The sequence below is a fragment of the Mesorhizobium sp. BHscii genome, from assembly GCF_053848065.1.
The window spans coordinates 1-54859 of the sequence record NZ_JBSPKW010000022.1; the positions used below are offsets into that span (position 1 = coordinate 1).

The following is a 54859-nucleotide window of genomic DNA, read 5'->3' on the forward strand; positions in this document are numbered from 1 at the left end:
CTCGCGCGCCGCATCGTTCATGGCCTTCATCCGATACCACCAGAACGCCGCCGCTCCCAACAGCCCAATTGCAGCAATCAGTATATGCATGCCCGTGATCCCCAAACCGCAGCGACGATAGGAGAAGTGCAGCCTCGCTTCAACACGCAAAAGTTGCGCCCGCAGAGGAAACTGATTCAGCCGGACGCAAAACAGAATAATCTCTAGGACCCCGGCACGTTGTAGATCGCCCTGACCTCGATCGTGCCGATTTCGGCCAGAGGGATGCCGCCGGCAATCTCCATCGCCTCGTCGATATCCCCGGCCTCGATCATGACGAAGCCGAGCAATTGCTCCTTGGTTTCGGCAAAAGGGCCGTCGGTGACCAGCCGCCTGCCCTTGCGCCGGCGCACGCTTTTCGCGGTCTTCACCGATTGCAGCGCCTGCGCGATGATCAGCCGGCCGCTTTGCTCCACCGATTTGTCATAAGCCAGCGAGTCGGCGTCGAGCTTGGCCAACCTCTCCGGGCTCATTGCATAAAGGTCCTTTTCCTCACCGTAGACCAGGCAGACATATTTCATCTCTCATCTTCCTTGTTGGGACGAACCGTTGGCAACCGAGGTCCCAGCCGGGCTTTTGACCGCCGCATGATCGATAAGGGAAACCGCAATCCCGATGATGGCGACCGCCGCAAGCAGTCGACCGAAACCGGAAGGTGACCGATGCAACCAGTCGGCTTCTTGTTCAGCCGCCTTTCGGCCGGTGTCTCTCCAGTGGGCAGAAAACAACTCATTCATGTGATCCTCCATCCGGCCACGAAACTCGTGGCCGCCCGCAGGACGGCCGAGGCAGATGGAAGTCGACATTTTTGCAGGCGGATTTTTTGCGTCGCCATTGGCGCGAAAGCACGGGTGGCCTTCGCGCCCGCGCGCGCTATAGTCGATCAGACGCCGATCACGGCTCAGCCACCGCATCAAGGAGGAATTCATGGACCGCACCGCAAACGCCGTCTGGAAAGGCAATCTGAAAGAGGGCAAGGGCACGCTCGACACGCAGAGCGGGACTCTGAAAGGCACGCCCTACTCGTTCAAGATGCGCTTCGAGGACGAGAGCGGCAAATCCGGCACCAATCCGGAGGAACTGATCGCAGCGGCGCATGCCGGTTGCTTTGCCATGCAGCTTTCGCATGTCCTGGCCGAGAACGGCACCCCCGCCACCGAACTCGACGCCAAGGCCGTGGTGACGCTGATTCCGGGCACCGGCATCACCGGCAGCGCGCTCACACTGGTCGGCAAAGTGCCAGGCATCGATGCCGAGAAATTCCAGGAGCTGGCTGAACAGGCCAAGGCCGGGTGTCCGGTCTCAAAGGCGCTCGGCGCGATAAAAGTGTCACTCGACGCCAAGCTCGGCTGAGCGGCCGAACCTCGCGAACCGGCAGCGCAATAATGGACCGGCGGGGCGCTACTGTCCCTCGCCGGTCAGCGCGTTGATGCGTGCGCGCAGCTGTCCGACCTCTTCCTCGAGAGCTTGCACGCGTGCTTCGATGTCAGAGGCCGGCGAAGGTGATTGCAGGGGCGTTGCAGCCACCACCGGCGTCTGCACCGGCCCGCTCAAGAGATGCACATAGCGGTCCTCACGCTGGCCGGGTCCACGATCGATCTGCTGAACGAGCGGCGGCTTGCGGCCGATCAACAGGTCGAGATTGCTGCGAAGCTCGTCGATGGAGGGCAAACGCGCCATACGCTCGCTCCGCGCCAGCAATTCATAGGCGGTCTGCGGACCGCGCAGCAACAGCAGCCCAAGCAGCGCAATCTGCGCTGAGGTCAGCGAAAAGCGCTGCGCGACGACATGCTCGTAGCGCTCGACGCGCGAAGCAAAGACCTGCCTGACCAAGCCCTTGTGCTCAAGCTGGCCAAGCGCTCGTCTTACCTCGATAAGCTCGACCGACATCACCGGCTCGCGCGCCGTCTTCTGGTTGGCGGCGGCAAGTGCCGCATTGAGCGTCAGCGGGTAGATATCGGGCGTCAGTTCCTTCTTTTCGATCAGGCAACCGAGCACGCGCGCTTCGACGGGAGAAAGGATGGGCAGTTCGGTGTCGGTCATAGGTCGGCTATCCTTTTTAGCTGGATCGCGACATGCGCCGCCGAAGCTACACCCTTCTCTCGACCATCATCTTCTTGATCTCGGCGATCGCCTTGGCCGGATTGAGCCCCTTGGGGCAGGTCTGGGCGCAGTTCATGATGGTGTGGCAGCGATAGAGCCGGAACGGGTCTTCGAGGTTGTCGAGCCGTTCGCCCGTGGCCTCGTCCCGGGAATCGATCAGCCAGCGATAGGCCTGAAGCAGCGTCGCCGGGCCAAGATAGCGGTCGCCGTTCCACCAATAGCTCGGGCAAGAGGTCGAGCAGCAGGCGCATAATATGCATTCATAAAGCCCGTCGAGCTTTTCGCGGTCCTCATGGCTCTGCAGCCATTCCTTGGCCGGCTCGGGCGACACCGTCTTCAGCCATGGCTCGATCGAGGCGTGCTGGGCGTAGAAATTGGTGAGATCGGGCACCAGATCCTTGACCACCGGCATATGCGGCAGCGGATAGACCTTGATCGCGCCGGAAATGTCGTCGCAGCCCTTGGTGCAGGCGAGCGTGTTCGAGCCGTCGATATTCATGGCGCAGGAGCCGCAGATGCCCTCGCGGCAGGAGCGGCGCAGCGTCAGCGTCGGGTCGATCTTGTTTTTGATGTAGAGCAGCGCATCAAGCACCATCGGCCCGCAATCGTCCATGTCGACGAAATAGGTATCCATGCGCGGGTTCTCGTCATCGTCCGGCGACCAGCGGTAGATGCGGTACTCGCGCAGATTGGTCGCGCCCTCCGGTTTCGGCCAGGTTTTCCCGGCCTTGATCTTCGAGTTTTTCGGAAGCGTGAGTTCGACCATTACCTCAGGTCCTTTCGGATGACGAGCTTCAGCCCGGACCAAGTCCCGTTCACGGCGGCCATCGTCAATACACTCTCGCCTTGGGAGCGATCTTGGCCAGGTTGATGCCGCCGTCTGCTTCGCTAAGCAGCGGCTCGGTGTGCACCGGCCGGTAGCTGAGCGACACCTCGCCGTCTTCGCTGAGCCGGGCCAGCGTATGCTTGCGCCAGGCCAGATCATCACGAGCCGAAAAATCTTCCCGCGCATGCGCGCCGCGGCTCTCCTTGCGCGCCTCGGCGCCGTAGACGGTGGTGATGGCGTTGGCCATCAGATTTTCCAGCTCAAGCGTCTCGACCAGGTCGGAGTTCCAGATCATCGAGCGGTCGAACACTTTTACGTCCTTGAGCTCGGCCCAGATCTGCGAAATGCGCTTGCAGCCGCTTTCCAGCGATTCCTGCGTGCGGAACACCGCCGCATCGTCCTGCATCGCCTTCTGCATCTTTTCACGCAAAACCGCCGTCGGCGTCGAGCCGTTGGCGTGACGCAGCCGGTCGAAGCGGTCCATGATCTTCTCGACCGCGGCTTCGTTGGGCGACGGGATCGCGGCGTTGCGGTCGATCACCTGGCCTGCCCGGATCGCCGCAGCGCGGCCGAACACCACCAGATCGATCAGCGAGTTGGAGCCCAGCCGGTTGGCGCCATGCACCGAGGCGCAGCCGGCCTCGCCAACCGCCATCAGCCCTGGCGACACCTGGTCCGGGTTCAAGGCGGTGGGGTTGAGCACCTCGCCCCAGTAATTGGTCGGCACGCCGCCCATATTGTAGTGGACCGTCGGCAGCACCGGGATCGGCTCCTTGGTCAGATCGACGCCGGCAAAGATTTTTGCCGATTCCGAAATCCCCGGAAGTCTCTCGTGCAAAACGGCCGGATCGAGGTGGTCGAGGTGGAGAAAAATATGGTCCTTGTTCTTGCCGACGCCGCGTCCCTCGCGAATCTCCAGCGTCATGCAGCGCGAGACGACGTCGCGCGAGGCAAGGTCCTTGGCCGACGGCGCGTAGCGCTCCATGAAGCGCTCGCCTTCGGAGTTGACGAGATAGCCGCCCTCGCCGCGCGCGCCCTCGGTGATCAGGCAGCCGGCGCCGTAGATGCCGGTCGGGTGGAACTGCACGAACTCCATATCCTGCAGCGGCAGCCCGGCCCGCGCTGCCATGCCGCCGCCGTCGCCGGTGCAGGTGTGCGCCGAGGTCGCCGAGAAATAGGCGCGGCCATAACCGCCTGTCGCCAGCACCACCATTTTTGCCGAGAAGCGGTGGATGGTGCCGTCGTCGAGGTTCCAGGCGACGACGCCGGTGCAGGTGCCGTCCGGCTCCATGATCAGGTCGAGCGCGAAATACTCGATGAAGAACTGGGCGTTGTTCTTCAGCGACTGGCCGTAGAGCGTATGCAGGATGGCGTGGCCGGTGCGGTCGGCCGCCGCACAGGTGCGCTGCACCGGCGGGCCGTCGCCGAAATTCATCATGTGGCCGCCGAACGGCCGCTGGTAGATCTTGCCTTCTTCGGTGCGCGAGAACGGCACGCCGTAATGCTCAAGCTCGTAGACGGCGGCAGGTGCTTCGCGCACCAGATATTCCATGGCGTCGACATCGCCGAGCCAGTCCGACCCCTTGACGGTGTCGTACATGTGCCACTGCCAGGAATCGGGGCCCATATTGGACAGCGAGGCGGCGATGCCGCCTTGAGCGGCGACCGTATGCGACCGCGTCGGGAAAACCTTGGTGATGCAGGCGGTGCGCAGTCCCTGTTCGGCCATGCCGAGCGTGGCGCGCAGGCCGGCGCCGCCGGCGCCGACGACCACCACGTCGAACTTGTGGTCGACGTAGCTATAGGCGGACGCCGTGTTGGCGTTTTTCGCGTCCTTGGCCAAAATTTTCAGCCTCCAAATGCCAGTTTGAGCAGGGCGAAGATCGAGGCGACGCCGACCACCACGGGAAAGAATGTGTTGAGTGCGAGCAGCGCCAGCCTCATGCCCTCGCCATGCACATAGTCCTCGATGATCGCCTGCATGCCGAGGCGCATATGGTAGAGCCCGGACAAGAGCACCAGGGCCAGGACCAGCGCCACGAACGGGTTGGCAAGTGCGGCGCGCACTTCCGCATAGCCGGCGCCGTTCAACGCGATCAGGAAGCCGACGAAGAACAGGATCAGCGGGATGTTGGCGATCGCCGTCAGGCGCTGGCGCCAGAAATGCTCCGTGCCCTCGCGGGCGGAGCCGAGGCCGCGGACCTTCGCCAGCGGCGTCCGCATGTCGGTGTTGCGGTGGCTCACGATCAGGCTCCCCGTGCCATGTAGCCGGCGATCCAGATCAGCAGCGTCAGCACGATCGAGCCGGCCAGCGTCGCCCAGGCCATCCTGGAGGCCGTGTCCTTTTCAAGGCCGGCCCCGGTATCCCAGATCAGATGGCGCACGCCGCCCAGCATGTGGTGCATCAGCGCCCAGGTATAGAAGAACAGCACCAGCCGTCCCAGCCACGAGCCGAAGGCCCAGTTGACGGCATCGAAGGTGGATTGCGAGCTCGCCGCCGCCATCAGCCACAGCGCGACCAGCAGCGTGCCGAAATAAAGCGCCCCACCGGTGATGCGATGGATGATCGACATCGTCATCGTGATCGGCGGTCGATAGACGGTCAGATGCGGCGAAAGCGGCCGTTCACGTCTTGCAAATTCGCGGGTGGCTGGTGATTTGCTCATGGCTCCCCCAGTTCGGCGTCTCTGGAGCCCCAGGGGAAATGCGGCGTTACCGCTTCCGGTTGCGACTTCGGACAGCCGGTTTCTAATGCGCTTTTTGCACCGCGTCAAAGCCGGAAAATCGTTTCGAAAACGTAATTTAGTCTGACAAAAGGGCGGTGTTTCGCTTCAATCGATTAGGGCGCGAGCCAAAGCCGGCGCAATGTTCGCTGCAGTGCGGCATATCTGCCCGACCAAGCAGTCCAGGGTGTGTTGAGATTCAGGTCAGGCCGCGCCGAAAATGGTGGATGCCGAGAACCGGAGCGGAGCGTACATTTCGATACGTGAGCCCGCGCATGATCACGAAATCGAATTCGTTTCGGAAAGGTCATGCGCAAAATCAAAGTTCTACAGCGTCCTTTGCGCGCCTAAGAGGCAGCGCTGTAGGGAAGCGCATGGATCCACCATTTGCAGGCCGGCATCACCTGAATATCGACACACCCGGTCAGCGGGTGCAGGTCAGCGGCGTCTTACCGCCCTTCATCACCAGCGCGTCGCGTCCGTCGATCACGATTGCGTCATGCGCCGCGCCGAAGCGGCTGCTTTGATTGGCGGGCGAGGCCGGCAGGTCCTCGCTGGCGCCGTCCGGGCCAAGCACGCGCACCGAAGTGCCGAGGTTTTCGATGGTGATCCTTGTGCCATCAACGCAACTGTAGGTGGCGGTGCGCGGCTGTGGTGAATCGGTCGCGGTGGCCGGCGCATTGGTCTGCGAGACGCAGGCAACGGTGATCAGCAATGGAACATGGACAAGCGTCACCCGAAACGTCCGGCTTAACGCCATATGCTGCTGCCTCCCTACGCGTCAATCCAGCCGCGATGCGTGGCCAAGATCACCCGCGCCGGCCGCGATGGTGCGGGCAAGCATGGCCGAAAGATGGCCGCAGGCTTCCAACGCGCCGGATATTAACCATGGTTGCCGAGATCTGGCTGCCAGCAGGCCTGGCCTCTTAACAAAGGTTAATAAAAGGTTAATTTATGATTCGAGGAAGACTCGCCTCTGACAAATGGGGGACGCCATGCATTCGAATTCAGGCAGATCGCGCCTTACGGCGCTCATCCTGGTGGCGGTGGTCATCGGCCTCGCAGCACCGGCAATCGCCGGGACGCGCGACCGCGTCTACGCCGATTCTTTTGGCAATCTCGTCATCGAAAGCGCCGCCGGCTACAAGCGCATCCTCGTTGGCGAGGGCAGCCTGGCCAAGGAACTGTCGGACTACACCGGCGCCGGCCAGCCCAAAATCTATGAAAACGACGCGGATGACGTCAGCAGCCGCGACTGCTACAGGCCGCCGGTTTTCGTGAAGGGCCGCAGTTATATGTATGGGCTTTCCGACGGCGAGATGCCGGAACTCAGCCCCTGCCGCTGATCTTCGGCCCGGCGTTGGCAACAGCCGTCTGCCGGGCGGCGATTGATCCTATCGAGATGCGCACGCAATCGCGTCCGCTGCCCTTCGCCTGATAGAGCGCTTCGTCGGCGCGCCGCAGCAGGTCGGAAAACCCTTCGGCCGGGTGAAGCTCGGCAACGCCGAAGCTGGCGGTGCAACGATGGTCCGCCGGCAGACAGTCGATCGGCAAGGCCCCGAAAGCGCTGCGCGTCCCTTCGGCGAAGAGCCGCGCGGCGGCGAGGTTGGTTCCCGGCAGGATGATGGCGAATTCCTCACCACCGATGCGACCGGCGACGTGATGATCGGCGGCCGCATCACGCAGGAAGCCGGCAAAGGCTTCGATGACCCGGTCGCCGGACGCGTGGCCGAAACTGTCGTTGATGCTCTTGAAATGATCGAGGTCGGCGATGACCAGGGCGACCGGAATACCCTTGCGCACGGCGTCACGCATCGCCAACTCGGCATGACGTTCGAAGCCGCCGCGGTTGAGCAACCTCGATAGCGTGTCCGTCTCCGACTTCGACGTCGCCTCGGCGAGCACGTCGCGGACCAGGATGACCAGAATGAGAAGCGCGATTGTCAGGCCGAACACCGTGCCGAGCGATTGCGACACCAGAGCGTAGTTGCTCTGCAGATAGGCCTGCGGATTGACACCCCAGCCGCCCATTGCATGGGCGATGAACGGCTTGCTCACGAATTGCAGGGCGCTGGCCGTCAGAACGGCCATCAACGCATGGTCGAGCCAGTCGCGTCTTTGCCTGGACGACCAGACGATGCCGACGCCGACGAACTGCATGGCCGCATAGGGAAGCTGGTAGGCCATCATGCGGGCAAACGACTGGCGCGGCAGGTCCTGCACGAAATACACGGCCACGGTGGCCGCAAACAGGAAGACGAGCATCGGCGCCCAGCGCGGCGCCACGCCGTATTTATGGGCAAGCCCGCCATTGAAGGCGATGGTGGCGCCCAGGAAAACGGCGAAACCCGCGACGACTGCCGGTCGCGCATTTTCGAAGATCGGAATGCTGAACTCGATGGCGAAATAGGCCATCCCGAGCAGATAACCGAAGACCAGCCAGCGCGCCGGCGCGCGCGCCACATCGTTGAACGAGATGGTCATGAAGGCAGCCGCCAACAGGCCGGCGACGAGCAAGTTGATTGCAAGGATGAACTCTGCGCCGCCGCCCATGTGGTTTTTCGCACTCCCTGCGCCAGCAAATCATGAACGGGCGAAAAAGACGTTAACGTCGGCCTAGAGCGGGATGATCAGCGGCTTTGAGCGGTTCCACAACGAGCACCGTTTCCGACCGTTCATGGGATAGCTGCACGCTGTCGCGGCCGTTCCTCTTGGCTTTGTAAAGCGCCTCGTCGGCGCGGCGCATCAGCGGCTCCAGCCCTTCCTCGCCGGTGCGGGCCGCCACGCCGAAGCTCGCCGTCACTCTTGTACCGTGCGGAAGCCCGTCGATGCTGCCCGCCGAATAGAGCGTGCGAATGGCTTCGGCAAACAGCCTTGCCACGCCAAGGTCGCTCAGCGGCAAAAGCACGGCGAACTCCTCGCCACCGATGCGGCCGGCGACGCCGCTGGTGCCGGCAGCCGATAGAAGCTTGGCGGCGAAGTCGGCGATCACGCGATCGCCCGCGGCATGCCCGTGCAGATCGTTGAGCGCCTTGAAATGATCGAGGTCGGCGAGCACCAGCGCGACCGGCAGTTTGGCGGTGGCGCAGTGCTGCAGGAGCAGCGTGGCGCGCTCCTCGAAACCGCGGCGGTTGAGCAGGCCCGACAGCGGGTCGGTGTACGCCTCGGCCTTCAGCGCTTTCATCACGTCGAGTGCAGCAGCGCAAAACAGGCAAAGCGCGATGAGCAAGGACAGCAGCGCATGCGACAGCAGCGCCGTTGTCCAGTAGGACGAGGCATAGAACCCGTCATAGCTTTGGTAAGGTCCATGCGCGATGACGATTACGAGGGTGCGCACGAAGAAGTTCAACCCGGAAAGCAGCGACAGCACGAACAGGATCATTTCCGTCGGGCCCTTGTCGCGCACCACGCGCAGTTCGGCGGCGACAACCAGACTGAGGCCGCCGAAAGCGAAATTCATCACCAGGATTCGCCAGGTGAGATCCGGCTGGAAGAACATGAACCAGCAAAAAGCGGCCAGGCCGCCGCTCGCCAGGACGCCGATCGCGACAAAGGGCACGCGCCGTCCATAACGCGTCACGATCGCGCCAGCGAGACCACAGGCGGCGATGGTGAAGCAGAGGTTGGAGAGTAGCTTGGTCGGCGCCATGCCGATGGGCAGCGTGAAATACTGCAACAGGAAACCGGCCGCCGAAAGCCAGTAGCTGGCGGCGAGCACGGCCAGATAGGGACGGTGACGCTGATAGAACCACAGCACGAGAAACACCGTGCCGAGCGCAAGCGCGATCGTCGGGTTGAGCAACCCTATCAGCAGACCGGTGTCCAAGGGACCGTGACCCCCACGCTTCCGTCAGGCAAGACCTTAAGAGCGGAAGCCCGAACAAGCGGTTAAGCAAAGTCGAATATGCGCAAGGTCGCCGATGAAGCTGCTGTACGGAACTTGAAACCGCGGCCGGCGTTTTCGGGCAGCAGCCAAGAGGAGACGCTTTCATGGCCGATACGATCATGCTGACCGACCACGACGCAATTCGTTCATGGGCCGCGGCGCGCGCTGGATTTCCGGCAATCGTCGACGTGTCGCCCGAAGCAGGGACCCAAGCCCTGCTGAGGCTGGTCTTCGGCCAGCACGCCTATCAGGACCAGGATCAGGCCGAACGCCCGACCAACGCGGGCGGCTACGAACTGGTTGAATGGGACGAGTGGTTCAAGCTGTTCGACGAACGCCAACTGGCGCTGGTGGTCGCCGCAGAGCAACCCGGCCGGCGTGAGCAATTCCATGAACTCGTCAGGCGCCCGGCGTGAAAAGAGCCCGAACCGTATCGCGGTTCGGGCTCTGGTAGGCACTCATATGCGGACAGTGGCAGCCTGAGTTATTTCCACTCGCGGATGTCGACGAAATGGCCGGCGATCGCCGCTGCCGCCGCCATGGCCGGCGACACCAGATGGGTGCGGCCCTTGAAGCCCTGACGGCCCTCGAAATTGCGGTTCGAAGTCGAGGCGCAGCGCTCATGCGGCTTCAGCCGATCGTCATTCATGGCAAGGCACATCGAGCAGCCCGGCTCACGCCAGTCGAAGCCGGCGGCGACAAAGATCTTGTCGAGACCCTCGGCCTCCGCCTGCTCCTTGACCAGACCGGAGCCCGGCACGATCATCGCATTGACCCGCGGATTGACCGTTTTGCCCTCGATCACCTTGGCGGCGGCGCGCAGATCCTCGATGCGGCCGTTGGTGCAGGAGCCGATGAAGACGCGGTCGAGCGCGATATCGGTGATCCTGGTGCCCGGCGTCAGGCCCATATAGTCGAGCGCGCGCTGCTTGGAGGTGCGCTTGTTCTCATCAGTGATATCGTCGGGGTTCGGCACGATGCCCTGGACCGAGACGACATCCTCGGGGGAGGAGCCCCAGGACACGATCGGCGGCAATTTCGCCGCGTCGAGCACGACCACCTTGTCGAAATGCGCGCCTTCGTCGGACTGCAGCGTCTTCCAGTAGGCGAGCGCGGCATCCCACGCCTCGCCCTTCGGCGCGCGCGGCTTGTCCTTGACATAGGCAAAGGTCGTCTCGTCAGGCGCGATCAGACCGGCCCGGGCGCCGCCCTCGATCGACATATTGCAGATGGTCATGCGGCCTTCCATGGACAGCGCGCGGATCGCCTCGCCGGCATATTCGATGACATAGCCGGTGCCGCCGGCAGTGCCGATCTCGCCGATGATCGCCAATATGATGTCCTTGGCGGTGACGCCCTCCGGCAACACGCCGTCGACGCGCACCAGCATGTTCTTGGCCTTGCGCTGGATCAGCGTCTGCGTGGCCAGCACATGCTCGACTTCCGAGGTGCCGATGCCGTGCGCCAATGCGCCGAAAGCGCCATGCGTCGAGGTGTGGCTGTCGCCGCAGACGATGGTCATGCCGGGCAGCGTGAAGCCCTGCTCAGGACCGATGATATGGACGATGCCCTGGCGGATATCCTTCTCGGAATAATATTCGACGCCAAAATCCTTGGCGTTCTTGGCCAGCGCCTCGACCTGGATGCGGCTTTCCTCATTCTTGATGCCGAACTTGCGCTCCGGCGAAGTCGACACATTGTGATCGACCACGGCCAGCGTCTTTTCCGGATGCCGGACCTTTCTGCCGGTCATGCGCAGGCCTTCGAAGGCTTGCGGGCTGGTCACTTCATGGACGAGATGACGGTCGATGTAGAGCAGGCAGGTGCCGTCGTCCTGGCGATCGACGACATGGTCGTCGAATATCTTGTCGTAGAGGGTGCGAGGTGCGCTCATGTGCGTAAATCCGTCGATATGAAAATGGGAAAGGACAAGCGCCGGCTAGCCGGCGAACACGGCCTAGCGAAGTCGGCTGGTCAGAGCGCCGGAAACGCGCGCCGAGAATCGCGACGGCAGGCGTTTTCTGTCCTGCAGCACGAAGCCCTTGTAGGCCGGATCGCCAAAAAGCTGTTCCATGGCGTGGCTCATACCAATGTTTTGGGTTTTCGGCAATCGCGGCTGCCCTCGCAGAACCTGGGTTCCTCGCCCTGCTGCGCGGGGGCGAGGAACCCAAGTCCTGCAAACCGGTGCTCAAACCACCTCGAACACGAAGGTCTTCACCAGCGCCTCGGGCTCGGCAATCGCATAGCAGCGGAACCACGGGCTTTCCTCGATCGGCCGCCATTTTTCGTTGTGCTCCAGTTCGGCAAAGACATCACGAAAACCGCCGCTCTCGAACACCTGGTCGCGAACGGTGAAGATGGCGTGGCCACCCTTTTTCGTGATGCGCACCAGTTCATACAGGCCGGACGCCGGCGCGTGGCTGATGGTGAACACGCCGGTCGAGAAGAAGGCGCGGAAATAGCCGTCCGGCCAAGGCAGCGGACCGCCAAGCATCGCCTGCTTCAGCTCGCTGTAGGCCTGGCGGCTGCCGGCGATTTTCAGCATGTCCTCCGACAGGTCGAGCCCGGCGACGTCCCGATAGCCGAGCGCCTTGAGCGACGGTCCCGACAGACCGGTGCCGCAGCCGGCGTCGAGCAGCGGCCCCTCGCCTGATGACACATGGCGCGCCACCCAGGCGGCGATCAGGAACGGCAGGAGATAGCCGAGCGAGGCGGTTTCGCTGTCATAGGTCGCAGCCCATGCGGCATAGGCCTCCGCCAGCGCTTTCGGCGTATCTGCCGTATAGACGGAATCCAGTGCCGCGTTGGCTTTGTCGATGTTCATGGATCAATTCCTCTGCAACCCGACAGGTCAATCGTAGCGCCGACTTCGCCCGCCGGCTATTGCTCATGCTGGCGGCGCAGCCGCTTCTCCAACCCCCGCAAGGCCAGCGACAGGCCGACCGTCAGGATAAGATAGATATAGGCGACGATCGAATAGGTTTCGAAGAAGCGGAACGAGCCGGCGGCGTAGATCTTGCCCATCTGGGTGATGTCGGCGACGCCGAGCACCGAGACCAGCGAGGAATCCTTGACCATGGCGACGAAATCATTGCCGAGCGGCGGCAGGATGGTGCGGATCGCCTGCGGAAAGACGATCAGCCGGAAACGCTGCGTGCGGGTCAGCCCCAGCGCCTTCGCGGCCTCGATCTGGCCCTTCTCGACTGCCTGGATGCCGGCGCGGAAGACCTCCGAGATGAACGCGGAGTAGCCGATGGTCAGCGCCATGATGGCGCGCCACAGCAACGACACGTCGCGCACCAGCAGTTCTCCGAAGAGACCCGCATTTTGCAATGGCGCGGTCACTGCGTTCCACGCCGCTACGAAGGCCGGCGCCCCGGCGAAGGCGATCCAGAACAACAGCACCAGCATCGGCACGCCGCGGATGATCTCGACATAGAAGCGAGCGATCTGGCGCAGCCAGCGCGATTTCGACAGCCCCATCAGCGCAATGCCGAGCCCGATTGCCGAGGCCAGCGCGAAGGCGACCATCGTGACGAAGACGGTGATGCCGATGCCCTTGGCGACGGTCGCGAAAACCTGGGCATAGAGGTCGCTTGCGGCGATGAAGATAGCGGCTGCCACGGCGAGCGCCGCAGCCACGGCAAGCCACCACGGGAAGTCGGTTTTGGACTTGGACGATGCGGGCGTTGCCATTTAACCGATACCGGCAAAGCATGCTTTGCCGAAGCTAAGCGCCAAGCCATCCCCCTCTGGCCTGCCCTCTTCGCTAACACTTGGCATCTCCCCCTCAACGGGGGAGATCGGCAGCTTTGACCTCGCCGCCCATTCTGCAAGATTGGAAATTGGCGAAAGCCGGTGCGACATCCAATCTCCCCCCTTGAGGGGGAGATGTCCGACAGGACAGAGGGGGGTGTACGAGCGCAGAGCCAGCGCGAGTTCCGGCGCACTACCGTCACGCAACGCGCGCGACAAAAGTTTTACTGTCCCATCTTGTAATCAAGAAACCATTTCTTGTTTAGCGCGTCGAGCGTGCCGTCAGCCTTCAGTGCGGCGATCGCTGCATTGACCGGCTTCACCAGATCCGAGCCCTTGGGGAAGATGAAGCCGAAATCCTCGGTGCCGAGCGGTCCGCCGATAAGCTTCAGCCCGCCGTTGGACGCCTCGACATAGCCCTTGCCGGCAGTGCCATCGGTCAGCACGACATCGACGTCGCCGGTCTTCAGCGCCTGCACCGTCGCGCCGAATGTTTCGAACAGTTTGATGCGCGGGTTCTGCTCATTGCCGTCGAGCACGCTGTAGACGGCGGTGTAGAACGGCGTCGTGCCGGCCTGTGCGCCGATCAGCCCATCCTTGAAGGCGCCGAACGTCTTGGCGTCGGTGAAGCGCTTCTCATCGCCACGCACCAGCATAAACTGTTCCGAGCGCATGTAGGGGTCGGAGAAATCGACCTTCTGCTTGCGGTCGTCCTTGATGGTGATGCCGGTCATCCCGATGTTGTACTGATTGTCGGAAACCGCCTGGATCATCGCATCCCAAGAGGTATTCTGGTATTCGACCTGGAAATTCAGCCGCTTGGCAATCTCGTTCATTGCGTCATATTCCCAGCCGATCTGCTTGCCGGTCTTGGCATCGATGAACTGCAGTGGCGGATAGGCGTTTTCCGTCACAACCACCACCTTCTTGCCGCCGAGATCGGGCAGCGCCTGCGCCAGGGCGGCGACGGGCGCAAGAATCAAAGCCAACAGGCCGGCTAACAGCAGTTTCGATTTGGTCATGGTACACCCCGAGAATTTGAACGGCCTCGACATTGTCGAGGCTTGCAGGAAATCCGGCGCCGACTTTAGCTTTCCGCAGGCACCTTGCAAGCCGGTCCGATGCGCCGTTCGACCCGAAAATGGATTCCGATGCTTTCAACGCCGGGATTACGAAACGATCCGTTTCGATTGCGCACTGATGCGGCCCGGCAAGATCGAATCCATCCCGCGAAACAAAAAGGCGGCCGAAGCCGCCTTTCCGAAACATCGGTTTAAAGACGCCTTATTCGGCGACGGCCGTTTCCGCAGCCTTGGCGGCCTCGTCGGCGGCCTTCTTCTCGGCGGCGTCCTGCGCCGCCTTCTCGGCGGCCAGCGCCTGGGCGGCGGCCACCTTCTCGGCCTCGATGCGGGCCTTCTCGGCGTTCAGCGCATCGCGCTCCTCATCGTTCAGCTTGCGGGCGCGGACGCCGGTGTTTTCCGAAATGCGGGCCGACTTGCCGCGGCGATCGCGCAGGTAATAGAGCTTGGCGCGGCGCACCTTGCCGCGGCGCACGATCTCGACGCCTTCGACCATCGGCGAAAAGACCGGGAACACGCGCTCCACGCCTTCGCCGTAGGAAATCTTGCGAACGGTGAAATTCTCCTGGAAACCCGCGCCGGCGCGGGCGATGACAACGCCCTCATAAGCCTGGACGCGGGTGCGGGTGCCTTCGGTCACGCGGACCTGGACACGCACGGTATCGCCGGGCTGGAATTCGGGAAGCTTGCGCTTGGCTTCGATCTTGGCGGCCTGTTCGGCCTCGAGCTGACGGAGGACATCCATCTCTACAAATCCACTTCTTGTTCTTCCGACAGTCAGAGCGTCCGACACTCGCCTTGCAGTTCCATCGACCGCTCGGCTATGCCCTTTGTCGCGAGAACATCGGGCAGGGGCGACTACACCGTCATTGTTGACGGGTCCGGCAGATTGTTCTTCCGGTTCGGCGCGCACATACAGCTATTTCGACGCTTTGTCACGCCTTGGCCGTGTCTTTTTTGGTCGTCGGCCGACATTGCAATCTTTCAGCGCAGGGGTTGCGTCGAAGGCTCAAGCTTTTTAAGCCGGGTAAAACGTGACTTTCCTCCGGCGGCAACACCCTCCATGCCAGTTCTCGATGCGGCCCTGCTCTTTTTCGCGGGCTTTCTCTCAGGTGCCGTCAACGCCATAGCCGGCGGCGGGACGTTTATAACCTTCGGCGCCATGTCGCTGGTCGGCTTGCCGCCGATCGTCGCCAACGCCACCTCGTCGCTGACACAGTTTCCCGGCTACATCACCTCGACGCTCGCTTACTGGTCCGACATCAAGCATTTCTGGCGCACTGCGTTGCTGCTCGGCGTCATATCGGCCTTCGGCGCGCTGGCCGGTGCGCTCATCCTTCTGGCGCTCGACAATCCGTCGTTTCGCGTCCTGGTGCCCTGGCTGCTGCTGGCGGCAACCGCCCTGTTCGCCGCCGGGCCGTGGCTGAAGCCGGCGCCCAAGCCGGGGCATGAGGCCGCGGTGGGTTCGCTGGTCGGTTCCCTGGCGCAATTCGCCACCGCCGTCTATGGCGGCTTCTTCGGCGCTGGCATGGGCGTCATGATGCTGGCGACGCTCGGCCTCACCCAGCCCGGCGACTATCACCGACTGAACGCGCTGAAGAACATGCTGGCAGTGGTCATCGCGGCGATAGCCATCCTGGTCTTCGTCTCCGGCGGCGTGATCGCCTGGCCGCAGGCGATCATCATGATACCCGGCGGCGCGCTGGGCGGCTATGCCGGCGTCTGGATCGCCAGACGCGTGCCGCAAATTGCCGTGCGCGGCTTCGTCGTCGGGGTCGGCGTGTTCCTGGCCTTTTACTATTTCACCAAGGGGTGAGCGGCCAGCAGATCCGGCCGCCTTTCCCTGGTCAGCCTTTCCGACTCGCCGCGCCGCCATGCGGCGATCTTCTTGTGATTGCCCGAGGTGAGAACCTCGGGGATCTGCCGGCCCTCGAATTCCTGCGGCCGCGTGTAGTGCGGGTGTTCGAGCAGGCCGTTTTCAAAGCTCTCTTCATCGCCCGACACCGCATTGCCCATCACGCCGGGCAACAGCCGCACGACAGCGTCGAGCAGCACAAGGGCTGCCGGCTCGCCGCCGGAGAGGATGAAGTCGCCGACCGAGACCTCTTCCAGCCCACGCGCGTCAATCACCCGCTGGTCAACGCCCTCGAAGCGTCCGCAGACGATGACGACACCCGGCCCGGCGGCCAGTTCACGCACGCGGGCCTGCGTCAGCGGCTTGCCACGCGGGCTCATCAGCAGGCGCGGGCGCGGATCACCCTCTGGCGAGGCGTGGTCGATGACGCTGGCCAGCACATCGGCGCGCATCACCATGCCGGCGCCGCCGCCGGCCGGCGTATCGTCGACGGTGCGATGGCGGTCGCTGGCGAAATCGCGGATCTGGATTGCTTCCAGCGACCATGTGCCTGATACCAGGGCCCGGCCGGCCAGCGACAGGCCGAGCGCGCCGGGAAACATCTCGGGATAGAGCGTCAGCACCGAGGCGGAAAAACTCACCGGTTTCCCCCGGCGTCCTTGGGCCCGCGCGGCCTGCCCTTCGGGTCGAAACCGTAGCGGCCGGGTTCATCGCCGTCTTCGTCATCGATCAAGCCCGCCGCCGCCGGATCGATGCGGACAAAGCCCTCTTTGATCGACACGTCAGGAACGGCGGCCTGGGTGAACGGGATCAGCACGCCTTTGCGCCCCGCCAACGTCACGTCGAGAATGTCGCCGCCGCCGAAATTATGCACGGCGACGACCTTGCCGATGTCAGCACCGGTATCGTCCCGGACCGCCAGCCCGACGAGATCGGCATGATAGAATTCGTCCTCTTCGCCGTCGTCAGGCAGCATCGAGCGGTCGACGAACAATTCCGTGCCGGCAAGCGCCTCGGCGGCGTTGCGGTCGCTGATGCCCTTGAAACGCACCACCACGACGTTGTTGGCCGGCCTGATGTCGACGATCTGGAAGGCGCGGCCGTCCTTGGCATAGAGCGGCCCGTAGTCGGCCAGCGCCAGCGGATCGCCGGTGAAGGTCTTCACGCGCAATTCGCCCTTGATGCCGTGGGCGGCGCCGATCACGGCCATCTGGACGGGGTTTTGCGGTTTGGTCATCGGAAAAATCCTTTGCCTTGCTCTAGCTCCACCCTCTTGTCATTTCAATGACGCGGCTCTTCACGGCTTCCTAACCCGGCTGCCGGAAGATGGCCCAGAATGGAAGAACGGCATATCGGAAGAGCGCAATGCAGGAATTCCTCATCCCGGCCAAACCAGACCTTCAGGCGGCCCGCGAAAGCTGGCTGAAGATGCTGGCGCGCGAGCGCCGGATGTCGCCGGAAACCGTGGAGGCCTATGAGCGCGATACGCGCCAGTTCCTGCATTTCCTGACCGGCCATTGCGGCGGTTCGCCCGGTATTTCGGATATCGCCGATCTGCGCCCGGCCGATCTGCGCGGCTTTCTCGCCGCCCGCCGCGCCGGAGGCGCCGGCGCCCGCACGCTCGGACGCGGGCTGGCCGGCATCCGCTCGCTGCTGCGCTTTCTGGAGCGGCGCGGCCTCGTCAATGCGGCGGGTGCTGCGGCACTGCGCGCGCCACGGCAGCCGAAGTCGCTGCCCAAGCCGCTGACGGCAAGCGATGCGAAACACGTCGTTTCGGTGGAGGGCCAGCTGGCGGAGGAACCGTGGATCGCTGCCCGCAACGGCGCCGTGCTGACGCTGCTCTACGGCTCGGGCCTGCGCATTTCCGAGGCGCTCGGCCTGTCCGGCGCCGATCTGTCGTCGCCTGATGAAACGGTGCTGCGCGTCACCGGCAAGGGCGGCAAGACGCGGCTGGTGCCGGTGCTGCCGGTGGCGCTGCGGGCGATCGCCGAGTACCGCCGGCTTTGCCCCTATCATCTCGACCCGAAGGGCCTGCTGTTTCGCGGCGCCCGCGGCGGCCCGCTCAACCCGGCCATCGTCCAGCGCGACATGGCCAAGTTGCGCTCGGCGCTCAATCTGCCCGACACCGCCACGCCGCACGCCTTGCGCCATTCCTTCGCCACGCATCTGCTTGGACGCGGCGGCGACCTGCGCACCATCCAGGAACTTTTGGGCCACGCCAGCTTGTCGACGACACAGATCTACACCGGCCTCGACACCGCGAGGCTGCTCGAAATCTATGAAGCGGCCCATCCGCGGGCGTAACCGACGCATGATTTCGCAAAGTTGCAGCCAAGATATGAGCCGTGGAGCCATGTCCAAGACAATTTTGCTGCGCCGGTTAACCGTTTCGCCGTTCTTTGTCTCTAAAAAGCGGACCATGAAACGCGTCATTGCCATCGCCGACCGCACGGCCCTTGCCTCGTTGAGGCTGCTCGTGGCGCTCAACGTCCTGTTTTTTCTCTCTTTCCTCATCATCGCGCTGCTCGCCGCCGGCAAGGCGCGCGCCGAAACCCCGGCCTGCGCCGGCGCCGACATGCTGTCGGCCTTGCAGAAGGACGACCCGGCCACCTACCGCAAGATCGAGACCGAAGCGGCCGCGACACCGAACGGCAAGGGCCTGTTGTGGAAACTGGAAAAGGCGGGCGAAAGACCGTCCTTCCTGTTCGGCACCATGCATATGTCCGACCCGCGCGTGACCACTCTGCCGCCCGCCGCGCAAAAGGCCTTTGACGCCGCGGACACTATCGTCATCGAGACCACGGAGGTGCTCGATCAGCAGAAGATGATGGCGGCGTTCCTGAAAGAGCCGGAACTGATGATGTTCACCGACAGCACCACGCTGTCCTCGCTGCTGTCGCCCGACGATGCGGCGGCGGTGAACAAGGCGCTCGACTCGCGCGGCATCCCGCCGGCGAGTGTCGCCAAGATGAAACCGTGGATGCTGTCGACCATGATCGCGCTCCCGGCCTGTGAACTGGCCCGCCAGGCCGGCGGCACGCCGGTGCTCGACATCAAGCTTGCGCAGGACGCCAAAGCCTCAGGCAAAGCCGTCGATGGGTTGGAGACCATCGCCGACCAGCTTCGCGCCATGGCCTCCCTGCCGCTCGCTTTTCACATGAAGGGCCTCGTCGACACACTGAAGCTCGGCAACAGGGTGAACGACGTCAACGAAACCATGATCGTGCTTTACCAGCGCGGCGACATCGGCATGCTCTGGCCGATATTTCGTGCCGTCCTTCCCGGCGACAAAGACGATTCGGCGGGCTATGCCGCCTTCGAGGAAACCATGATCACCAGCCGCAACAAGGTGATGATCGACCATGCCGGGCCGATCCTCGCCAAGGGCAACGCCTTCATGGCGGTCGGCGCCCTGCACCTTCCGGGCGCGGAAGGTCTGGTCGAGGATTTCCGCAAGGCCGGCTACACCGTCACTGCCGTCGATTGAGTTGCACGGTTGAGTTGCGAATCCAGCAAGACGTGATTCGGAGCGATGCCTTTCCCGAATCACGGAAAGCTTGTCTCAGTACAGGAAGGTCGAAAGGTTTATTTTGGCTCGATTGCTGCGAATTTTGCGAGTAAAGTGCGTGCGGACAAACGATTCCCGGCGAAGATTGCCCTGTTTTCGGCGGTTTCGATCCCTAGCGTGAAACCTGTTCGGCGATTGCGCGTTGATGTGTGTTGATTGATACCTTTCATCCCACGGAGGACACTTTTATGGCGAATCCAAACGACCCGTACACCACTCCGACACCCCCTCCCAGGTCGGGTGGCGGCAGCACCGGCTGGCTGATTGCCCTGGTTGTCGTTATTCTGGCTATTGTCGCTTACTATGTTTTTGGAAGAAGCGACGAAGCGCCAGCGCCTACTGAACCGCCGGCCGCCACGACGCCGGCCCCGGCGCCTGCTGAACCGACGCCTGCTCCGGCAGAGCCTGCGCCAGCTCCGGCACCCGCAGAGCCAGCTCCAGCGCCTGCACCGGCACCTGCTCCGGCGCCTGCAGAGCCAGCGCCTGCTCCGGCGCCCGCACCAGCCCCGCAGTGATCGGCTGCTGACTCCAGATACGAACGGCCCGCTGAAAAGCGGGCCGTTTTGCTTTGAGCCGTCAGATGGCTGCCGGAGGTGGGGAAGGCCTACATGTGGATCGGCTTGAAGAAGGTCGCCAGTGCCGCTTCCTTCACCGCTTCCGACATCGTCGGATGGGCGTGGCAGGTGCGGGCAAGATCTTCCGACGAGCCGCCGAACTCCATCAGCACCGCCGCCTCGTGGATCATCTCGCCGGCGCCGAAACCGACGATGTGGACGCCGAGCACGCGGTCGCTCTGCTTGTCAGCCAGGATCTTCACGAAGCCGTCGGTATGCAGCATGGCGCGCGCCCGCCCATTGGCGCTGAACGGAAATTTTCCAGCCTTATAGTCGATGCCGGCCTTCTTCAGCTCTTCCTCGGTCTTTCCCACTGAGGCGATTTCCGGACTGGTGTAGACGACGTTCGGGATCACCTCATAGTTCACATGGCCGGCCTGCCCGGCAATGATCTCGGCCACCGCCACCCCCTCGTCCTCGGCCTTGTGCGCGAGCATCGGCCCGGCGATGACGTCGCCGATGGCGTAGATGCCGGGTACATTGGTCTTGAGATGGCCGTCCGTCTTGACCCGGCCACGCTCGTCGACCTCGACACCGGCTTCCTTCAGCCCGAGACTGTCCGAATAAGGCCGGCGTCCCGTCGCGATTAGCACCGCATCGGCCTCGATGATCTCGGCCGCACCGCCCTTGATCGGCTCGAACGTCACGGTGGCACCCTTCTTGGCCTTGGCGACACCGGTGACCTTGGCGCCGAGCTTGAACTCGACGCCTTGCTTGGACAGCATGCGCTGGAACTGTTTGGCAACCTCGCCGTCCATGCCGCCCAGAATGGTGTCGAGGAACTCGACGACGGTCACCTTGGCGCCGAGCCGCGCCCATACCGAGCCGAGCTCCAGCCCGATGACGCCGCCGCCGACCACCACCAGATGGCCCGGCACCTTGGCCAGCGACAACGCGCCGGTCGAGGACATGATGACCTTCTCGTCGATGTCGACCTTGACGCCCGGAATGCCGGCGACGTCGGAGCCGGTGGCGATGACGATGTTCTTGGTCTCGATCTCCTCGACCTTGCCGTCCTCGCCGGTCACCGACACCTTGCCGGCGGACAAGACCTTGCCGGTGCCGCGAAAGCTGTCGATCTTGTTCTTCTTGAACAGGAAGGCGACGCCGTTGACGTTGGACGACACGGTCGCATCCTTGTGCGCCATCATCTTCCCTAGATTGAGCTTTGGCGCACCGATCTCGACGCCGAGCGCGTCGAAGGAATGACCGGCCTCGGCAAAGATTTCGGAAGCATGCAGCAGCGCTTTGGACGGGATGCAGCCGATATTGAGGCAGGTGCCGCCGAAGGTCGGGTTCTTTTCGACCACCGCCGTCTTCAGGCCGAGCTGTGCCGCCTTGATGGCGCAGACGTAACCGCCCGGTCCCGATCCGATGATAACGACGTCATAAGCCATGATACTGTCCTTCTGGTCTGGCACTCAGCGGCCGCCGCTCACATTCAGGATCGCGCCCGTCGTATAGGACGCGTCGTCCGACAAAAGATAAAGAACCGCATGCGCGACTTCATCTGAAGTGCCCGCCCGTTTCATCGGCAGCATGTCCTTCATCCGCTCGACGCGGTCGGGCTGGCCGCCCGAGGCATGGATCTCGGTGCCGATGATGCCAGGACGCACCGCATTGACGCGCACGCCCTCGGTTGCCACCTCGCGGGCCAACCCAAGGGTGAAGGTGTCGATCGCGCCCTTGGACGCCGCGTAGTCGACATATTCGCCCGGCGAGCCATGCGCTGAGGCGGCGGACGAAATGTTGACGATCGCGCCGCCCCTGCCGCCATGGCTGCTCGACATGCGCTTCACGGCCTCGCGGGCGCACAGCATCGGGCCGATGACGTTGATGCGCATCATGCGCTCCAGCCGCGCAACGCTCATCTCGTCGACGCGTGCCTTGACGTCGACCACGCCGGCATTGTTGACAAGGGCGTCGAGCCGGCCGTAGGCGCGGTCCACTGCCTCGAACATGGCCACGACATCGGCCTCAACGCCGACATCGCCCTTGACCGCCAAAGCCTCGCCTCCTGCCGCCGCTATTTCAGCGACCAGTGCGTCGGCGGCGCTTTGGTTCGTCGCGTAGTTGACCGCCACGCGGTAGCCGGCCTTGGCTGCCAGCCGGCAGATGGCGGCGCCGATTCCGCGGCCGCCGCCGGTGACCAGCAGGACTTTTTTCGTCGCGCTCATTCCTGGCAGCCTTTCAGCGAAAAAACGTCCCACGGCACTTTCGAAAAGCCATTGGCGCCATAGGCGGACGACATCTGCAGCGACGGCCCGAGGTCGGGAAAGATCAGGGCCTTCGGCGCATCCACGCCCTCGGCCGGCAGCAGAGCGATGTTGCCCTTCTCGTCAGCACTGTAGACGACCCCCTCCCACACTGTGCAGGCGGCGAGCTCGTCGCCGGTGACGTCGCCTGTCGGGCATTTGTACATCAGCGAACCATGCGGCCGCGCCACGCCTTCCGTCCACATGACGATACCGTCGAGTACGACGCTGTTGTCGAGCACCATCTTGAAGGTGTTGGTGACGACAGCCGATCCCCCGGTCGGCCTGAAATCGATCTCGGCCGCGCTTTCGGCATCGCCATAGACGGCGAGCTCGAGCGGACAGGCGGCAAAGGCTGCCGATCCCGTCTGCGCAACACCGGCCGTGCACAGCGTGAAAATCAATCCGGAGCGCAAACGAGAGGAGCTCATTCGGTGGCGCAGATCCATTCTCCGGCTCACCTCGACCTACCTTAGAGGTCGAGCACCAGCCGCTCCGGATCCTCCAGGCTTTCCTTGACCCGGACCAGGAAGGTCACCGCTTCCTTGCCGTCGACGATGCGGTGATCGTAGGAGAGCGCCAGATACATCATCGGCCGGATCACGATCTGGCCGCCGACCACCACCGGCCGCTCCTGGATCTTGTGCATGCCCAGAATGCCCGACTGCGGCGCGTTGAGGATCGGCGTCGACATCAGCGAGCCGTAGACGCCGCCGTTAGAAATCGTAAACGTGCCTCCTTGCATATCCGCCACGGAAAGCTTGCCGTCACGCGCGGCGACGCCCAGCCTGCCGATATCCTTCTCGATCTCGGCGATCGACATCTGGTCGGCGTCGCGCACGACCGGCACGACGAGGCCCTTTTCGGTGCCGACGGCGACGCCGATATGGGCGTAGTTCTTGAAGATGATGTCGGTGCCGTCGATCTCAGCATTGACGGAAGGGATTTCCTTCAGCGCATGGGTGACGGCCTTGGTGAAGAAGCCCATGAAGCCCAGCTTCACGCCGTGCTTCTTCTCGAACACATCCTTGTATTTGGTCCTGAGCGCCATCACCGCGCTCATGTCCACCTCGTTGAAAGTGGTCAGCATGGCTGCGGTCGACTGCGCTTCCTTGAGGCGGCGCGCGATGGTCTGCCGCAGCTTGGTCATGCGCACGCGCTCTTCGCGCGACGCGTCGTCGGCCGAGGACGGCGCACGGGCAGCAACCGGTGCAGGGGCCTTCGGCGTCTCGGCCGGTTGCGACGGCGCGCCCCTGGCGATCGCGTCGAGCACGTCGCCCTTCAGCACCTGGCCGCGCTTGCCGGAGCCCGAGACCTGGTCGACCGCGAGATTGCTCTCGGCCAGCAGCTTGGCCGCCGCCGGCGCCGGCGGCATCGCGCGCGCCTCGATCGGCCCGGCATCGCCGGCGATCTTGGCGGTCTCGGCCGCGGCTTGCTCGACTGTGGATGCGGCGGTCGGAGCCGAGGCCTGCGACACCGCGTCCTGCTTCGTTTCAGGAGTTGACGCCTTCGCGGGCGCTGCCGCTTTTGCCCCGTCGCCCGCCGAAATCATGCCGAGCAAAGCGCCGACCTCGACCGTCTCGCCTTCCTTGACGGCGATTTCGCTGAGCGTTCCTGCGGCCGCGGCCGGCACTTCCACCGTTACCTTGTCGGTTTCGAGCTCGACCAGCGGCTCGTCGGTGGCGATCGCGTCGCCCACCTTCTTGAACCATTTGCCGATGGTCGCCTCGGTGACGGATTCGCCAAGAGTGGGGACGCGGATTTCGGTAGCCATTTGCCTGTCCGTTTTTCTGTCGGTTCTGTTCTATTCGCCGAGCTCTGTTCTATTCACCGAGCGCGTCTTCGAGCAAGGCGGCAAGCTGGGCGAGATGCTTCGACATCAATCCGGTGGCCGGCGACGCGGCGGCCGGCCGGCCGGTATAGCGCACCCGCTGATGCTTGGCGTCGATATGCGCCAGCACCCATTCCAGATACGGATCGATGAACGACCAAGCGCCCATATTCTTGGGCTCCTCCTGGCACCACACCATCTCGGCGTTGCGGAAGCGTGACAGCTCGGTGATCAGCGCCTTGGCCGGGAAGGGATAGAGCTGTTCGACGCGCAGCAGATAGATGTCGTTGATGCCGCGCTTCTCGCGCTCCTCGTAGAGGTCGTAATAGACCTTGCCCGTGCAGAGCACGACGCGGCGGATCTTCGAATCCTTGGTGAGCTTGATCGCCTGGCCGGGGAGCTGCTGGGCATCGTCCCACAACAGCCGGTGGAACGCGCTTTCGCCCGACATCTCCGGCAGCGTCGACACCGCCCGCTTGTGACGCAGCAGCGACTTCGGCGTCATCAGGATCAGCGGCTTGCGGAAATCCCGCTTCAACTGCCGGCGCAGGATGTGGAAGTAGTTGGCCGGCGTCGTGCAGTAGGCCACCTGCATGTTGTCTTCGGCGCAAAGCTGCAGGAAGCGCTCGAGCCTGGCCGACGAATGTTCCGGCCCCTGGCCTTCATAGCCATGCGGCAACAGGCAGACGAGGCCCGACATTCTGAGCCACTTGCGCTCGCCCGACGAGATGAACTGGTCGAACACCACCTGGGCGCCGTTGGCGAAATCGCCGAACTGGGCTTCCCAGAGCGTCAGCGCCTTCGGCTCGGCCAGGCTGTAGCCGTATTCGAAGCCGAGCACGGCCTCTTCTGACAGCATCGAGTTGATGACCTCGAAGCCGGCTTGCGCCGCCGACAGATTGTTGAGCGGAATGTAGCGCGTCTCGTCGCGCTGATCGTAGAGCACGGAGTGGCGTTGCGAGAACGTTCCGCGCTCCGAATCCTGTCCGGACAGCCGGACCGGATTGCCGTCGAGCAGGATGGCGCCGAAGGCCAGCGCCTCGGCTGTAGACCAGTCGATGCCTTCGCCCGACTCGATCGCCTGGCGGCGATTCTCGAGAAACCGCAGGATCGTCTTGTGGGCCTCGAAATCCTTCGGTACCTCGGTCAGCTTCTTGCCGATTTCCTTCAGCGTCTTGACCGGCACGGCGGTCTTGCCGCGCCGCTGTTCGTCCTGGTTGTCGGCCGTGCGCAGGCCCGACCAAGCGCCATCCAGCCAGTCGGCCTTGTTTGGCTTGTAATGCTGGCCGACTTCGAATTCCTGCTCGAGATGTGCCCGCCAGTCCGCCTTCATCTTGTCGAATTCGGCCTGGGTGAGGTGGCCCTCGGCGATCAGCCGGTCGGCATAGATCTGCACCGTCGTCTTGTGGCTGCGGATGTTGCTGTACATGATCGGCTGGGTGAAAGCCGGTTCGTCGCCCTCATTGTGGCCGAAGCGGCGGTAGCAGAACATGTCGACCACGACAGGCTTGTGGAACTTCATGCGGAATTCGATCGCCACCTTGGTGGCATGGACCACGGCTTCCGGATCGTCACCGTTGACGTGGAAGATCGGCGCCTCGATCATCTTGGCCACATCCGATGGGTAGGGCGACGAGCGCGAGAAGCGCGGATTGGTGGTGAAGCCGATCTGGTTATTGATGATGAAATGCAGCGTGCCGGCGACGCGGTGGCCGCGCAGGCCCGACAAGCCGAGGATTTCGGCAATCACGCCCTGGCCGGCAAAGGCGGCGTCGCCGTGCAGGAGCAGCGGCAGCACCTTGGCGCGCTCTTCCAGCGGCACGATCTCCTCGCGGCTGCGGCCGAACAGGGAGTCCTGCTTGGCCCGCGCCTTGCCCATCACCACCGGATCGACGATTTCCAGATGCGACGGATTGGCGGTCAGCGACAGGTGCACCTTGTTGCCGTCGAACTCGCGGTCCGACGAAGCACCGAGATGGTACTTCACGTCGCCCGAGCCCTCGACCTCGTCGGGTGCGGCCGAGCCGCCCTTGAACTCGTGGAAGATGGCGCGGTGCGGCTTGGCCATCACCTGGGAGAGCACATTCAGCCGGCCGCGATGCGCCATGCCGAGCACGATCTCCTTCATGCCGAGCTGGCCGCCGCGCTTGACGATCTGCTCCAGCGCCGGGATCAGCGCCTCTGCGCCGTCGAGACCGAAGCGCTTGGTGCCCTTGTATTTGACGTCGATAAACTGCTCGAAGCCTTCGGCCTCGACCAGCTTCTGCAGGATCGCCTTCTTGCCGGTGGCGGTGAAGGAGATCTCCTTGTCGGTGCCCTCGATGCGCGCCTGGATCCAGGCCTTCTCCTCGGGATCGGAAATATGCATGAACTCGACGCCGAGCGTCGAGCAATAGGTGCGGGTCAGGATATCGAGCATCTGCCGGATGGTGCCGAATTCGAGGCCGAGCACATTGTCGAGGAAGATCGGGCGATCGTAATCGGCGGCGGTGAAGCCGTAATTTTCCGGCGACAGCTCGTTATAGTCCTCGAGCGGCTTGGCGATGCCGAGCGGATCGAGATTGGCGTGCAAATGGCCACGCATGCGGTAGGCACGGATCATCATGATGGCGCGCACGGAATCGCGCGTCGCCTGATGCACGTCGGCGTCGGAAAGGGAGACGCCGTTCATCACCGCCTTGTGCTGGACCTTCTTCTCGATGTGCTTCTCGACGATGCCCCAATTGCCGTCGAGCGCCGACACCAATTCGCCATTGGCCTGCAGCGGCCATGAGGGCTTGGCCCAAGAGGCGCCCTTGGCATTCTTGCGGACATCGCCGGCGTCGTCCTTCAGCGCCGCGAAGAAATCCCGCCATTCGGGATCGACTGAAGAGGGATCGTCCTCATAGGCGGCGTAGAGCGCGTCGATATAGTCGGCATTGCCGCCATAGAGGAAAGAGGTAAGCGAGAATTGGTCGTTGGCCTGATCTTGTCTTGCCATGTCACTGTCGAAGCCTTGGCTTCGTCTCCTTTTCCGAAGGGGAGTAAGGCAGTAGGGCAGTAGGGAAAGTGGCAATTGTCGCCACTCGTCCCGTTCTTCCTATTCCCCTACCCCCTTACTGCCCTTACTGCCCTTACTGCCTTAACCTTTGATCGCCTCGACCAGCGTCGTGCCAAGCCGGGCCGGCGAGGGCGAAACCCTTATCCCTGCCGATTCCATCGCCGCGATCTTGTCCTCGGCGCCGCCCTTGCCGCCGGAAATGACCGCGCCGGCATGACCCATGGTGCGGCCGGCCGGCGCCGTGCGCCCGGCGATGAAACCGGCCATCGGCTTCTTGCGGCCATGCCTGGCTTCGTCCTTGAGGAACTGCGCGGCGTCTTCCTCGGCCGAGCCGCCGATCTCGCCGATCATGATGATCGATTGGGTCTCCTCGTCGGCGAGGAACATCTCCAGCACGTCGATGAACTCCGTGCCTTTGACGGGATCGCCACCGATGCCGACGGCGGTGGTCTGGCCGAGGCCGACATTGGTGGTCTGGAACACTGCCTCATAGGTAAGCGTTCCCGAGCGGGAAACAACGCCGACCGAGCCCTTGCGGAAGATGTTGCCGGGCATGATGCCGATCTTGCATTCGTTGGGGGTCAGCACACCGGGGCAGTTGGGACCGATGAGCCGCGATGTCGAGCGGTCGAGCCTTGCCTTGACCTTGATCATGTCGATCACCGGGATGCCCTCGGTGATGCAGACGATCAGCGGGATCTCGGCTTCGATCGCTTCCAGGATCGCCTCTGCGGCGCCCGCCGGCGGCACATAGACAACGGAAGCATTGGCGCCGGTCGTTGCCTTGCCTTCGGCAACCGTGGAAAAGATCGGCAGGCTCTCGCCCTTGGCGCCGGTCCACGTCTCGCCACCCTTCTTGGGGTGGATGCCGCCGACCATTTTTGTCCCGTGATAGGCCAGCGCCTGTTCGGTATGGAACGTGCCGGTCTTGCCGGTCAGGCCCTGCACGAGCACCTTGGTGTTCTTGTCGACGAGAATGGACATTTTGCGACCTGATCAGTGAGTGCGGAAGGGGTTGATGGCGACCACGGTACCGTAAGTCTGTCCGTGGTTGAGGTCTTCGGTGTAAAGTGTCTTGACGCCAAGGCGCTCGGCGGCGGCGATGATTGCGCCATCCCAATATGAAATCTGGTAGCGCTGCGAGTTCTCAATGCCCCGCATGACGACCGCGCTGTCCAAATCCTGGCAGGGCTTCATGGAGATCGCGGCGACCCATTCGGCGGCCTTCGCTGGGGCCAGCGTGACATCCGCTCGTTTGGTCACATTCACATAGAACTCCTGCAGCACCTGTGCGGAGGTCGAATAGTCTTCCTTGGCGATCAACTCCACAGCGCGCTTGTACTTGGCGCGCTCGGATTTGTGCCCGATGGCGGCATAGACGAGCACGTTCGTGTCGAGGAAGCACTCAGCGGTCATAGAGAGCTTCCCGGTTCCACTTCTTGCCGCCCATGTCGCCTGCCGCCTCGCGGGCAAGGTTCAGCAAGGCTTGCCGTGCCTCGTCCTTGGCGCGCCGCTTCGTCGCCACTGTCGCGAAAAACTCGCGCACCATGGCGTTGACGGTCGTTCGCTGTTCGGCAGCCGTCAGCTTGACCTGCTCCAGAATCTCATCCTCAACCGCAAGAGTGATGTTCTTCATTCTCTTTTCTCCTGAAAATGTCACACAGTATATGTGTAACTGTGTGACATTCACAAGGTCGCTACAGCCGTTTCAGTTCCGCGACGGTGAGGTCGCTCTTGGCATTGCCGGTGTTGAGCGTCGTCGCCGGCTCGAACATCAGCACCACCGGCTCCTCGCTCAGCGAGCGCGGCCGATGCTCGACGGACCGCGGCACGACGATGAACTCGCCGCTGCCAAGCTCCACCGTGCCGTCGCGGAAATCGATAGCGATGCGGCCGCGCAGCACCAGAAACGCTTCGTCCTCATTGTCATGCGCATGCCAGTCGAAGACATCGCCAAACTTGGCGATCTTGACCTGGGCGTCGTTGACGTCGCCGGCGATATGCGGATCGAAGACCTTTTTGATCTTCTGATCCGCAGCCTCGACCAGATTTATCTTGTGCGGAGGCACCAGATCAGCCCTTCACCGCCGCCACGATCTTCTTGGCCGCGTCGTCGAGGTCGTCGGCGGAGACGACGTTAAGCCCGCTGTCGTTGATGATCTTCTTGCCGAGCTCGGCATTGGTGCCTTCGAGCCGCACCACCAGCGGCACCTGCAGCCCGACTTCCTTGACTGCTGCGATGACGCCCTCGGCGATGATGTCGCACTTCATGATGCCGCCGAAGATGTTGATCAGGATGCCTTTGACCGCCGGATCCTTGGTGATGATCTTGAACGCCGCCGTCACCTTCTCCTTCGACGCACCGCCGCCGACATCCAGGAAGTTGGCGGGCTCGGCGCCATAGAGCTTGATGATGTCCATCGTCGCCATGGCAAGGCCGGCGCCATTGACCATGCAGCCGATATTGCCGTCGAGCGCGACATAGGCGAGGTCGTATTTCGACGCCTCAATCTCCTTCTCGTCTTCTTCGGTGATGTCGCGAAGCTCCATCACGTCGGGATGGCGGAACAGCGCGTTGTTGTCGAACGACACTTTTGCGTCGAGCACGCGGAGCCGGCCATTCTTCATGACGATCAGCGGATTGACCTCGAGCAGGCTCATGTCCTTCTCGACGAAGGCCTTGTAGAGGATCGGGAACAGCGTCTCGCCGTCATTGGCGGCCTCGCCGTCGAGCTTCAGCGCGCCGTTGAGTTCTTCCAAATCGTCCGCCGTCACACCCTTTTCCGGGTCGATGGCGACGGTGATGATCTTTTCCGGCGTGTCATGGGCGACCGCCTCGATGTCCATGCCGCCCTCGGTCGAGACGACGAACGCGATGCGGCCGACGGAGCGGTCGACCAGCAGCGACAGGTAGAGCTCGCGCTCGATGTCGGCGCCGTCCTCGATATAGAGGCGGTTGACCTGCTTGCCCGCCGGGCCGGTCTGCTTGGTGACCAGCGTGTGGCCGAGCATCTCGTTGGCGTTGGCAACGACGTCGGCCACCGACTTCGCCAGCCGCACGCCGCCCTTGGCGTCGGGACCGAGCTCCCTAAACTTGCCCTTGCCGCGGCCGCCGGCATGGATCTGGCTCTTCACCACATAAAGGGGACCGGGCAGCACCTTGGCGGCGGCTTCCGCTTCGCTTGCCTCGAACACCGGCACGCCTTCGGCCACCGGTGCTCCAAAGCCCTTAAGCAGCGCCTTGCCCTGATATTCATGGATGTTCATGCGCGTTGTCTCCAGGTCACTTGGCGGCGGGTCACTTGGCGGCGAGATGCGGAGCGATCTTGACGCAGGCCTCGCACAGGCCCTGCACCGCCGCCACCGAACTGTCGAACATCTTCTGCTCGGGCTTGCTGAGCTCGATCTCGATGATGCGCTCTACGCCGCCGGCACCGATCACCACCGGCACGCCGACATAGGTGTTCTTGACGCCATACTGGCCGGAGAGATGCGCAGCACAGGGCAGCACGCGCTTCTTGTCCTTGAGATAGGCTTCGGCCATGGCGATCGCCGAGGCGGCCGGTGCGTAGAAGGCCGAGCCGGTCTTGAGCAGGCCGACGATCTCGGCGCCGCCGTCGCGGGTGCGCTGCACGATCTGGTCGAGCTTTTCCTTCGAGGTCCAGCCCATCTTGACGAGGTCGGGCAGCGGGATGCCGGCGACCGTCGAATAGCGGATCATCGGCACCATGGAATCGCCATGGCCGCCGAGCACGAAGGCGGTGACATCCTCGACCGAGACCTTGAATTCCTCGGCCAGGAAATAGCGGAAGCGCGAACTGTCCAGCACCCCGGCCATGCCGACGACATGGCTCTTCGGCAGTCCGGAAAACTTCTGCAGCGCCCAGACCATGGCGTCGAGCGGGTTGGTGATGCAGATGACAAAGGCTTTCGGCGCGTATTTCTTGAGACCCGCGCCAACCTGCTCCATGACCTTCAGGTTGATGCCGAGAAGGTCGTCGCGGCTCATGCCGGGCTTGCGCGGCACGCCGGCGGTGACGATGCAGACGTCGGCTCCCTCGATGCCGGCGTAATCGTTGACGCCGGTCAGCCTGGAATCGAACCCATCGACCGGCGACGACTGCGCGATATCCAGCCCCTTGCCTTGCGGGATGCCCTCGGCGATATCGAACAGCACAACGTCGCCGAGATCCTTGAGGCCGATCATGTGGGCGAGCGTGCCGCCGATCATGCCCGAGCCGATAAGCGCTATCTTGTTGCGTGCCATGTCAGGAGGTTTTCCCTTTAGACTGTGACGGCGCCCAAATCCTTCACGAATTTGATGACGGCGTCGAGGAAGGAGGCCGGAATGCTGCGGGGAAGCCGCAAAGATTTCGCCGCACCCAATAGCCCCGGCGCACAAAATATTCAAACGATTATTTTGGAGTGAGTTTTTTCAATCGGTTAGATCGATTGGGGTTTACGTAAACGTCAAAGTCTGTAAGCCGACTTCGGAGACTTTACATAATGGAAGTGGAAATCGTAAGGCTCAACCAAGGCGATGACGCCCTTGTGATGCGGGTCGCCGAGGATGTGTTCGATGAACCGGTCAGGCCGGATCGGCTGGCAGCATATCTCCGCGAACCCGGCCATTTCATGATCGTCGCCGTGGCCGATGACGTGGTCATCGGTCAATGCGCCGCCGTTATCCATCGGCATCCCGACAAGGTGAGTGAACTCTATGTCGACGAGGTGGGCGTATCGCCAGCCTTCCAACGCCAGGGCATCGCGACGAAGATGCTCGACGCGATGTTTGAGCTCGGCCGCGAGCTTGGCTGCGAGGAGGCCTGGGTCGGCACTGAGCCGGACAATATTGCGGCCCGCGCGGTGTATGAGGCGCGGAAGGAGCCACATGGGGCGGCGGAGGAGTTCGTGATGTATGTATTTGAGTTGTAGGGCACCACAGCGGGACCGAACCTTTTGGCGATGGCGGGACAGCACCCCCTCTGTCCGGCAGGACAGAGAGGGGTGTGACGGGACGCTACGAAACGAGGTTTAGGCCTGCGCCTGCCTCGCCTCCACAGGCACCACCTTCCCCCTTTGCCTCCCCGCCCAGTCTTCCAGCCATTCATGGCTCTGCATCTCGATCAGCCGTGACGCGGTGCGCTCGAACTCGAAGACCTCGTTGCCGCGCCTGGCCGTGTACAGCTGCGGTGGCGGTGCAGCGGCGCTCACCACCAGCCGCACATGATGATCGTAGAGCGTGTCGATCAGCAGGATGAAGCGCTTGGCCTCGTTGCGCATGCCTTCGCCGAGCACCGGCACATGATCGATGAAGATGGTCGAGAAGCGGGCGGCAATCGCCAGGAAATCGCGGGCACCGAGCGGTTTTTCGCAAAGATCGGCAAAGGAAAACCGCGCTGCTTCACCGGCAGCGCGCGGTACCACGATCTGCCGGCCCTTTACCGTCAATGCCGCCTCGGCTGTCCGCCGGCCACGCGTCATCACTTCCCAGGCCTCGTCGAGGACAGCATCGGCGGCGGCATCGGCAGGGGTGACATACACCGGCAGGCGGCTGAGCTTGTCCAGCCGATAGTCCTTGTCGGCATCCAGCGCCAGCACCTGCGCATGCCGCTCCAGGATGCCGATGAAGGGCAGGAAAAGCTGGCGGTTCAAGCCGTCGTGGTAGAGATCCTGCGGCGCGACATTGGACGTGGCGACCAGCACGACGCCGTTGGCAAACAGCGCCGAGAACAGCCGGGACAGGATCATCGCATCGGCGATGTCGGTGACGGAAAACTCATCGAAGCACAGCACCCAGGCTTCCTCGGCCAGCGCGCGGGCCACCGGCGCGATCGGGTCGTCTTCCCTGACGGCGCCCTCTTTACGCGCCTGCCGGTGCTTCTGGATGCGATCCTGCACATCGGCCATGAAGTCGTTGAAATGGACACGACGCTTGCGCCTGACCGGCACCAGCTCGAAGAACATGTCCATCAGCATGGTCTTGCCGCGGCCGACGCCGCCATGGATGTAGAGGCCCTTGACGGCCTCGCGCGTTTCACGCTTGCGGGCGAACAGCCAGCCCAGCGCGCTCGATTTGTGCGCCAGCCGCTTTGCCGAGATCTCATCGATCAACCGGTCGAGTGCCGCGACGATCCGCTCCTGCGCCGGATCGCGGTCGATCAGGCCGGTATCGACCAGATGGTCGTAGCGCTGCCGGACGGTCGCATGGGTCTGAAGGCCGTCACGCAGATGCATCGGTCACGTCGTTCTAGAGCAATTCCACCAAAAGTGCTTAGCGGTTTTCGGTCCGGAATTGCGTATAAACAAAAGACAGCAATTCCAGGAAAGTGTAGCGGTTTTCCGTTCGGAATTGGGTAAAACAAATAAGCGGCGGGTCAGCCTCTTGTAAGCGAGATCGGCAGGCCGTTGGAAGTCTGGCCGTCGAATTTCTCACCGCCTGAGGAATAGAGCCGTGCCAGCGTGCCGCCATTCTCGTCGTACAGCGTCAACTGCTTGCCGGCGACGTTCCACGATTTGATGCCGTTGATCGGCGCCGGGCAATGCAGCGGTCCGGCCCGGTAGCCGGCGCCGAACTTGGTCTGCGGCGTCGCCACCTGGCAGCTCTGGCCGGACACACTGGCCTTCCACACGCCGGCGACGCTGCCTGCGGTAAGATCCGCGGCTCCGGCCGGAGCCGTCCCGTCCGGCGGCAACGAAGCGACCTGGGGGTCTTGCGGCGCCGTCGGAAATTTCGACGGGTCGGCCGTGCCGGGCGCCGCTGGCGGCGGCAACTGGTTTGCGGTCACTTTGCCGGAGGGCGCGGCTTGCAGCGGCGACGGCTGCTCCTGGTCCATCGACGAGAACCGTGACGTTGAACAGCCGCTCGCAACGAGCGCGGCAAGCGATACGGCCAGCAGACCGGTCTTCGAAAAATTCATTTCAAACCTCCGTCGGATCCGGCTGGGGCTGCCTTCCGCACAATATCCCCTTCACCAAGATGGAGAAGGTGGCGAAATTTCAACCCGATGTGGTTAAAATACCATTTGCGGCAGCGTCTGTTGCAATTTTGCCACAAAATGCATGCCGCCCAGCCTGCACTTCGGGCCTGACCCGAGGCTGCGCAGCGGTTTGCCTGGACGGACAGGCGTGACCTGGCGTCCGGCCGCCAAATGCTTGCGCCAGCCCGCTTCGGTCCTATCTCTGATGAAACGGAACCCTGCCGGAGGCGAAACCTTGGCTGCGAGAAAAAGAGCCGCCAATCGCTACTATAGCGGCCCGCCCAGCGATCATTTCGACGGCACCTTGTTCTTCAATCCCAACGGCAAGCCGCCTGCCCGCTTTTCCGATCTTTTGAAGTGGCAGCTGGGCGGCGAGCGCTCGAAATGGCCGGCGGCGAATCCGAGTCCGTTTCATCAAGCGACACCGGCCAAACGGATCGACGGCTCCGGGCTGAGGCTGACCATGGTCGGCCATTCCACGCTGCTCATCCAGACAGCCGGCCTGAACATCCTCACCGACCCGGTCTGGTCGCGGCGCGTCTCGCCGCTGTCCTTTGCCGGGCCGAAACGGGTCAATCTGCCGGGCATCGCCTTTTCCAACCTGCCGCCGATCGACCTCGTTTTGGTCAGCCACAACCACTACGACCATCTCGACCTCGCCACGCTGAAGCGGCTGAAGACAAAGCACGACCCGCTGGTGCTGACGCCGCTCGGCAATGACGCCATCATCGACGATGGCGTTCCCGGCATGCGGCTTTCCGTGCATGACTGGGGCGAGAGAGTCGAGATCGCCAAGGACGTCGCCGTCTATGTCGAGCCGGTGCACCACTGGTCGGCGCGCGGCACCCGCGACCGGCGCATGGCGCTGTGGGCGGGATTTGTGGTCGAGACGCCGGGCGGAAAGGTCTATTTCGCCGGCGACACCGGCTTCCACGATGGCATCAACTACCGGCTGATGGCCGAAAGGCACGGCGGCTTCCGCCTGGCCATCCTGCCGATCGGCGCCTACGAGCCGCGTTGGTTCATGGCGCCACACCACCAGAACCCGGAGGAGGCGGTGCAAGGCATGCTTTTGTGCAACGCCGCCCATGCTGCCGGCTGCCATTGGGGCACGTTCCGGCTGACCAACGAGCCGATCGACGAGCCGGCCAGAAAGCTTAGCGAAGCCCTCGACGATCAAGGTATCCCGCTAGAACGCTTTCGCGCCTTGCGTCCCGGCGAAGTCTGGGACGTGCCGGCGGTCTAGGCAGGCGGCCGGCTTCGCGGCCATCGAACCCCCTGCGGAACCCGGGCGTGGCAAACGCGTTGGTGAGCACCTACAACCGTCGGCTGCAAGGGGTCTCCCCATGATCAAATGGATTGTCATTCTTCTGATTATCGCGGCCGCGGCCAGCCTGCTCGGCATGCCGGCATTGGCCGGAGCCGCCGCCACCGGCGCCCGTATTCTCATCGGCATCGTGCTAATCATCTTCCTGCTGATCGTGCTTGGCGTCTTCGCGGTGGCCTAATGCATGTCGGGCAAAAATGCGCAGCAGAAAGCACGTGCGCTGGTTCAAAAATGTCAGAGCGTACTTTGTGCGTCCAAATGGACCCACGTCGCTCTGACGCGTGCGCACACTGGTAATTTCGGCCGGTATCCGCCATATAGGCGCCAAACCGGCATGAGACCTTTCGATCCATGGCAAGCACTGCCCCCTTCGCCAAGATGAACGGCATCGGCAACGAGATCATCGTTGCCGACATGCGCGGTCGCGCCGATCGGGTGACGCCGGCTGCCGCGCTTGCGCTCAATGCCGATGCCGCGACGAAATTCGATCAGATCATGGCGATCCACGACGCCACAACGCCGGGCACCGCCTTTTTCATCGACATCTTGAATTCCGACGGAACCGGCGCGCAGGCCTGCGGCAACGGCATGCGCTGCGTGGTGCAGGCACTTGCCGCCGAGACCGGCCAGAAGACGTTCGCCTTCGAGACCGTCGCCGGCATCCTCAACGCCGAAGAACATGCCGACGGGCTGATCTCGGTCGACATGGGCAAGCCGCGTTTTGGCTGGCAGGATATTCCGCTCGCCGAGGAATTTCGCGATACCCGGATGATCGAGCTGCAGATCGGCCCGATCGACGCGCCTGTGCTGCACTCGCCCTCGGTCGTGTCCATGGGCAATCCGCACGCTATCTTCTGGGTCGACCGCGACGTCTGGTCCTACGAACTCGACCGCTTCGGCCCGCTGCTCGAAAACCACCCGATCTTCCCCGAACGCGCCAACATCACCATCGCACGGGTGACCTCACCCGAGACGATGGTCATCCGCACCTGGGAGCGCGGCGCCGGCCTGACCAAGGCCTGCGGTACGGCGGCTTGTGCCGCCGTCGTCGCTGCCGCGCGCACCAGGCGGACCGGACGCAGCGTCTCTCTGGTGACACCCGGCGGCGGCTCCTTGCATGTCGAATGGCGCGGCGACGACCACGTCATCCTCACCGGCGCCGCCGAATGGGAGTTTTCCGGCAGCTTCGACCCGTCGACCGGCGTGTGGGCCCGCGACACCGAAAGCGCCGCCTGATGGCTCCTCTTGCCGAGAAGGGTCCTGCTCTTTCCAGGGGCCCCACACTTCCCAAAGGTGTAGACGTCGTCACCTTCGGCTGCCGGCTGAACACCTACGAATCCGAGGTGATGCGGCGGGAGGCGGAGAGCGCCGGCCTTGGCGCGCTGGAAGGCGGCGCAATCATCTTCAACACTTGCGCCGTCACCGGCGAGGCGGTGCGCCAGGCAAAACAGTCGATCCGCAAGGCCCGGCGCGAGAACCCGGCCGCCCGCATCATCGTCACTGGCTGCGCGGCGCAGACCGAGCCGCAGAATTTCGTCGCCATGGACGAGGTCGATCTCGTCCTCGGCAATGAAGAGAAGCTGAAGGCGCATTCCTATCGCGCGCTGCCGGATTTCGGCGTCAACGATACCGAGAAGGCTCGCGTCAACGATATTTTTTCGGTACGCGAGACGGCCGGCCACATGGTCGACGCCATCGAGGGCCGGGCGCGGGCCTTCGTCCAGGTGCAGAACGGCTGCGACCACCGCTGCACCTTCTGCATCATCCCCTATGGCCGCGGCAATTCGCGCTCTGTGCCGATGGGCGCCGTGGTCGAGCAGGTCAAGCGGCTGAGCGGCAATGGTTATGCCGAGATCGTGCTGACCGGCGTCGACATGACCAGTTTCGGCGCCGACCTGCCTGGCAGCCCGAAACTCGGCAAATTGGTCAAGACGATCCTGAAGCAGGTGCCTGGCGTGAAACGCCTGCGCCTCTCGTCGATTGATTCGATCGAGGCCGACGACGACTTGCTCGACGCCATCGCCACCGAGCCCCGGCTGATGCCGCATCTGCATCTGTCGCTGCAGGCGGGTGACGACATGATCCTGAAGCGGATGAAGCGCCGGCACAACCGGGATCAATCGATACGTTTTTGCGAGGATTTGCGCAAATTGCGTCCCGGCATCGTCTTCGGTGCCGACATCATTGCCGGCTTCCCGACCGAGACGGACGCTATGTTCGAAAAATCGCTGGAGATCGTCGAGGAATGCGGGCTGACGCATCTCCACGTCTTCCCGTTCTCGCCGCGCGAAGGCACCCCCGCCGCGCGCATGCCGCAGCTTCGCCGCGAACTGGTCAAGCAGCGTGCGGCACGGCTGCGCGCCGCCGGTGACGCCGCTTATCGCCGCCACCTCGCTGCACTCGCCGGAACACGCCAGTCGATCCTGGTCGAGCGTGACAGGCTCGGCCGCACCGAAGGCTTTACGCTTGCCACGATCTCCGGGGGCGCGCCGGGCGAAATCGTTGAGGCTGATATCGCCGGCCATGATGGCGCGCGCCTGATCGCGGCGCCGCTTGCCGCCCGCGCCGCCTGAGACGCAGGAACATGGCTGGTTTTCTCAAGAAGATATTTTCGTTCGGCAAGAAGGAAGTGGTCGAGGAGCGGATCGACGAGTCAGCACCCCTGCCGCCGATCAAATGGGACGCGCTGGAGGCGCTGAAGCCAGCCGCCGAACAGACTGTTCCGGAATTTTTGATACGCGAAGAGCCTCGGCCCGAAGCAGAAGCTGTGCCTCCGCCGCCAGTCGAGCCGGAAGCACCGCCCGCGCCGCAGCCGGCGCCTGTCGAAGAGGCCGAGCCCGAACCTGCGCCGACCATTCGGCCCGAGCCGGACATCCAGCCGGAACCTGCGCCGGTCGAGGAGCCGGAGGCGCCCGCCGAACAGGCGGCGCCAAAGGAGATTCCGGTCGCTCCCGTCATTCGCCAGCCAGCTCGGGAGCCAGAGCCGGAGGAAATTCCTGAGCCAGAGCCGACGCAGGAGATCGTCCAGTCTGAGCGTCCGTCATCCGAACGTGGCGCTGCCACTCATCCGCCTGCCGGCACCTTCTCCCGGTATAGGGACGGGGAGAAGGATGCTGATCGTCACGACGAGCCTCCTTTTGAAAGCGGCAAAGAAGAAGCTCCTACGCTGACGCCCCCCTCTCCCCGTCCTTTACGGGGAGAGAGTAAGGGTGAGGGGCAGCGCGGACCTGCGCAAGATGCCGCACCGCCGGCCGAGCCCACCTCAACTGCGCCCGAGCCTGAAGCGCCGCAAGCCGAAATCCCGCCCCCCATTCGCCAGCCGGCGCCGGTCGAGGCGAAGCCGGTCCGTGCCGAGATCGCGCCCGAGCCTGAAGCCGTGCCAGCGCCCCACCCTCCCCTCGATGGGGAGGGTCGCCGCGAAGCGGCGGGGTGGAGTGACAGCGCCGGCGCCAGTCACCCCCACCCCCGAGCTTCGCTCGGGACCTCCCCCATCGAGGGGGAGGTAAAGCGCGAGGCCGTTCCGCAGCCGCCGCCGGAGCCAAAGCCCGCCCCCGGCAAGGTCACCGTAACCAAGAAGGTCGAGCAGAAAGCCGGGCCGCAGAAGGCGCCGGAACCGGCACCGAAACGCTCTTGGTTCCAGCGCATGAAGGAGGGGCTTGCCCGCTCTTCCCGGGAACTGTCCGGCAACATCGCCGGCGTCTTCACCAAGCGCAAGCTCGATGAGGACACGCTCCAGGATCTGGAGGACGTGCTGATCCGCGCCGATCTCGGCATGGAAACGGCCCTGCGCATCACCGATTCACTGGCCGCCAGCCGCTACGGCAAGGACGTCTCCGAGGCGGAAGTCCGCGCCATCATGGCGACCGAAGTGGAGAAGGTGCTGACCCATGTCGCCTTGCCGCTGGAGCTCGACCTCAGCCACAAGCCGCATGTCATCCTTGTCGTCGGCGTCAACGGCACCGGCAAGACCACGACCATCGGCAAGCTGGCGGCAAAGCTCACCGATGGCGGCCTGTCGGTGATGCTCGCAGCCGGCGACACGTTCCGCGCTGCGGCGATCGAGCAGTTGAAGATCTGGGGCGAGCGCACCAAGTCGCCGGTCATCGCCTCGAAGCTTGGCGCCGATGCGGCAGGTCTTGCCTACGACGCCTTCGAACAGGCCAAGCAAGCCGGCTCCGACGTGCTGATCATCGACACCGCCGGGCGGCTGCAGAACAAGACCGAGCTGATGGCGGAACTTGAAAAGATCGTCCGGGTGCTGGGCAAGCTCGATCCGGAGGCGCCGCACACCGTGCTGCAGACGGTCGACGCCACCACCGGCCAGAACGCGCTCAACCAGGTCGAGATCTTCCGCAATGTCGCCGGTGTCAACGGCCTGGTGATGACCAAGCTGGACGGCACGGCACGCGGCGGTATTCTGGTGGCGATCGCGGCAAAGCACAAATTGCCGGTCTATTTCATCGGCGTCGGCGAACAGGTCGACGACCTCGAACCATTCTCCGCAAGCGAGTTCGCCAGGGCGATCGCTGGAGTGGCGTAACAAGCATGATCCCAAAAAGTCGCAGACTTTTTGGACAGGATCATGCGCAAGAAGGAAAGCCTATGAACCCGCGCATCCTCGAACGCGACCCGTCCGACCCGCAGAAACAGAAGAAGGAAGGCGTCAATCCGCTGCTCAAGATGGTGCTGGAGCTCGGCCCGTTGATGGTGTTCTTCTTCGCCAACGCGCGCGGCGCATGGCTGACGCAGAAATTTCCGGCGCTGGCCGAATTCGGTGGGCCGATCTTCGTCGCCACCGGCCTGTTCATGGCCGCGACCGCGATCGCGCTGATCGCTTCCTGGCTGCTCACCCGCACCTTGCCGATCATGCCGATGGTATCGGGCGTCGTTGTCTTCGTCTTCGGCGCGCTGACGCTCTATCTGCAGGACGACATCTTCATCAAGATGAAGCCGACCATCGTCAACATGCTGTTCGGCGGCGTGCTGCTCGGCGGGCTGTTCTTCGGCAAGTCGCTGCTCGGCTACGTCTTCGATTCGGCTTTCAGCCTCGATGCCGAGGGCTGGAAGAAACTCACCTTCCGCTGGGGCCTGTTTTTCCTGTTTCTGGCCCTTGTCAACGAAGTGGTCTGGCGGAATTTTTCCACCGACGCCTGGGTTACCTTCAAGGTCTGGGGGATCATGCCGATCACGCTTCTTTTCACCTTCAGCCAGATGCCGCTGATCATGCGCCATTCGCTTGAAGGTAAGACCGGAAACGAAGAGAAGGCCGGCAAGTAACGGTTAAGGAGAGGGCATGGAATTCGTCACCACGCGCGAGGTGCTGAGAACGATCTACAAGACGCCTCGGCCGACCGACGGCTCGATCCGCAAGGAATTGAAGGCGCTGGATGGCCACAGCCGTTCCTTCATCGGCAAAAGCCCGTTCGTGCTGATCGGCTCCTCCGACGGCGCCGGCAATGCCGATGTGACGCCGAAGGGCGACAGACCGGGCTTCGCTGCCGTGCTTGACGAGAAGACCATTGCCATCCCCGACCGGCCCGGCAACAACCGGCTCGACACGCTGGAGAACATTCTTCTCAACCCCTCGGTCGGGCTGCTCTTTCTCATTCCAGGCATGAATGAGACTCTGCGCGTCAACGGCGATGCCCGCATCACTGTCGATGCGGCTTTGCGCGAGCGGCTCGCCGTCGACGGCAAGGAACCGCAAAGCGTCGTCCTGGTGACGGTCAAGGCCGCCTACATGCATTGCGCCAAGGCTTTCATGCGCTCCGATTTGTGGAAGCCGGAAACCTGGTACGACCGCGCGACGTTGCCGACGCTCGGCCAGATCCTGCGCGACCAGCTGGCGCTCGCCGATTCGGCCGAGGCGACCGATCGCTGGCTGGACGAAGAATACAAACACACCATGTGGTAAATCTGCTCGGGCGCGATCCGCCCGAGAAGACATAGCAATGTGCTCGCTTGCATATTGCTTGGCGGCCGCTCAGTAGGTCTTTGCGCCGTTGACCATCAGCCGGACCATGTAGAGCGAGGTCGTGCCGGCGATGTAGAGGCAGTTCAGCTTGTTGCCGCCGAACACGCAATTGGCGACGACTTCCGGCACCTTGATCCTGCCGATCAGCGTTCCGTCCGGATCGTAGCAATGGATGCCGTCGGCGGCGCTCGTCCAGATCCGCCCTTGATCGTCGAGCCTGAAGCCATCGAACAGGCCGGCCGTGCAGTCGGCGAAGACATTTCCGCCGGATACCTTCCTGCCGCCCTCGTCGACATTGAACACCCGCATATGCGCCGGATTCTGGGCGCCATGCGTGCGACCGGTGTCGACGACATAGAGCTTGCTCTCGTCGAGCGAGAAGGCAAGCCCGTTGGGCCTGACCATATCGGTGATCACCGCTTCGATCTCACCGGTGCCGGGGTCGGCCCGGTAGACATGACAGGCGCCGATCTCGCTCTCGGCCTTGTCGCCCTCATAATCCGTATCGATGCCGTAGGTCGGGTCGGTGAACCAGATCGAACCATCGGACTTGACCACCGCGTCGTTGGGCGAGTTCAGCCGCTTGCCGCGCCATTTGTCGGCGATGGTGGTGATCGAGCCGTCATGCTCGGTGCGGCTGACGCGGCGGCCCGAATGCTCGCACGTGACCAGCCGGCCCTGCCGGTCGACGGTGTTGCCGTTGGAATTGCCGGACGGCTGCCGGAACACGCTGACGCTGCCATCGGTCTCGTCGTAGCGCAGCATGCGGTTGTTGGGGATATCGGACCACACCAGATAACGGCCGGCCGCAAACCAGGCCGGCCCTTCCGCCCACCGGCATCCGGTGAACAGCCTGTCCACCTGCGCGTTGCTGTTGAACAGTCGCGCAAAACGCGGATCGAGAATCTCGTAGTCTTCGGCGGCCATGGTTTCCTCCCGGTCATGCAAATCGCTAGTGCCGGGGCGATCAAGCCAGCCGGAGATCGATATGGCAAGATCGTTGATATCGGATCTTGAGACCTTGGGGCAAAACGCGGCACGGCCGCCCTTGCTCAATCACGGGCCTAACGACGGCGCTCATGGCCGTTAACCGGCTATGCGTCCAGCGCAATGGTGCATTGCAACATCTTCTTTTTGCAAGGCACTATAACTATGTCATGCTCCATATCGATCAGGGAGGAACAACCTGCCGCAACAATGCGGCATAAAAGGAACCTCGCTATGATTCTCGACAACCTCATGAGCCGCGCTCGCACCAGCATCGCCAAGCGCCGGCAATACAACCGCCTCATCGCCGAAATAGACTCCTTTTCCAGCCGCGATCTGGCCGACATGCGCGCCGACCGCAGCGAAATGCTCTACCAGGTCCACAAGCAGATCTACGGCTGAGGCGAACGCATGATCCCGAACCGAAGGTCAGCGCAGCAAAAAGTTGCAGACTTTCGGACGAGATCATGCGCAACCAGAACGGTTTGATGGGCTTAGCCAATCCATTCGATCCAGCGGCCGTGGTAATCGCAATTGGCTAGGCGGCGTGTCTCGCCGCCGGGCCATAGAGTGAGGCTGAGTACCGCCCACTGCTTTGTGGGATCGCGCGGCTCCATCCTCGGTCTTACGATAGGCGCAACGGCCGTGGCCTCTCTGCCCGCCTGCTCCAGCGTGGCGGTGATGGCATCCTTGGTTGCCCGCGGCAGGTATTGCCACATGATCGAATGATAGAGCACGAAGGCGCCGCCCTGCTGCTGCCGTGCGGCCAGTGCCTTCTCGACAAAATCCGCCGCGTCCGCTTTGACAAGCAGCGGTTGAAACTTTTCGGCAAGTGACAGCGCGGCGTCGAGCCGGGCCAGCCGCGATGCCTGATCGGCCCAGACGTAAGACCGGAGCCGTAACCGCGCCGCTGCGTCGGCGACGTCGACCGGCGCGATGTCGCAGCCAGCCCGATGGCGGACGTTGATCGCTCCACCAAGCGGAACAGCGCGCCCGCGCACCTCCGGTGCCAACCGGACGGGGGAGGCCGGGTCTCCCCACTCGGCATCGCCGTAGCGGTAGTGAAAGCTGTCGAACAGGAGATTGAGCCCGGCGCTGGCACCGATCTCGCACAAGTCCAGCGGCAGGCCGGTTTCCCGCGCGATCGTCAGAAATCCAGGCAGCAGCATCGCCGACCGGGCGATTTCATTGGTCTGCGGCGCGCCGGCGAGGCCGGCGACGATCTGCTCGTCGGATCGCGCAATTGCCTCCGGCAGCACCGCCGCGATCTCGGATACGCCTGTCTGGTTGGGCGGATAGATCACTGCCAGCCGCTCACTGCCACCCGTCAGGACCAACGCATGCAGCGCGCCGCACACGCGCAATGCGAGGCCGTCGGCGCGCGCGTCGCCCGGCCAGCCGAGCACCGCCCGCCCGGTCCTGGTGTTTGCGTCGAGAACCTTGGCCAGCGCACGGCATAAATTCGCGGTGAAAGGCGAGCCAAGTCCATCGCAGGCATTCGCCTGAGCCAGAAAATGGTCGCGGATGTCTCGTTCGTCCATCGCGTTTTCGGTGTCTCAGCCCGGAGCGGCCAGCGCCTTCTCGATCTCGGGCAAAAGCAGCGTCTGTGCCGAGCCTGGCGTCAGCGGGCCGACATGCTTGTAGGCGATCTTGCCGTCCTTGCCGACGACGAAGGTTTCCGGCACGCCGTAGACGCCCCAGTCGATTGCCGCGCGCCCCGCCGCGTCGACGCCGATCGCCTGGAAAGGGTTGCCGAGATTGCCGAGGAACCGGCGGGCGTTTTCCGGCTGGTCTTTGTAGTTGAGCGCGGCGATGACGAAGCGCTTGTCCTGCGACAGCGCCAGCAGCACCGGATGCTCGTCGCGGCACGGCCCGCACCACGACGCGAAGACGTTGACCAGCGTAACCTTGCCGGCGAACTGCTTGGAGTCGAGCCCGGGCAAATTCATGCCCTCCAGCGCCGGCAGGTTGGTCGGCGGCGCGGGCAGGCCGATCAGCGCCGATGGCACTTCCGAAGTGTCGCGGCCGGACAGCAGCTGCGTCAGGAACAGTCCCGCCAGCCCGAGGAAAATCAGCAGCGGCAAAAGCACGATCAGGCGCCGCGCGCGCGCCGGGGTTTCCGTTTGCATGCTCATGATTTCCCCGCCTTGTCGGAGCGCCGCCGCACGCCGGACGCTTCCAACTCGGCGAGGTCCCTCTTGCGCTCACGCTGGTCGAACAGGATCCAGCCGATCAGCCCGGCCAGAACCACGGCCGTGATGGCATAGGCAGCGGTCACATAAAGGGCGTGTACGCTCATTTCTCGATCCAAGGCTTCTTGCAGTGAAGTTCATAGCTGCACTGGCTGTTCGTCGCAATGAACGGCGTCTGCGGCGGATTTGCGGTCTCTCGGAATCGGAAGTTCATCTATTGCGACTGCAGCAGACCGGATATTTTGATGATACGCATGAACTGGCATGTCATGGACAGCCTGACAGCTCCTTCGCAGGTGAGCAGAAATTTGCCCGCGTGGTCCCACATTCTGACTGCGCTCCCGTCATGACTCTGGAATTTCCGAACGCTGATCGACTCGACACCTTCGAATGCGAGTTCAAAATACACCGCGTTGAATGCTCCCCATTTGACGGGAGGCCGGTAGGGGAGACAGGTCGATATAAAATGCAGGTGCAGGCTAGGCCCGTCGCGACTGATTTCGGCCTTGGTGATCTCGACAGAAGACAGGTCCGGATAGTTGCCGTAGATGGTCTGGAGAAAGATCGGATTTTCTATGCGTAGCGGCCACATCAGTCCGCCCCATGACGCAGCGCCAACGCTGCCGCAACCGGCCCCAGCACGGCAAGAAACAAGGTCAGCGCGGCGAGGATGAGGAAAGGCTGCAGGAACGGATCGGGATTCGCCACCGCGCCATAGCTTGCCGACACGCCAAAGATCAGCACGGGAATGGTCAGCGGCAGCACCAGCACCGAGATCAGCAGTCCGCCGCGCGGCAGCGCCACCGCCACCGCCGCACCGGCAGCACCGATGAAGGTGATCGCCGGCGTGCCGACCAGAAGGGTCAGCGCCGTGGCGCCGATGCCGATCGGCTCCATATTCATGAACAGGCCGAGCAAGGGTGCCGCGATGACCAGCGGCAGCACGCTTCCCGCCCAATGCGCCAGGCATTTCGTCAGCACGGTCAGCGCCAGCATCTGCCGGTCGTTGCCGAGCACCAGCAGATCGAGCGAGCCGTCTTCCCGGTCGGCCTGGAACAATCGGTCGAGACCGAGCAGGCAAGCGAGCAAGGCGCCGATCCACAGGATCGCCGGGCCGATGCGGGCGAGCAGATTGAGATCCGGTCCGACACCGAAGGGGATCGTCGCGATCACCGCGAGAAAGAAGATCACGCCGGTCAGCGCCCCGCCGCCGGCCCGGATACTCAGGCGGATATCGCGCAGGAAGAGGGCTAGCATGGTGTGAGACGCCCTTGCCCAGGACAGAGGGGGGCGCGAAGGAATGCCGACATTACCCAGTTTCCCCCATCACCAGCGCTTGTGCCCCCTCGAGCCCCAGTGGCAGATGCGTTGCCGCAATGATGATCCCGCCTTCTCCGCGATGCTGCGTCATCAATCGGGCGAATCGCTCTTCCGAAGCCTTGTCCAGCCCGGCCGTCGGTTCATCGAGCAGCCACAGCGGTCGCCGGCTGACCAGCAATTTTGCGATCGCCGCGCGGCGGCGTTGCCCGGTGGAGAGATAGCCGAACGGCAGATGGCCGATACCATCAAGCCCGACCATTTCCAGCGCCGCTTCAGCGCTCAAAAAATCCGCGCCCGAAAAACCGCGCCAGAAGCGCAGATTTTCAGTCACGCTCAGCGCCGTTTTCATCGCGTTCTGGTGACCGAGATAGTGGCAGGCCCAGGCGACCGAGGGGAAATCCTCGCCGCCACCTTCGATAAGCAAACGGCCTGCCGCCACCGGCAGCAGCCCGGCGACCACCCTGAGCAGTGTCGATTTCCCCGCGCCGTTCGGCCCGGTGACGATCAGCGCCTGGCCTTTCTCAAGGGCAAAGTTAATGCCGGAAAAAACCGCCTCGCCGCCGCGTTCGCCGCCCAGATTTTCGGCGATCAGCCGCATTCCTTGCCCGTCCCGAGAACACCGCGTCACGGCAGCTGCCGCATCGCACAAAATAGCCTTTCGACTGTCTAGAACTATTCCAGGAAATTCTCTATATCCGGGTCATCCGTGCCAGCGGTCGGCACGGGAAGCGAATTAGCGCCGAACCAGCGCACGCGCCGCCTTGAACGGCTCGGGTTGGCTGGGAACGGACAGCGGAAATGGCCGTACCCGCACCTTTGCGCGTGATTGCATGCCATCGGCGTCCGTTCCCTTTCAGGCTGAACAGACAAGGACGGATCGCACGTGTCAAAATCCCTCGATAGTTTCAATTGCCGCCGCACGCTGACCGCAGGCGGAACCGACTATGTTTATTACGACCTTGTCGAGGCCGAGAAGAACGGCCTTACCGGCATCGCCCAGTTGCCCTATTCGATGAAGGTGCTGCTGGAGAACCTGCTGCGTAACGAGGACGGCCGTTCCGTCACCAAGGAGAGCATCCAGGCGGTCGCCGGCTGGCTGACCGACAGGGGAACCGCCGGCGTCGAGATTGCCTATCGGCCGGCCCGTGTGCTGATGCAGGATTTCACCGGCGTTCCGGCCGTGGTCGACCTGGCCGCTATGCGCGATGCCATGGCCTCGCTTGGCGGCGACCCGCAAAAGATCAATCCGCTGGTGCCGGTCGACCTGGTCATCGACCACTCGGTCATCGTCGACGAGTTCGGCACGCCGCTGGCTTTCGCCCGCAATGTCGAGCTCGAGTACGAGCGCAACGAAGAACGCTACAAATTCCTGAAATGGGGCCAGCAGGCCTTCCGCAATTTCCGCGTCGTGCCGCCCGGCACCGGCATCTGCCATCAGGTCAATCTCGAATATCTCGGCCAGGTCGTGTGGACCAACACTGAAGGCGGCGAAACCACCGCCTATCCCGACACCTGCGTCGGCACCGATTCGCACACCACCATGATCAACGGCCTTGGCGTGCTCGGCTGGGGCGTCGGCGGCATCGAGGCAGAGGCGGCCATGCTCGGCCAGCCCGTCTCCATGCTGTTGCCCGAAGTTATCGGCTTCCGCCTCACCGGCAGACTGAGGGAAGGCGTCACCGCCACCGACCTCGTGCTCACCGTCACCCAGATGCTGCGCAAGAAGGGCGTCGTCGGCAAATTCGTCGAGTTCTTCGGTCCGGGTCTGTCCAACATGACGCTGGCCGACCGCGCTACTATCGGCAACATGGCGCCCGAATATGGCGCCACCTGCGGCTTCTTCCCGGTTGATGGCGAAACCATCCGCTACCTCACCATGTCCGGCCGCGAGGAAAACCGCATCGCGCTGGTCGAGGCATACGCCAAGGCGCAAGGCATGTGGCGCGATACCGGCTCGGCCGACCCGGTCTTCACCGACCTGCTCGAGCTCGATCTCGGCAGTGTCGTGCCGTCGATGGCCGGCCCCAAGCGTCCGGAAGGCCGCGTGGCACTTGAAGGCATTCCGGACGGCTTTGCCAAGGCGATGGAGACCGAATACAAGAAAGCCGCCGAAATCGACAAGCGCTATGCCGTCGAAGGCACCAACTATGATCTCGGCCATGGCGATGTCGTGATCGCCGCCATCACCTCCTGCACCAACACCTCGAACCCGAGCGTGCTGATCGGCGCCGGGCTTTTGGCGCGCAACGCAAACCGGCTCGGGCTCAAGCAGAAGCCGTGGGTCAAGACATCGCTGGCGCCGGGCAGCCAGGTCGTCGCCGAATATCTGGAGAAATCCGGCCTGCAGAAGGAACTCGACCAGATCGGCTTCAACCTGGTCGGCTTCGGCTGCACCACCTGCATCGGCAATTCCGGCCCGTTGCCGGCGCCGATCTCCAAGACCATCAACGATAAAGGTTTGATTGCTGCCGCGGTGCTTTCCGGCAACCGCAATTTCGAAGGCCGCGTCTCGCCTGACGTGCAGGCGAACTACCTCGCTTCGCCGCCGCTGGTCGTCGCCCACGCGCTGGCCGGGACCGTGACCAAGGATCTGACCACCGAACCGCTCGGCGAGGACCGTGACGGCAACCCAGTCTACCTCCGGGACATCTGGCCGAGCTCGGTCGAGATCCAGGAGTTCATCGAGAAGAACGTGACGCGCGAACTGTTCGCCCGCAAATATGCCGACGTCTTCAAGGGCGACGAATACTGGCAGAACGTCAAGGCGCCGGAAGGCCAGACCTACGCCTGGGACGACCATTCGACCTATGTGCAGAACCCGCCTTATTTTGCCGGGATGACATCAGGCTTCGGGACAATCGGCGACATCAAGGGCGCCCGGGTGCTCGGCCTGTTCGGCGACAAGATCACCACCGACCATATCTCGCCGGCCGGCTCGATCAAGGCGGCCTCGCCGGCCGGCAAATACTTAACCGACCATGGCGTCGGCGTTGCCGACTTTAACCAGTACGGCACACGGCGCGGCAATCACGAGGTGATGATGCGCGGCACCTTCGCCAACATCCGCATCCGCAACCACATGCTGGGCGAGAACGGCCGAGAGGGCGGCTACACCATCCACTATCCGTCGAAGGAAGAGAAATCGATCTACGACGCCGCAATGGAGTACAAGAAGGAAGGCGTGCCGCTGGTCATCTTCGCCGGTGTCGAATACGGCAACGGCTCGTCGCGCGACTGGGCGGCCAAGGGCACCAACCTCCTGGGCGTTCGCGCCGTCATCGCTCAGTCGTTCGAGCGCATCCACCGCTCGAACCTGGTCGGCATGGGCGTCATCCCCTTCGTCTTCGAGGAGGGCACCTCATGGGCGTCGCTCAACCTCAAGGGCGACGAACTGGTCGAGATCGACGGACTGAGCGCCATCAAGCCGCGCCAGAAGATGGTCGCGAAGATCATCTATGGCGACGGCAGGGTGAAGAACATTCCGATCATCTGCCGTATCGATACACTGGACGAGCTCGACTACTTCAAGAACGGCGGCATCCTGCAATATGTGCTGCGCGATCTGGCGGCATAGGAAATTAGGGGAGTAAGGGAGTAGGGAAGACACCTATTCCCCTATTCCCCTATTCCCCTATTCCCCTATTCCCCTCTACCTTTGGCGCCCCGAAGCGCGCCGCCGCCGCCAGCAGCACACCGAGCATCAGCCCGTTGAGGATGTGCCACAGGAAATGCGTCCCGAGCGGGAAGCTGCTGCAGACCAGCGGATCGATCATCCTGAAGATGACCGACACGACGAAGATCGCCGAGCCTGCCAGATTGTACCAGCCGGCGCGGTTGCCGCCCGCCGCCACTAAGACGCCGAAGAAGGCAAGCGCCAGGAAGGGCGGCAGATAACCGGTCGTGCCGTTCGATGCCTGGCGCAGCCAGTCCGGCACGGCCCAGGTCAATAACCCGGTGACGGCATAGAAGGCGACGAAGATGGCGATCGCCTTGCCCCATTTCATGCCGAGGAAACGGCGCAGGTTGAACAGCGTGTAGGCCAGCGTGAACCCGGCGATCGGCAGCACGTCGGCCCAGACCGTGCCATGGTTGGCAAAGGTGTGGAACAGCGCCGAGCCGACGCCGATCGCCACCACCCACCAGGCCAGCATTTCGGCGAAGATTCCGGTGCCACGCCGGCGCACCTCTCGGACACCCCACAGCCCGGCGACAAGAAAAGCCAGATTGGTCAGTGCGTTGACCGGCTCGGCCCAGACCGCCGGCCCGACCCGCTCGCAGTACAGGTCGACCGGCGTCAGGAGAGTTTGCCACATGCTGATTGTTGCCCGAATCTATATCGACCCAGAAGTGTAGCCCGTCCTATTGCGCCCTTGCAGTTGGTTACAACGGTAAATTTCACCGCAACGTGACTTCCCGTTGACTGCCGCTTCTGCCACATATTTCGCCAATCAGAATAAAGCCGGCCATCACCGGCGGGAGTCGAAACGGCTATGACACCTCGAAGACCATTGCGGCTTGCGGCATTGGCGCTGGCCCTCTCGGTGTTTGCCGGCGCTGGACTTGCCGGCAATGCGATCGCCGGCGAGGCCGACAAACCCCAGGCTGACAAAACCTCGACTGACCAACCCTTGGGCGTGGTCGAGCTCTTCACCAGCCAGGGCTGCAATTCCTGCCTGCCCGCCGATGAATTCTTCGCCGAGCTTGCCGCCAAGGAGAACATCGTCGCGCTCGCCTATCATGTCGACTACTGGGATTATCTCGGTTGGAAGGACACGCTGAGCCGCAAGGAGAACACCGAGCGGCAATATGAGTATATGCGCGCCTTCGGCAGCCGCTCGGTCTATACGCCGCAGGCCGTCATCAATGGCCGCAGCCATGTCAGCGGCGCCAACCGCAAGGAAGTCGACGGCGCGCTCGCCCGCATGGAAAGATCGGGCGAAGGCATGCGGGTCAGCGTCAAGGTCAGCCGGACCAATGACCGCGTCACAATCGACGCCGGCGACGCCGGGACCGGCCCCAGCGATGCCCATGTCGTCATCGTTTATTTCGACCCGCCGCAGACGATCAAGATCGGCAAAGGCGAAAACACCGGCCGCAGCATGACTTATTGGAACGCCGTCTCCGGCATCCAGACCGCCGGTATGTGGCACGGCAAGGCGCAGCGCTACGAACTGCCGATGAGCGTGATTTCCAAGAAAGGGGGCTGCGCCGTGCTGCTGCAATCGGTGGGCAAGGACGGCCTGCCGGGTCCCATTCTGGGCGCCGCCTTAATCCACAAGCCCGCGCATTCTCGCCCTTAGCATTTTGCAGCCAAACGTCTTCGTTTGCGTCCGACAAAATGCGTCAAATAATAAAGAGAGCGCGGTTTTGGTTCGACCAAAACGCAAGCGCTCTAGCCGTCTACTTCTATCCAGGCATAAAAAACCGGCGTCAGCTTGCTTCTGACGCCGGTCTATTAGGTTTTGGGATCGTCGCACCCGATTTTTCTCAGGGAAAAACCGAGGTTGGTTCGATCCGACGCAGACCCGTGGGCGGGGGGCTTGGGGTTTACGAGCCAGTGCCGGACCGAACCGTCTCAGGCAACACCCGTAAATTCGTCGGACATTGGGGCATGAGCGCGGATAAAAGATGGCAGGATTGTGGCGAAGCATCACCAATTCCAACGGGCGTTTTTATAAACGTGACTGGACACTGCGGAAACGGTGCGCCGCCGCCTTTGTCCGGCTGGGCTTGCAATTCCACGGCGAAAGCGCCAACTTTGGTTGGCGTAAGATTCATTCGAAGGGATCGAGGCATGACTGATCACGGCAGCGGGACGGAGGATGGGGACGCATCCGCAATACTGATCCCGCTGCATGAGGCAAGACGCGAACGCCTCGAGCCGGTGCGGTTCGACCGGCGTGAATTGGACCAGATCCTGAGGCTTTACGGGCGCATGGTCGCCGCCAATGAATGGCGTGACTACGCCATCGACCATCTCACCGACCGCGCCGTCTTTTCCGTGTTCCGTCGCACCAGCGAGGTACCGCTATTCCAGATCGTCAAGGATCCGAAGCTGGCGCGCCGGCAAGGCGCGTTCGCCGTCATTGCCGCCGGCGGCCGCATCCTCAAGCGCGGCCAGGAACTTGGCCGCGTGCTTGGCGTCTTCGACCGCACGCTGAAGCTGGTCGAGGCCTAACTACTTATTTTGCTGGCGGAATTTCTGTTCCGGCAACGAGTTGGGATCGGGCGGAACCAGAGCTCCATCATTGATCGGCAGTTGCATGAACACCGTGTCCAGCCAGCGTCCGTGCTTGTAGCCGGAGCCTTCCAGGCGGCCCGAATGGCGGAAGCCGAGCTTTTCATGCAGCCGCACCGAGGCACTGTCCGGCCGACCGTCGCCGATCACCGCGATGATCTGGCGGAAGCCCGCTGCCTCGGCCGCCTCGATCAGCCCTTGCATGAGCTTGAACCCGATGCCATGGCCCTTGGCCTCCGGCGCGAGATAGACAGAATCCTCGACGACGAAGCGATACGCAGGGCGTGGTCGGAAGGCGCCAGCATAGGCATAGCCGAGCACAATGCCGTCTTTTTCCGCCACCAGATAGGGAAAGCCCCCCGCTATCAAACTCTCGAAGCGCTGGCCCATTTCGGCGCGGCTCGGCGGCTCCAGCTCGTAGCTCGCCGTGCCATGGGTCACCGCGTCGGCGTAGATATGGGTGATCCGGTCGAGGTCCGCCGGCGTAGCCGCCCGTATGGTGATGCTGGTCATAATTTATGCACGTCTATCATCTGCCCGCCATTTTCATCAAAGACCGGGGCAAAAGAAAAGGGCGGCCGTGGGGCCGCCCTTATCAAACTCGCTGTTCCAGTCAGACTATGATTTCCCGGTTTTCGGAAGATCATGGTTCAAAACAAAAGCCTGTTATCGGCGGTCGCCCATGAACTGCAGCAGGAACATGAACAGGTTGATGAAGTCGAGATAGAGCGTCAGAGCGCCCATGATCGCCTTGCGGCCGGTAACGTCGGTGGCGTCGCCCTCGAAATACATCTCCTTGATCTTCTGCGTGTCATAGGCGGTGAGGCCCGAAAAGATCAGCACGCCGAGCGCCGAAACGGCGAAGGACAGGGCCGACGACTGCAGGAAGATGTTGATCACCATCGCGATGATCAGGCCGAACACGCCCATCACCAGGAACGAGCCGAACGCGGTCAGATCGCGCTTGGTCGTGTAGCCGTAAAGCGAAAGCGCACCGAAAGCCGCTGCGGTGGCGAAGAAAGTCTGCGAAATGCTGGCCGTCGTGTAGACCAAGAAGATCGACGACAGCGACAGGCCGACCAGGCCGGCATAGACCCAGAACGTCGTCTGCGCGGCAGAAATGCTCATCGACTGGACGCGGAACGACAGGAACAGCACGGCGGCGAGCGGGGCAAAGATCACCAGCCATTTCAGCGGCGAGCCGAAGATCGCGTAGCCGAAGGAGGTCAGCATGTCGCCGTTCGGCAGGGTGGCGACCGCCGAAGCCGGATCGGTGGTGGTGGCCAGCATGATCGTTCCGACCGCGGCGAGGCCGGTGATGAGGAGGCCAAGCCCCATCAGATTGTAGACCTTGATCATATAGGCGCGCAGGCCCTGGTCGATAGCAGCATCGACGCCGGCGCCGGGCACGGCACGCGTCTGATAATTGCGAACGGGTTCAGCCATTGAAATCCTCATATTGCTTCTGCCCCGTCCGGTGTCCGGTCATTTGGACCGCGGCGCCGCTGGCGGGGCTCCAGCATGCCTGCTGCGAAATATGATGGTTATTGGCGTCAAGAACAAGACCGTAACCGAACGTAATGCTTCGTGAAGACCCGAAAATCTGCATTTATCGGCCTTCCGAAGCCAACATTAACAAGATTTAACCGAATCCTGGTCGCGTTGAGCCTGTATATGCTTGCAGATCAGAGATTGCGCAGCACCGGCGCCGCCTTGTGGCCCAGCACCCGCCAGGTGCCGGCGAGGCCGATCCCGACCGTGACCACCAGCGCAAAGACGATGGTCGCCACCGCCACATCAGGCATGAAATGCGACGGCAGCGTCATGACGCGCGCGACAACGAACCACGCCGCAATCCCGCCTGCCGCCAGCGCGAAGATCGCGGTGGCGAGGCCGATCAGCATGTATTCCAGCGAAAAGGCCGCGATCAGCGTCTTCCTGGTGGCGCCCAGCGTCTTCAGCACCACCGCATCGTGGATGCGGGCGCGGTTGCCGGCGGCCAGCGCGCCGGCCAGCACCAGCACCGAGGCGATCAGCGCCACGCCGGCCGCGGCCCTGATCGCGGTGCCGAGTTGCGCCACCAGCCGGTTGACTATGTCGAGCGCGTCCTTGACCCTGACTGTCGTCACCGCGGGAAAAGCACGGGTGACCGCGTTGAGAAGACGGGCATCGTCGGCCGGCGACGCACCCTTTTCGGTCAGCGTCGCCAGCCAGCTATGCGGCGCGCCGGCAAATGTGCTGGGCGAGAACACCATGACGAAGTTGA

General features: G+C 63.1%; 59 protein-coding genes (1 of these 59 cut by a window edge). 18 read left to right on the top strand and 41 right to left on the bottom strand.

Annotation, left to right across the window (positions count from 1 at the left end):
• Window positions 1-203: 203 nt before the first annotated feature.
• The gene (locus ACWTU7_RS24975) at window positions 204-560 is read right to left on the bottom strand and encodes a YciI family protein (RefSeq protein WP_455840796.1); all 357 of its coding nucleotides are present in this window, start codon (window positions 558-560) and stop codon (window positions 204-206) included.
• 3 nt (window positions 561-563) lie between these two features.
• Window positions 564-968 (bottom strand): hypothetical protein, encoded by a 405-nt coding sequence (locus ACWTU7_RS24980; protein ID WP_455840795.1) that lies wholly within the window; start codon window positions 966-968, stop codon window positions 564-566.
• On the opposite strand from ACWTU7_RS24980, the gene ACWTU7_RS24985 reads away from it, so the two are divergent.
• Window positions 967-1392: an OsmC family protein gene (locus ACWTU7_RS24985; RefSeq protein WP_455840794.1), complete on the top strand. Its 426-nt coding sequence runs from the start codon at window positions 967-969 to the stop codon at window positions 1390-1392. The two genes, ACWTU7_RS24980 and ACWTU7_RS24985, sit on opposite strands and share 2 nt — an antisense overlap.
• Window positions 1393-1440: 48 nt before the next feature.
• Here the strand turns inward: ACWTU7_RS24985 and ACWTU7_RS24990 are convergent, their stop codons facing one another.
• The 6 genes from ACWTU7_RS24990 to ACWTU7_RS25015 all read right to left on the bottom strand — a co-directional run bounded on the left by ACWTU7_RS24990 (window position 1441) and on the right by ACWTU7_RS25015 (window position 6451).
• A complete protein-coding gene (locus ACWTU7_RS24990) occupies window positions 1441-2082 on the bottom strand; it encodes a YceH family protein (protein ID WP_455840793.1) in 642 nt (213 codons plus the stop codon).
• 46 nt (window positions 2083-2128) lie between these two features.
• Window positions 2129-2908 carry a succinate dehydrogenase iron-sulfur subunit gene (locus ACWTU7_RS24995; RefSeq protein WP_065007241.1) on the bottom strand — a complete coding sequence of 260 codons (780 nt, stop codon included), beginning with the start codon at window positions 2906-2908 and terminating at the stop codon, window positions 2129-2131.
• 64 nt (window positions 2909-2972) lie between these two features.
• Entirely contained in the window at window positions 2973-4811 is a 1839-nt protein-coding gene (gene sdhA / locus ACWTU7_RS25000; protein ID WP_287094104.1) for a succinate dehydrogenase flavoprotein subunit, read from the bottom strand.
• 5 nt (window positions 4812-4816) lie between these two features.
• Window positions 4817-5191 (bottom strand): succinate dehydrogenase, hydrophobic membrane anchor protein, encoded by a 375-nt coding sequence (gene sdhD, locus ACWTU7_RS25005; protein ID WP_210335001.1) that lies wholly within the window; start codon window positions 5189-5191, stop codon window positions 4817-4819.
• Window positions 5192-5214: 23 nt separating this feature from the next.
• The gene (gene sdhC, locus ACWTU7_RS25010) at window positions 5215-5634 is read right to left on the bottom strand and encodes a succinate dehydrogenase, cytochrome b556 subunit (RefSeq protein WP_455840792.1); all 420 of its coding nucleotides are present in this window, start codon (window positions 5632-5634) and stop codon (window positions 5215-5217) included.
• A gap of 481 nt (window positions 5635-6115) precedes the next feature.
• Complete coding sequence (locus ACWTU7_RS25015; RefSeq protein WP_455840791.1) at window positions 6116-6451, bottom strand: hypothetical protein; 336 nt, start codon at window positions 6449-6451, stop codon at window positions 6116-6118.
• A gap of 235 nt (window positions 6452-6686) precedes the next feature.
• On the opposite strand from ACWTU7_RS25015, the gene ACWTU7_RS25020 reads away from it, so the two are divergent.
• Window positions 6687-7037 (top strand): hypothetical protein, encoded by a 351-nt coding sequence (locus ACWTU7_RS25020; RefSeq protein WP_455840790.1) that lies wholly within the window; start codon window positions 6687-6689, stop codon window positions 7035-7037.
• Here the strand turns inward: ACWTU7_RS25020 and ACWTU7_RS25025 are convergent.
• Window positions 7021-8244: a diguanylate cyclase gene (locus tag ACWTU7_RS25025; protein WP_455840789.1), complete on the bottom strand. Its 1224-nt coding sequence runs from the start codon at window positions 8242-8244 to the stop codon at window positions 7021-7023. The two genes, ACWTU7_RS25020 and ACWTU7_RS25025, sit on opposite strands and share 17 nt — an antisense overlap.
• 52 nt (window positions 8245-8296) lie before the next feature.
• Window positions 8297-9517 carry a diguanylate cyclase gene (locus ACWTU7_RS25030; protein ID WP_455840788.1) on the bottom strand — a complete coding sequence of 407 codons (1221 nt, stop codon included), beginning with the start codon at window positions 9515-9517 and terminating at the stop codon, window positions 8297-8299.
• 164 nt (window positions 9518-9681) lie between these two features.
• On the opposite strand from ACWTU7_RS25030, the gene ACWTU7_RS25035 reads away from it, so the two are divergent.
• Window positions 9682-9993 carry a hypothetical protein gene (locus tag ACWTU7_RS25035; RefSeq protein WP_029349343.1) on the top strand — a complete coding sequence of 104 codons (312 nt, stop codon included), beginning with the start codon at window positions 9682-9684 and terminating at the stop codon, window positions 9991-9993.
• Between the two features lie 68 nt (window positions 9994-10061).
• Here ACWTU7_RS25035 and leuC read toward each other — a convergent pair whose 3' ends face one another.
• The 5 genes from leuC to rplS form a co-directional block, all read right to left on the bottom strand.
• Window positions 10062-11471, bottom strand: coding sequence for a 3-isopropylmalate dehydratase large subunit (leuC, locus tag ACWTU7_RS25040; RefSeq protein WP_029349344.1), 1410 nt, complete (start codon window positions 11469-11471; stop codon window positions 10062-10064).
• Between the two features lie 294 nt (window positions 11472-11765).
• Complete coding sequence (locus ACWTU7_RS25045) at window positions 11766-12401, bottom strand: class I SAM-dependent DNA methyltransferase (protein ID WP_455840787.1); 636 nt, start codon at window positions 12399-12401, stop codon at window positions 11766-11768.
• 56 nt (window positions 12402-12457) lie between these two features.
• Complete coding sequence (locus ACWTU7_RS25050) at window positions 12458-13273, bottom strand: amino acid ABC transporter permease (protein WP_455840786.1); 816 nt, start codon at window positions 13271-13273, stop codon at window positions 12458-12460.
• Between the two features lie 284 nt (window positions 13274-13557).
• A complete protein-coding gene (locus tag ACWTU7_RS25055) occupies window positions 13558-14355 on the bottom strand; it encodes a transporter substrate-binding domain-containing protein (protein WP_029349350.1) in 798 nt (265 codons plus the stop codon).
• A gap of 262 nt (window positions 14356-14617) precedes the next feature.
• Entirely contained in the window at window positions 14618-15157 is a 540-nt protein-coding gene (gene rplS, locus ACWTU7_RS25060) for a 50S ribosomal protein L19 (protein ID WP_455840785.1), read from the bottom strand.
• Between the two features lie 318 nt (window positions 15158-15475).
• On the opposite strand from rplS, the gene ACWTU7_RS25065 reads away from it, so the two are divergent.
• Window positions 15476-16228 (top strand): sulfite exporter TauE/SafE family protein, encoded by a 753-nt coding sequence (locus ACWTU7_RS25065; protein ID WP_455840784.1) that lies wholly within the window; start codon window positions 15476-15478, stop codon window positions 16226-16228.
• Here the strand turns inward: ACWTU7_RS25065 and trmD are convergent.
• Together trmD and rimM are read right to left on the bottom strand one after the other, a co-directional pair.
• Complete coding sequence (trmD, locus tag ACWTU7_RS25070) at window positions 16210-16908, bottom strand: tRNA (guanosine(37)-N1)-methyltransferase TrmD (RefSeq protein ID WP_455840783.1); 699 nt, start codon at window positions 16906-16908, stop codon at window positions 16210-16212. The two genes, ACWTU7_RS25065 and trmD, sit on opposite strands and share 19 nt — an antisense overlap.
• On the bottom strand, window positions 16905-17504 hold the full coding sequence (gene rimM / locus ACWTU7_RS25075; protein ID WP_455840782.1) for a ribosome maturation factor RimM: 600 nt from the start codon (window positions 17502-17504) through the stop codon (window positions 16905-16907). Before rimM ends, trmD begins: the two co-directional genes overlap by 4 nt.
• Before the next feature lie 128 nt (window positions 17505-17632).
• Between rimM and ACWTU7_RS25080 the strand changes: the two genes are divergently transcribed.
• Window positions 17633-18571, top strand: coding sequence for a tyrosine recombinase XerC (locus ACWTU7_RS25080; RefSeq protein WP_455840781.1), 939 nt, complete (start codon window positions 17633-17635; stop codon window positions 18569-18571).
• Window positions 18572-18686: 115 nt separating this feature from the next.
• Complete coding sequence (locus ACWTU7_RS25085; protein WP_455840780.1) at window positions 18687-19754, top strand: TraB/GumN family protein; 1068 nt, start codon at window positions 18687-18689, stop codon at window positions 19752-19754.
• Between the two features lie 685 nt (window positions 19755-20439).
• On the opposite strand, the gene lpdA is transcribed toward ACWTU7_RS25085, so the two are convergent.
• The 11 genes from lpdA to mdh all read right to left on the bottom strand — a co-directional run bounded on the left by lpdA (window position 20440) and on the right by mdh (window position 31842).
• Window positions 20440-21846: a dihydrolipoyl dehydrogenase gene (gene lpdA, locus ACWTU7_RS25090; RefSeq protein ID WP_455840779.1), complete on the bottom strand. Its 1407-nt coding sequence runs from the start codon at window positions 21844-21846 to the stop codon at window positions 20440-20442.
• Window positions 21847-21870: 24 nt separating this feature from the next.
• The gene (locus ACWTU7_RS25095) at window positions 21871-22626 is read right to left on the bottom strand and encodes an SDR family oxidoreductase (RefSeq protein WP_029349369.1); all 756 of its coding nucleotides are present in this window, start codon (window positions 22624-22626) and stop codon (window positions 21871-21873) included.
• Entirely contained in the window at window positions 22623-23135 is a 513-nt protein-coding gene (locus tag ACWTU7_RS25100) for a hypothetical protein (protein ID WP_455840778.1), read from the bottom strand. Before ACWTU7_RS25100 ends, ACWTU7_RS25095 begins: the two co-directional genes overlap by 4 nt.
• Window positions 23136-23176: 41 nt before the next feature.
• Window positions 23177-24478, bottom strand: coding sequence for a 2-oxoglutarate dehydrogenase complex dihydrolipoyllysine-residue succinyltransferase (gene odhB / locus ACWTU7_RS25105; protein ID WP_029349373.1), 1302 nt, complete (start codon window positions 24476-24478; stop codon window positions 23177-23179).
• Between the two features lie 49 nt (window positions 24479-24527).
• Window positions 24528-27515, bottom strand: coding sequence for a 2-oxoglutarate dehydrogenase E1 component (locus tag ACWTU7_RS25110; RefSeq protein ID WP_455840777.1), 2988 nt, complete (start codon window positions 27513-27515; stop codon window positions 24528-24530).
• Between the two features lie 141 nt (window positions 27516-27656).
• The gene (gene sucD / locus ACWTU7_RS25115) at window positions 27657-28559 is read right to left on the bottom strand and encodes a succinate--CoA ligase subunit alpha (protein ID WP_455840776.1); all 903 of its coding nucleotides are present in this window, start codon (window positions 28557-28559) and stop codon (window positions 27657-27659) included.
• Window positions 28560-28571: 12 nt separating this feature from the next.
• Complete coding sequence (locus ACWTU7_RS25120) at window positions 28572-28991, bottom strand: PIN domain-containing protein (protein WP_029349379.1); 420 nt, start codon at window positions 28989-28991, stop codon at window positions 28572-28574.
• Window positions 28981-29211 (bottom strand): hypothetical protein, encoded by a 231-nt coding sequence (locus ACWTU7_RS25125; protein WP_029349381.1) that lies wholly within the window; start codon window positions 29209-29211, stop codon window positions 28981-28983. Before ACWTU7_RS25125 ends, ACWTU7_RS25120 begins: the two co-directional genes overlap by 11 nt.
• A 61-nt stretch (window positions 29212-29272) precedes the next feature.
• On the bottom strand, window positions 29273-29644 hold the full coding sequence (locus ACWTU7_RS25130; protein ID WP_455840775.1) for a cupin domain-containing protein: 372 nt from the start codon (window positions 29642-29644) through the stop codon (window positions 29273-29275).
• A 4-nt stretch (window positions 29645-29648) separates the two neighbouring features.
• A complete protein-coding gene (gene sucC, locus ACWTU7_RS25135; protein ID WP_455840774.1) occupies window positions 29649-30842 on the bottom strand; it encodes an ADP-forming succinate--CoA ligase subunit beta in 1194 nt (397 codons plus the stop codon).
• 31 nt (window positions 30843-30873) lie between these two features.
• Window positions 30874-31842, bottom strand: coding sequence for a malate dehydrogenase (gene mdh / locus ACWTU7_RS25140; protein ID WP_135934144.1), 969 nt, complete (start codon window positions 31840-31842; stop codon window positions 30874-30876).
• A gap of 239 nt (window positions 31843-32081) precedes the next feature.
• On the opposite strand from mdh, the gene ACWTU7_RS25145 reads away from it, so the two are divergent.
• A complete protein-coding gene (locus ACWTU7_RS25145) occupies window positions 32082-32510 on the top strand; it encodes an N-acetyltransferase family protein (protein ID WP_455840773.1) in 429 nt (142 codons plus the stop codon).
• A 99-nt stretch (window positions 32511-32609) separates the two neighbouring features.
• Here ACWTU7_RS25145 and zapE read toward each other — a convergent pair whose 3' ends face one another.
• Together zapE and ACWTU7_RS25155 are read right to left on the bottom strand one after the other, a co-directional pair.
• Window positions 32610-33812 (bottom strand): cell division protein ZapE, encoded by a 1203-nt coding sequence (zapE, locus tag ACWTU7_RS25150; protein ID WP_455840772.1) that lies wholly within the window; start codon window positions 33810-33812, stop codon window positions 32610-32612.
• Between the two features lie 140 nt (window positions 33813-33952).
• On the bottom strand, window positions 33953-34495 hold the full coding sequence (locus ACWTU7_RS25155) for an AprI/Inh family metalloprotease inhibitor (protein ID WP_455840771.1): 543 nt from the start codon (window positions 34493-34495) through the stop codon (window positions 33953-33955).
• A gap of 265 nt (window positions 34496-34760) precedes the next feature.
• Here ACWTU7_RS25155 and ACWTU7_RS25160 point away from each other — a divergent pair, with 265 nt between their 5' ends.
• From ACWTU7_RS25160 to ACWTU7_RS25190, 7 genes are all read left to right on the top strand, one after another.
• Complete coding sequence (locus ACWTU7_RS25160; protein WP_455840770.1) at window positions 34761-35801, top strand: MBL fold metallo-hydrolase; 1041 nt, start codon at window positions 34761-34763, stop codon at window positions 35799-35801.
• Between the two features lie 100 nt (window positions 35802-35901).
• The gene (locus ACWTU7_RS25165; RefSeq protein ID WP_029349395.1) at window positions 35902-36063 is read left to right on the top strand and encodes a DUF1328 family protein; all 162 of its coding nucleotides are present in this window, start codon (window positions 35902-35904) and stop codon (window positions 36061-36063) included.
• 170 nt (window positions 36064-36233) lie between these two features.
• Window positions 36234-37118, top strand: coding sequence for a diaminopimelate epimerase (gene dapF / locus ACWTU7_RS25170; protein WP_455840769.1), 885 nt, complete (start codon window positions 36234-36236; stop codon window positions 37116-37118).
• Window positions 37118-38455, top strand: a complete 1338-nt coding sequence (mtaB, locus tag ACWTU7_RS25175) for a tRNA (N(6)-L-threonylcarbamoyladenosine(37)-C(2))-methylthiotransferase MtaB (RefSeq protein ID WP_455840768.1) — start codon at window positions 37118-37120, stop codon at window positions 38453-38455. The genes dapF and mtaB overlap by 1 nt, the downstream gene beginning before the upstream one ends.
• Before the next feature lie 11 nt (window positions 38456-38466).
• On the top strand, window positions 38467-40422 hold the full coding sequence (gene ftsY / locus ACWTU7_RS25180; protein WP_455840767.1) for a signal recognition particle-docking protein FtsY: 1956 nt from the start codon (window positions 38467-38469) through the stop codon (window positions 40420-40422).
• A 62-nt stretch (window positions 40423-40484) separates the two neighbouring features.
• Window positions 40485-41159 carry a septation protein A gene (locus tag ACWTU7_RS25185; RefSeq protein ID WP_095520069.1) on the top strand — a complete coding sequence of 225 codons (675 nt, stop codon included), beginning with the start codon at window positions 40485-40487 and terminating at the stop codon, window positions 41157-41159.
• A 16-nt stretch (window positions 41160-41175) separates the two neighbouring features.
• Window positions 41176-41796, top strand: a complete 621-nt coding sequence (locus ACWTU7_RS25190; RefSeq protein ID WP_065007272.1) for a pyridoxamine 5'-phosphate oxidase family protein — start codon at window positions 41176-41178, stop codon at window positions 41794-41796.
• Between the two features lie 69 nt (window positions 41797-41865).
• Here ACWTU7_RS25190 and ACWTU7_RS25195 read toward each other — a convergent pair whose 3' ends face one another.
• Window positions 41866-42783, bottom strand: coding sequence for an SMP-30/gluconolactonase/LRE family protein (locus ACWTU7_RS25195; RefSeq protein ID WP_455840766.1), 918 nt, complete (start codon window positions 42781-42783; stop codon window positions 41866-41868).
• 294 nt (window positions 42784-43077) lie between these two features.
• Here ACWTU7_RS25195 and ACWTU7_RS25200 point away from each other — a divergent pair, with 294 nt between their 5' ends.
• Window positions 43078-43245 carry a hypothetical protein gene (locus ACWTU7_RS25200; RefSeq protein WP_084646772.1) on the top strand — a complete coding sequence of 56 codons (168 nt, stop codon included), beginning with the start codon at window positions 43078-43080 and terminating at the stop codon, window positions 43243-43245.
• 92 nt (window positions 43246-43337) lie between these two features.
• Here the strand turns inward: ACWTU7_RS25200 and ACWTU7_RS25205 are convergent, their stop codons facing one another.
• The 6 genes from ACWTU7_RS25205 to ccmA form a co-directional block, all read right to left on the bottom strand.
• Window positions 43338-44384, bottom strand: a complete 1047-nt coding sequence (locus tag ACWTU7_RS25205; protein WP_455840765.1) for a DUF2332 domain-containing protein — start codon at window positions 44382-44384, stop codon at window positions 43338-43340.
• 15 nt (window positions 44385-44399) lie between these two features.
• On the bottom strand, window positions 44400-44978 hold the full coding sequence (locus ACWTU7_RS25210) for a DsbE family thiol:disulfide interchange protein (RefSeq protein WP_127314789.1): 579 nt from the start codon (window positions 44976-44978) through the stop codon (window positions 44400-44402).
• Window positions 44975-45142 (bottom strand): heme exporter protein CcmD, encoded by a 168-nt coding sequence (ccmD, locus tag ACWTU7_RS25215; protein WP_455840764.1) that lies wholly within the window; start codon window positions 45140-45142, stop codon window positions 44975-44977. Before ccmD ends, ACWTU7_RS25210 begins: the two co-directional genes overlap by 4 nt.
• 107 nt (window positions 45143-45249) lie before the next feature.
• Window positions 45250-45627: an Imm50 family immunity protein gene (locus tag ACWTU7_RS25220; protein ID WP_455840763.1), complete on the bottom strand. Its 378-nt coding sequence runs from the start codon at window positions 45625-45627 to the stop codon at window positions 45250-45252.
• Window positions 45627-46292, bottom strand: coding sequence for a heme exporter protein CcmB (ccmB, locus tag ACWTU7_RS25225; RefSeq protein ID WP_095520063.1), 666 nt, complete (start codon window positions 46290-46292; stop codon window positions 45627-45629). Before ccmB ends, ACWTU7_RS25220 begins: the two co-directional genes overlap by 1 nt.
• 52 nt (window positions 46293-46344) lie before the next feature.
• The gene (gene ccmA / locus ACWTU7_RS25230) at window positions 46345-46953 is read right to left on the bottom strand and encodes a heme ABC exporter ATP-binding protein CcmA (RefSeq protein ID WP_455840762.1); all 609 of its coding nucleotides are present in this window, start codon (window positions 46951-46953) and stop codon (window positions 46345-46347) included.
• Between the two features lie 285 nt (window positions 46954-47238).
• On the opposite strand from ccmA, the gene acnA reads away from it, so the two are divergent.
• Window positions 47239-49929, top strand: a complete 2691-nt coding sequence (gene acnA / locus ACWTU7_RS25235; protein WP_455840761.1) for an aconitate hydratase AcnA — start codon at window positions 47239-47241, stop codon at window positions 49927-49929.
• 49 nt (window positions 49930-49978) lie between these two features.
• Here acnA and ACWTU7_RS25240 read toward each other — a convergent pair whose 3' ends face one another.
• On the bottom strand, window positions 49979-50668 hold the full coding sequence (locus tag ACWTU7_RS25240) for a ceramidase domain-containing protein (RefSeq protein WP_455840760.1): 690 nt from the start codon (window positions 50666-50668) through the stop codon (window positions 49979-49981).
• Between the two features lie 177 nt (window positions 50669-50845).
• Here ACWTU7_RS25240 and ACWTU7_RS25245 point away from each other — a divergent pair, with 177 nt between their 5' ends.
• On the top strand, window positions 50846-51655 hold the full coding sequence (locus ACWTU7_RS25245) for a DUF1223 domain-containing protein (RefSeq protein ID WP_455840759.1): 810 nt from the start codon (window positions 50846-50848) through the stop codon (window positions 51653-51655).
• Window positions 51656-52149: 494 nt separating this feature from the next.
• Window positions 52150-52533 (top strand): DUF2794 domain-containing protein, encoded by a 384-nt coding sequence (locus ACWTU7_RS25250; RefSeq protein WP_029349428.1) that lies wholly within the window; start codon window positions 52150-52152, stop codon window positions 52531-52533.
• Here ACWTU7_RS25250 and ACWTU7_RS25255 read toward each other — a convergent pair whose 3' ends face one another.
• From ACWTU7_RS25255 to ACWTU7_RS25265, 3 genes are all read right to left on the bottom strand, one after another.
• On the bottom strand, window positions 52534-53106 hold the full coding sequence (locus tag ACWTU7_RS25255; RefSeq protein WP_029349431.1) for a GNAT family N-acetyltransferase: 573 nt from the start codon (window positions 53104-53106) through the stop codon (window positions 52534-52536). It abuts the gene before it with no gap.
• Between the two features lie 153 nt (window positions 53107-53259).
• Entirely contained in the window at window positions 53260-54039 is a 780-nt protein-coding gene (locus ACWTU7_RS25260) for a Bax inhibitor-1/YccA family protein (RefSeq protein ID WP_455840758.1), read from the bottom strand.
• A gap of 239 nt (window positions 54040-54278) precedes the next feature.
• Window positions 54279-54859, bottom strand: partial view of an ABC transporter permease gene (locus tag ACWTU7_RS25265; protein ID WP_455840757.1) — the 3' end only. It continues 1969 nt past the right edge of the window; only the last 581 of its 2550 coding nucleotides appear in the window; its start codon lies off the right edge, out of view; its stop codon occupies window positions 54279-54281.

Excerpts from the sequence above, each read along its gene's own strand:
- ACWTU7_RS24975 (WP_455840796.1), bottom strand. The coding sequence starts at position 560 with ATGAAATATGTCTGCCTGGTCTACGGTGAGGAAAAGGACCTTTATGCA.
- ACWTU7_RS24985 (WP_455840794.1), top strand. The coding sequence starts at position 967 with ATGGACCGCACCGCAAACGCCGTCTGGAAAGGCAATCTGAAAGAGGGC.
- ACWTU7_RS24980 (WP_455840795.1), bottom strand. The coding sequence starts at position 968 with ATGAATTCCTCCTTGATGCGGTGGCTGAGCCGTGATCGGCGTCTGATC.
- ACWTU7_RS24990 (WP_455840793.1), bottom strand. The coding sequence starts at position 2,082 with ATGACCGACACCGAACTGCCCATCCTTTCTCCCGTCGAAGCGCGCGTG.
- ACWTU7_RS24995 (WP_065007241.1), bottom strand. The coding sequence starts at position 2,908 with ATGGTCGAACTCACGCTTCCGAAAAACTCGAAGATCAAGGCCGGGAAA.
- sdhD (WP_210335001.1), bottom strand. The coding sequence starts at position 5,191 with ATGCGGACGCCGCTGGCGAAGGTCCGCGGCCTCGGCTCCGCCCGCGAG.
- sdhC (WP_455840792.1), bottom strand. The coding sequence starts at position 5,634 with ATGAGCAAATCACCAGCCACCCGCGAATTTGCAAGACGTGAACGGCCG.
- ACWTU7_RS25015 (WP_455840791.1), bottom strand. The coding sequence starts at position 6,451 with ATGGCGTTAAGCCGGACGTTTCGGGTGACGCTTGTCCATGTTCCATTG.
- ACWTU7_RS25020 (WP_455840790.1), top strand. The coding sequence starts at position 6,687 with ATGCATTCGAATTCAGGCAGATCGCGCCTTACGGCGCTCATCCTGGTG.
- ACWTU7_RS25025 (WP_455840789.1), bottom strand. The coding sequence starts at position 8,244 with ATGGGCGGCGGCGCAGAGTTCATCCTTGCAATCAACTTGCTCGTCGCC.
- ACWTU7_RS25035 (WP_029349343.1), top strand. The coding sequence starts at position 9,682 with ATGGCCGATACGATCATGCTGACCGACCACGACGCAATTCGTTCATGG.
- leuC (WP_029349344.1), bottom strand. The coding sequence starts at position 11,471 with ATGAGCGCACCTCGCACCCTCTACGACAAGATATTCGACGACCATGTC.
- ACWTU7_RS25045 (WP_455840787.1), bottom strand. The coding sequence starts at position 12,401 with ATGAACATCGACAAAGCCAACGCGGCACTGGATTCCGTCTATACGGCA.
- ACWTU7_RS25050 (WP_455840786.1), bottom strand. The coding sequence starts at position 13,273 with ATGGCAACGCCCGCATCGTCCAAGTCCAAAACCGACTTCCCGTGGTGG.
- ACWTU7_RS25055 (WP_029349350.1), bottom strand. The coding sequence starts at position 14,355 with ATGACCAAATCGAAACTGCTGTTAGCCGGCCTGTTGGCTTTGATTCTT.
- rplS (WP_455840785.1), bottom strand. The coding sequence starts at position 15,157 with ATGGATGTCCTCCGTCAGCTCGAGGCCGAACAGGCCGCCAAGATCGAA.
- ACWTU7_RS25065 (WP_455840784.1), top strand. The coding sequence starts at position 15,476 with ATGCCAGTTCTCGATGCGGCCCTGCTCTTTTTCGCGGGCTTTCTCTCA.
- rimM (WP_455840782.1), bottom strand. The coding sequence starts at position 17,504 with ATGACCAAACCGCAAAACCCCGTCCAGATGGCCGTGATCGGCGCCGCC.
- ACWTU7_RS25080 (WP_455840781.1), top strand. The coding sequence starts at position 17,633 with ATGCAGGAATTCCTCATCCCGGCCAAACCAGACCTTCAGGCGGCCCGC.
- ACWTU7_RS25085 (WP_455840780.1), top strand. The coding sequence starts at position 18,687 with ATGAAACGCGTCATTGCCATCGCCGACCGCACGGCCCTTGCCTCGTTG.
- lpdA (WP_455840779.1), bottom strand. The coding sequence starts at position 21,846 with ATGGCTTATGACGTCGTTATCATCGGATCGGGACCGGGCGGTTACGTC.
- ACWTU7_RS25095 (WP_029349369.1), bottom strand. The coding sequence starts at position 22,626 with ATGAGCGCGACGAAAAAAGTCCTGCTGGTCACCGGCGGCGGCCGCGGA.
- ACWTU7_RS25100 (WP_455840778.1), bottom strand. The coding sequence starts at position 23,135 with ATGAGCTCCTCTCGTTTGCGCTCCGGATTGATTTTCACGCTGTGCACG.
- odhB (WP_029349373.1), bottom strand. The coding sequence starts at position 24,478 with ATGGCTACCGAAATCCGCGTCCCCACTCTTGGCGAATCCGTCACCGAG.
- ACWTU7_RS25110 (WP_455840777.1), bottom strand. The coding sequence starts at position 27,515 with ATGGCAAGACAAGATCAGGCCAACGACCAATTCTCGCTTACCTCTTTC.
- sucD (WP_455840776.1), bottom strand. The coding sequence starts at position 28,559 with ATGTCCATTCTCGTCGACAAGAACACCAAGGTGCTCGTGCAGGGCCTG.
- ACWTU7_RS25120 (WP_029349379.1), bottom strand. The coding sequence starts at position 28,991 with ATGACCGCTGAGTGCTTCCTCGACACGAACGTGCTCGTCTATGCCGCC.
- ACWTU7_RS25125 (WP_029349381.1), bottom strand. The coding sequence starts at position 29,211 with ATGAAGAACATCACTCTTGCGGTTGAGGATGAGATTCTGGAGCAGGTC.
- sucC (WP_455840774.1), bottom strand. The coding sequence starts at position 30,842 with ATGAACATCCATGAATATCAGGGCAAGGCGCTGCTTAAGGGCTTTGGA.
- mdh (WP_135934144.1), bottom strand. The coding sequence starts at position 31,842 with ATGGCACGCAACAAGATAGCGCTTATCGGCTCGGGCATGATCGGCGGC.
- ACWTU7_RS25145 (WP_455840773.1), top strand. The coding sequence starts at position 32,082 with ATGGAAGTGGAAATCGTAAGGCTCAACCAAGGCGATGACGCCCTTGTG.
- zapE (WP_455840772.1), bottom strand. The coding sequence starts at position 33,812 with ATGCATCTGCGTGACGGCCTTCAGACCCATGCGACCGTCCGGCAGCGC.
- ACWTU7_RS25155 (WP_455840771.1), bottom strand. The coding sequence starts at position 34,495 with ATGAATTTTTCGAAGACCGGTCTGCTGGCCGTATCGCTTGCCGCGCTC.
- ACWTU7_RS25160 (WP_455840770.1), top strand. The coding sequence starts at position 34,761 with ATGAAACGGAACCCTGCCGGAGGCGAAACCTTGGCTGCGAGAAAAAGA.
- ACWTU7_RS25165 (WP_029349395.1), top strand. The coding sequence starts at position 35,902 with ATGATCAAATGGATTGTCATTCTTCTGATTATCGCGGCCGCGGCCAGC.
- dapF (WP_455840769.1), top strand. The coding sequence starts at position 36,234 with ATGGCAAGCACTGCCCCCTTCGCCAAGATGAACGGCATCGGCAACGAG.
- mtaB (WP_455840768.1), top strand. The coding sequence starts at position 37,118 with ATGGCTCCTCTTGCCGAGAAGGGTCCTGCTCTTTCCAGGGGCCCCACA.
- ftsY (WP_455840767.1), top strand. The coding sequence starts at position 38,467 with ATGGCTGGTTTTCTCAAGAAGATATTTTCGTTCGGCAAGAAGGAAGTG.
- ACWTU7_RS25185 (WP_095520069.1), top strand. The coding sequence starts at position 40,485 with ATGAACCCGCGCATCCTCGAACGCGACCCGTCCGACCCGCAGAAACAG.
- ACWTU7_RS25190 (WP_065007272.1), top strand. The coding sequence starts at position 41,176 with ATGGAATTCGTCACCACGCGCGAGGTGCTGAGAACGATCTACAAGACG.
- ACWTU7_RS25195 (WP_455840766.1), bottom strand. The coding sequence starts at position 42,783 with ATGGCCGCCGAAGACTACGAGATTCTCGATCCGCGTTTTGCGCGACTG.
- ACWTU7_RS25200 (WP_084646772.1), top strand. The coding sequence starts at position 43,078 with ATGATTCTCGACAACCTCATGAGCCGCGCTCGCACCAGCATCGCCAAG.
- ACWTU7_RS25205 (WP_455840765.1), bottom strand. The coding sequence starts at position 44,384 with ATGGACGAACGAGACATCCGCGACCATTTTCTGGCTCAGGCGAATGCC.
- ACWTU7_RS25210 (WP_127314789.1), bottom strand. The coding sequence starts at position 44,978 with ATGAGCATGCAAACGGAAACCCCGGCGCGCGCGCGGCGCCTGATCGTG.
- ccmD (WP_455840764.1), bottom strand. The coding sequence starts at position 45,142 with ATGAGCGTACACGCCCTTTATGTGACCGCTGCCTATGCCATCACGGCC.
- ACWTU7_RS25220 (WP_455840763.1), bottom strand. The coding sequence starts at position 45,627 with ATGTGGCCGCTACGCATAGAAAATCCGATCTTTCTCCAGACCATCTAC.
- ccmB (WP_095520063.1), bottom strand. The coding sequence starts at position 46,292 with ATGCTAGCCCTCTTCCTGCGCGATATCCGCCTGAGTATCCGGGCCGGC.
- ccmA (WP_455840762.1), bottom strand. The coding sequence starts at position 46,953 with ATGCGGCTGATCGCCGAAAATCTGGGCGGCGAACGCGGCGGCGAGGCG.
- ACWTU7_RS25240 (WP_455840760.1), bottom strand. The coding sequence starts at position 50,668 with ATGTGGCAAACTCTCCTGACGCCGGTCGACCTGTACTGCGAGCGGGTC.
- ACWTU7_RS25245 (WP_455840759.1), top strand. The coding sequence starts at position 50,846 with ATGACACCTCGAAGACCATTGCGGCTTGCGGCATTGGCGCTGGCCCTC.
- ACWTU7_RS25250 (WP_029349428.1), top strand. The coding sequence starts at position 52,150 with ATGACTGATCACGGCAGCGGGACGGAGGATGGGGACGCATCCGCAATA.
- ACWTU7_RS25255 (WP_029349431.1), bottom strand. The coding sequence starts at position 53,106 with ATGACCAGCATCACCATACGGGCGGCTACGCCGGCGGACCTCGACCGG.
- ACWTU7_RS25260 (WP_455840758.1), bottom strand. The coding sequence starts at position 54,039 with ATGGCTGAACCCGTTCGCAATTATCAGACGCGTGCCGTGCCCGGCGCC.